This is a genomic window from Microbacterium sp. TWP3-1-2b2, assembly GCF_049896145.1.
GTDB lineage: Bacteria > Actinomycetota > Actinomycetes > Actinomycetales > Microbacteriaceae > Microbacterium.
The window spans coordinates 1,401,014-1,452,054 of record NZ_JAFCTS010000001.1; the positions used below are offsets into that span (position 1 = coordinate 1,401,014).

At 66.8% G+C, this 51,041-nt stretch carries 51 protein-coding genes, 2 pseudogenes and 1 riboswitch (1 of these 54 cut by a window edge); of the genes and pseudogenes, 24 read left to right on the plus strand and 29 right to left on the minus strand.

Features of this window, described 5'->3' with window-relative positions; all coding sequences use genetic code 11:
- Positions 1 to 918 carry the 3' portion of an aminopeptidase P family protein gene (locus ACP7AR_RS06960; RefSeq protein WP_426184092.1) on the plus strand. Its footprint begins 480 nt before the window's first position, so 918 of the gene's 1,398 nt are visible here — the last part of the coding sequence; the start codon falls outside the window, past its left edge; its stop codon occupies positions 916 to 918.
- Positions 918 to 1,529 (plus strand): YdcF family protein, encoded by a 612-nt coding sequence (locus ACP7AR_RS06965; RefSeq protein WP_426184094.1) that lies wholly within the window; start codon positions 918 to 920, stop codon positions 1,527 to 1,529. Before ACP7AR_RS06960 ends, ACP7AR_RS06965 begins: the two co-directional genes overlap by 1 nt.
- On the opposite strand, the gene ACP7AR_RS06970 is transcribed toward ACP7AR_RS06965, so the two are convergent.
- The 4 genes from ACP7AR_RS06970 to ACP7AR_RS06985 are packed head-to-tail and all read right to left on the minus strand — an operon-like array spanning position 1,523 to position 4,370.
- A complete protein-coding gene (locus ACP7AR_RS06970) occupies positions 1,523 to 2,188 on the minus strand; it encodes an SDR family oxidoreductase (protein ID WP_426184095.1) in 666 nt (221 codons plus the stop codon). The two genes, ACP7AR_RS06965 and ACP7AR_RS06970, sit on opposite strands and share 7 nt — an antisense overlap.
- Positions 2,189 to 2,207: 19 nt before the next feature.
- Positions 2,208 to 2,852, minus strand: coding sequence for an alpha/beta family hydrolase (locus ACP7AR_RS06975; RefSeq protein ID WP_426184097.1), 645 nt, complete (start codon positions 2,850 to 2,852; stop codon positions 2,208 to 2,210).
- Positions 2,849 to 3,556 (minus strand): DUF4870 domain-containing protein, encoded by a 708-nt coding sequence (locus ACP7AR_RS06980; RefSeq protein WP_426184099.1) that lies wholly within the window; start codon positions 3,554 to 3,556, stop codon positions 2,849 to 2,851. Before ACP7AR_RS06980 ends, ACP7AR_RS06975 begins: the two co-directional genes overlap by 4 nt.
- 37 nt (positions 3,557 to 3,593) lie before the next feature.
- Positions 3,594 to 4,370, minus strand: coding sequence for a general stress protein (locus ACP7AR_RS06985; RefSeq protein ID WP_426184101.1), 777 nt, complete (start codon positions 4,368 to 4,370; stop codon positions 3,594 to 3,596).
- A 67-nt stretch (positions 4,371 to 4,437) separates the two neighbouring features.
- On the opposite strand from ACP7AR_RS06985, the gene ACP7AR_RS06990 reads away from it, so the two are divergent.
- From ACP7AR_RS06990 to ACP7AR_RS07005, 4 genes are read left to right on the plus strand one after another with little or no spacing between them, the layout of a single operon-like run.
- Positions 4,438 to 5,700, plus strand: coding sequence for a magnesium transporter MgtE N-terminal domain-containing protein (locus ACP7AR_RS06990; RefSeq protein WP_426184103.1), 1,263 nt, complete (start codon positions 4,438 to 4,440; stop codon positions 5,698 to 5,700).
- Positions 5,700 to 6,260: a DUF1003 domain-containing protein gene (locus ACP7AR_RS06995; RefSeq protein WP_426184105.1), complete on the plus strand. Its 561-nt coding sequence runs from the start codon at positions 5,700 to 5,702 to the stop codon at positions 6,258 to 6,260. The genes ACP7AR_RS06990 and ACP7AR_RS06995 overlap by 1 nt, the downstream gene beginning before the upstream one ends.
- Positions 6,257 to 7,396 carry an Mrp/NBP35 family ATP-binding protein gene (locus ACP7AR_RS07000; protein ID WP_426184107.1) on the plus strand — a complete coding sequence of 380 codons (1,140 nt, stop codon included), beginning with the start codon at positions 6,257 to 6,259 and terminating at the stop codon, positions 7,394 to 7,396. The genes ACP7AR_RS06995 and ACP7AR_RS07000 overlap by 4 nt, the downstream gene beginning before the upstream one ends.
- A 31-nt stretch (positions 7,397 to 7,427) precedes the next feature.
- Positions 7,428 to 7,931 carry a YcxB family protein gene (locus ACP7AR_RS07005; RefSeq protein WP_426184109.1) on the plus strand — a complete coding sequence of 168 codons (504 nt, stop codon included), beginning with the start codon at positions 7,428 to 7,430 and terminating at the stop codon, positions 7,929 to 7,931.
- Between the two features lies 1 nt (position 7,932).
- Here the strand turns inward: ACP7AR_RS07005 and ACP7AR_RS07010 are convergent, their stop codons facing one another.
- Positions 7,933 to 8,349, minus strand: a complete 417-nt coding sequence (locus ACP7AR_RS07010) for a Sec-independent protein translocase TatB (RefSeq protein ID WP_426184111.1) — start codon at positions 8,347 to 8,349, stop codon at positions 7,933 to 7,935.
- A gap of 86 nt (positions 8,350 to 8,435) precedes the next feature.
- On the opposite strand from ACP7AR_RS07010, the gene ACP7AR_RS07015 reads away from it, so the two are divergent.
- Positions 8,436 to 9,071 (plus strand): O-methyltransferase, encoded by a 636-nt coding sequence (locus ACP7AR_RS07015; protein WP_426184113.1) that lies wholly within the window; start codon positions 8,436 to 8,438, stop codon positions 9,069 to 9,071.
- Positions 9,072 to 9,138: 67 nt separating this feature from the next.
- Here the strand turns inward: ACP7AR_RS07015 and ACP7AR_RS07020 are convergent, their stop codons facing one another.
- From ACP7AR_RS07020 to dapE, 3 genes are all read right to left on the minus strand, one after another.
- Positions 9,139 to 9,306 (minus strand): DUF3117 domain-containing protein, encoded by a 168-nt coding sequence (locus ACP7AR_RS07020; protein ID WP_084595462.1) that lies wholly within the window; start codon positions 9,304 to 9,306, stop codon positions 9,139 to 9,141.
- Positions 9,307 to 9,399: 93 nt separating this feature from the next.
- Entirely contained in the window at positions 9,400 to 10,617 is a 1,218-nt protein-coding gene (locus ACP7AR_RS07025) for a hypothetical protein (RefSeq protein ID WP_426184115.1), read from the minus strand.
- A complete protein-coding gene (gene dapE / locus ACP7AR_RS07030; protein WP_426187672.1) occupies positions 10,599 to 11,672 on the minus strand; it encodes a succinyl-diaminopimelate desuccinylase in 1,074 nt (357 codons plus the stop codon). The genes ACP7AR_RS07025 and dapE overlap by 19 nt, the downstream gene beginning before the upstream one ends.
- Before the next feature lie 58 nt (positions 11,673 to 11,730).
- On the opposite strand from dapE, the gene dapD reads away from it, so the two are divergent.
- Together dapD and ACP7AR_RS07040 are read left to right on the plus strand one after the other, a co-directional pair.
- Positions 11,731 to 12,684 carry a 2,3,4,5-tetrahydropyridine-2,6-dicarboxylate N-succinyltransferase gene (gene dapD / locus ACP7AR_RS07035; RefSeq protein WP_426184117.1) on the plus strand — a complete coding sequence of 318 codons (954 nt, stop codon included), beginning with the start codon at positions 11,731 to 11,733 and terminating at the stop codon, positions 12,682 to 12,684.
- 240 nt (positions 12,685 to 12,924) lie between these two features.
- The gene (locus ACP7AR_RS07040) at positions 12,925 to 14,358 is read left to right on the plus strand and encodes a DEAD/DEAH box helicase (protein ID WP_426184119.1); all 1,434 of its coding nucleotides are present in this window, start codon (positions 12,925 to 12,927) and stop codon (positions 14,356 to 14,358) included.
- Positions 14,359 to 14,442: 84 nt separating this feature from the next.
- On the opposite strand, the gene ACP7AR_RS07045 is transcribed toward ACP7AR_RS07040, so the two are convergent.
- From ACP7AR_RS07045 to ACP7AR_RS07070, 6 genes are all read right to left on the minus strand, one after another.
- Positions 14,443 to 15,738, minus strand: a complete 1,296-nt coding sequence (locus ACP7AR_RS07045; RefSeq protein WP_426184121.1) for a citrate synthase — start codon at positions 15,736 to 15,738, stop codon at positions 14,443 to 14,445.
- Between the two features lie 168 nt (positions 15,739 to 15,906).
- Positions 15,907 to 17,034 carry a succinyldiaminopimelate transaminase gene (dapC, locus tag ACP7AR_RS07050; RefSeq protein ID WP_426184123.1) on the minus strand — a complete coding sequence of 376 codons (1,128 nt, stop codon included), beginning with the start codon at positions 17,032 to 17,034 and terminating at the stop codon, positions 15,907 to 15,909.
- Positions 17,035 to 17,040: 6 nt separating this feature from the next.
- On the minus strand, positions 17,041 to 17,361 hold the full coding sequence (gene fdxA, locus ACP7AR_RS07055) for a ferredoxin (protein WP_188435959.1): 321 nt from the start codon (positions 17,359 to 17,361) through the stop codon (positions 17,041 to 17,043).
- A 9-nt stretch (positions 17,362 to 17,370) separates the two neighbouring features.
- Positions 17,371 to 17,754, minus strand: coding sequence for a histidinol dehydrogenase (locus ACP7AR_RS07060; RefSeq protein WP_426184125.1), 384 nt, complete (start codon positions 17,752 to 17,754; stop codon positions 17,371 to 17,373).
- Positions 17,755 to 17,795: 41 nt separating this feature from the next.
- Positions 17,796 to 18,110, minus strand: coding sequence for an AzlD domain-containing protein (locus ACP7AR_RS07065; protein WP_426184127.1), 315 nt, complete (start codon positions 18,108 to 18,110; stop codon positions 17,796 to 17,798).
- Positions 18,107 to 18,820, minus strand: coding sequence for an AzlC family ABC transporter permease (locus ACP7AR_RS07070; RefSeq protein WP_426184129.1), 714 nt, complete (start codon positions 18,818 to 18,820; stop codon positions 18,107 to 18,109). Before ACP7AR_RS07070 ends, ACP7AR_RS07065 begins: the two co-directional genes overlap by 4 nt.
- Before the next feature lie 96 nt (positions 18,821 to 18,916).
- On the opposite strand from ACP7AR_RS07070, the gene ACP7AR_RS07075 reads away from it, so the two are divergent.
- Positions 18,917 to 19,465 carry a helix-turn-helix domain-containing protein gene (locus tag ACP7AR_RS07075; RefSeq protein WP_426184131.1) on the plus strand — a complete coding sequence of 183 codons (549 nt, stop codon included), beginning with the start codon at positions 18,917 to 18,919 and terminating at the stop codon, positions 19,463 to 19,465.
- A gap of 4 nt (positions 19,466 to 19,469) precedes the next feature.
- On the opposite strand, the gene ACP7AR_RS07080 is transcribed toward ACP7AR_RS07075, so the two are convergent.
- From ACP7AR_RS07080 to typA, 3 genes are all read right to left on the minus strand, one after another.
- Positions 19,470 to 21,101, minus strand: a complete 1,632-nt coding sequence (locus ACP7AR_RS07080; RefSeq protein WP_426184133.1) for an MFS transporter — start codon at positions 21,099 to 21,101, stop codon at positions 19,470 to 19,472.
- On the minus strand, positions 21,098 to 22,117 hold the full coding sequence (glsA, locus tag ACP7AR_RS07085) for a glutaminase A (protein WP_426184135.1): 1,020 nt from the start codon (positions 22,115 to 22,117) through the stop codon (positions 21,098 to 21,100). The genes ACP7AR_RS07080 and glsA overlap by 4 nt, the downstream gene beginning before the upstream one ends.
- Before the next feature lie 156 nt (positions 22,118 to 22,273).
- Complete coding sequence (gene typA, locus ACP7AR_RS07090; RefSeq protein WP_426184137.1) at positions 22,274 to 24,187, minus strand: translational GTPase TypA; 1,914 nt, start codon at positions 24,185 to 24,187, stop codon at positions 22,274 to 22,276.
- Positions 24,188 to 24,298: 111 nt separating this feature from the next.
- Between typA and ACP7AR_RS07095 the strand changes: the two genes are divergently transcribed.
- Positions 24,299 to 25,102 carry a CPBP family intramembrane glutamic endopeptidase gene (locus tag ACP7AR_RS07095; protein ID WP_426184139.1) on the plus strand — a complete coding sequence of 268 codons (804 nt, stop codon included), beginning with the start codon at positions 24,299 to 24,301 and terminating at the stop codon, positions 25,100 to 25,102.
- A 13-nt stretch (positions 25,103 to 25,115) separates the two neighbouring features.
- Here ACP7AR_RS07095 and ACP7AR_RS07100 read toward each other — a convergent pair whose 3' ends face one another.
- From ACP7AR_RS07100 to ACP7AR_RS07145, 10 genes and pseudogenes are all read right to left on the minus strand, one after another.
- Entirely contained in the window at positions 25,116 to 25,418 is a 303-nt protein-coding gene (locus tag ACP7AR_RS07100) for a zf-TFIIB domain-containing protein (RefSeq protein ID WP_426184141.1), read from the minus strand.
- 68 nt (positions 25,419 to 25,486) lie between these two features.
- On the minus strand, positions 25,487 to 26,083 hold the full coding sequence (locus tag ACP7AR_RS07105; protein ID WP_426184143.1) for a PH domain-containing protein: 597 nt from the start codon (positions 26,081 to 26,083) through the stop codon (positions 25,487 to 25,489).
- A gap of 2 nt (positions 26,084 to 26,085) precedes the next feature.
- Positions 26,086 to 27,768 carry a dipeptide ABC transporter ATP-binding protein gene (locus ACP7AR_RS07110; RefSeq protein ID WP_426184145.1) on the minus strand — a complete coding sequence of 561 codons (1,683 nt, stop codon included), beginning with the start codon at positions 27,766 to 27,768 and terminating at the stop codon, positions 26,086 to 26,088.
- On the minus strand, positions 27,765 to 28,706 hold the full coding sequence (locus ACP7AR_RS07115; protein WP_426184147.1) for an ABC transporter permease: 942 nt from the start codon (positions 28,704 to 28,706) through the stop codon (positions 27,765 to 27,767). Before ACP7AR_RS07115 ends, ACP7AR_RS07110 begins: the two co-directional genes overlap by 4 nt.
- Positions 28,699 to 29,625: an ABC transporter permease gene (locus ACP7AR_RS07120; RefSeq protein ID WP_426184149.1), complete on the minus strand. Its 927-nt coding sequence runs from the start codon at positions 29,623 to 29,625 to the stop codon at positions 28,699 to 28,701. Before ACP7AR_RS07120 ends, ACP7AR_RS07115 begins: the two co-directional genes overlap by 8 nt.
- Positions 29,626 to 29,831: 206 nt before the next feature.
- Entirely contained in the window at positions 29,832 to 31,466 is a 1,635-nt protein-coding gene (locus tag ACP7AR_RS07125) for a peptide ABC transporter substrate-binding protein (protein WP_426184151.1), read from the minus strand.
- A 142-nt stretch (positions 31,467 to 31,608) separates the two neighbouring features.
- Positions 31,609 to 34,446 (minus strand): aminomethyl-transferring glycine dehydrogenase, encoded by a 2,838-nt coding sequence (gene gcvP, locus ACP7AR_RS07130; protein WP_426187674.1) that lies wholly within the window; start codon positions 34,444 to 34,446, stop codon positions 31,609 to 31,611.
- 61 nt (positions 34,447 to 34,507) lie between these two features.
- A complete protein-coding gene (gene gcvH / locus ACP7AR_RS07135; RefSeq protein WP_426184153.1) occupies positions 34,508 to 34,885 on the minus strand; it encodes a glycine cleavage system protein GcvH in 378 nt (125 codons plus the stop codon).
- Complete coding sequence (locus ACP7AR_RS07140) at positions 34,882 to 36,066, minus strand: glycine cleavage system aminomethyltransferase GcvT (protein ID WP_426184155.1); 1,185 nt, start codon at positions 36,064 to 36,066, stop codon at positions 34,882 to 34,884. Before ACP7AR_RS07140 ends, gcvH begins: the two co-directional genes overlap by 4 nt.
- A 153-nt stretch (positions 36,067 to 36,219) precedes the next feature.
- Positions 36,220 to 36,315, minus strand: a riboswitch (glycine riboswitch).
- A gap of 28 nt (positions 36,316 to 36,343) precedes the next feature.
- Positions 36,344 to 36,781: pseudogene (locus ACP7AR_RS07145) on the minus strand (ATP-binding cassette domain-containing protein); the annotation flags it as partial.
- Positions 36,782 to 36,819: 38 nt separating this feature from the next.
- Here ACP7AR_RS07145 and ACP7AR_RS07150 point away from each other — a divergent pair.
- The 9 genes and pseudogenes from ACP7AR_RS07150 to ACP7AR_RS07190 form a co-directional block, all read left to right on the plus strand.
- Positions 36,820 to 37,206 (plus strand): annotated as a pseudogene (locus ACP7AR_RS07150) (GMC family oxidoreductase N-terminal domain-containing protein); the annotation flags it as partial.
- A gap of 578 nt (positions 37,207 to 37,784) precedes the next feature.
- The gene (locus tag ACP7AR_RS07155) at positions 37,785 to 37,964 is read left to right on the plus strand and encodes a GMC oxidoreductase (RefSeq protein ID WP_426184157.1); all 180 of its coding nucleotides are present in this window, start codon (positions 37,785 to 37,787) and stop codon (positions 37,962 to 37,964) included.
- Between the two features lie 93 nt (positions 37,965 to 38,057).
- Positions 38,058 to 38,786 carry an NUDIX hydrolase gene (locus ACP7AR_RS07160; protein ID WP_426184159.1) on the plus strand — a complete coding sequence of 243 codons (729 nt, stop codon included), beginning with the start codon at positions 38,058 to 38,060 and terminating at the stop codon, positions 38,784 to 38,786.
- Positions 38,783 to 40,093, plus strand: a complete 1,311-nt coding sequence (gene nadA / locus ACP7AR_RS07165; protein WP_426184161.1) for a quinolinate synthase NadA — start codon at positions 38,783 to 38,785, stop codon at positions 40,091 to 40,093. The genes ACP7AR_RS07160 and nadA overlap by 4 nt, the downstream gene beginning before the upstream one ends.
- Positions 40,090 to 41,598: an L-aspartate oxidase gene (gene nadB, locus ACP7AR_RS07170; protein ID WP_426184163.1), complete on the plus strand. Its 1,509-nt coding sequence runs from the start codon at positions 40,090 to 40,092 to the stop codon at positions 41,596 to 41,598. Before nadA ends, nadB begins: the two co-directional genes overlap by 4 nt.
- On the plus strand, positions 41,598 to 42,449 hold the full coding sequence (gene nadC / locus ACP7AR_RS07175; RefSeq protein ID WP_426184165.1) for a carboxylating nicotinate-nucleotide diphosphorylase: 852 nt from the start codon (positions 41,598 to 41,600) through the stop codon (positions 42,447 to 42,449). Before nadB ends, nadC begins: the two co-directional genes overlap by 1 nt.
- A gap of 16 nt (positions 42,450 to 42,465) precedes the next feature.
- Entirely contained in the window at positions 42,466 to 43,605 is a 1,140-nt protein-coding gene (locus tag ACP7AR_RS07180) for a cysteine desulfurase family protein (protein ID WP_426184167.1), read from the plus strand.
- A gap of 38 nt (positions 43,606 to 43,643) precedes the next feature.
- Positions 43,644 to 44,594 carry a glycosyltransferase family 2 protein gene (locus ACP7AR_RS07185; RefSeq protein ID WP_426184168.1) on the plus strand — a complete coding sequence of 317 codons (951 nt, stop codon included), beginning with the start codon at positions 43,644 to 43,646 and terminating at the stop codon, positions 44,592 to 44,594.
- A gap of 37 nt (positions 44,595 to 44,631) precedes the next feature.
- Positions 44,632 to 45,405, plus strand: coding sequence for an SDR family NAD(P)-dependent oxidoreductase (locus tag ACP7AR_RS07190; protein ID WP_426184170.1), 774 nt, complete (start codon positions 44,632 to 44,634; stop codon positions 45,403 to 45,405).
- A gap of 12 nt (positions 45,406 to 45,417) precedes the next feature.
- Here ACP7AR_RS07190 and ACP7AR_RS07195 read toward each other — a convergent pair whose 3' ends face one another.
- Positions 45,418 to 47,466, minus strand: coding sequence for an ABC transporter ATP-binding protein (locus ACP7AR_RS07195; RefSeq protein WP_426187676.1), 2,049 nt, complete (start codon positions 47,464 to 47,466; stop codon positions 45,418 to 45,420).
- A gap of 219 nt (positions 47,467 to 47,685) precedes the next feature.
- Between ACP7AR_RS07195 and ACP7AR_RS07200 the strand changes: the two genes are divergently transcribed.
- Entirely contained in the window at positions 47,686 to 49,095 is a 1,410-nt protein-coding gene (locus ACP7AR_RS07200) for a DHA2 family efflux MFS transporter permease subunit (protein ID WP_426187678.1), read from the plus strand.
- A 16-nt stretch (positions 49,096 to 49,111) separates the two neighbouring features.
- On the opposite strand, the gene ACP7AR_RS07205 is transcribed toward ACP7AR_RS07200, so the two are convergent.
- A complete protein-coding gene (locus tag ACP7AR_RS07205) occupies positions 49,112 to 49,243 on the minus strand; it encodes a hypothetical protein (RefSeq protein WP_426184172.1) in 132 nt (43 codons plus the stop codon).
- 83 nt (positions 49,244 to 49,326) lie between these two features.
- On the opposite strand from ACP7AR_RS07205, the gene ACP7AR_RS07210 reads away from it, so the two are divergent.
- The 3 genes from ACP7AR_RS07210 to ACP7AR_RS07220 all read left to right on the plus strand — a co-directional run bounded on the left by ACP7AR_RS07210 (position 49,327) and on the right by ACP7AR_RS07220 (position 50,942).
- On the plus strand, positions 49,327 to 49,836 hold the full coding sequence (locus ACP7AR_RS07210; RefSeq protein WP_426184174.1) for a DUF6328 family protein: 510 nt from the start codon (positions 49,327 to 49,329) through the stop codon (positions 49,834 to 49,836).
- Between the two features lie 18 nt (positions 49,837 to 49,854).
- On the plus strand, positions 49,855 to 50,430 hold the full coding sequence (locus ACP7AR_RS07215) for a 1-acyl-sn-glycerol-3-phosphate acyltransferase (RefSeq protein WP_426184176.1): 576 nt from the start codon (positions 49,855 to 49,857) through the stop codon (positions 50,428 to 50,430).
- Positions 50,431 to 50,642: 212 nt separating this feature from the next.
- Entirely contained in the window at positions 50,643 to 50,942 is a 300-nt protein-coding gene (locus ACP7AR_RS07220) for a Fe-S cluster assembly protein HesB (RefSeq protein WP_426184178.1), read from the plus strand.
- Positions 50,943 to 51,041 lie beyond the last annotated feature (99 nt).

The window sequence follows — 51,041 nt, forward strand, 5'->3', positions numbered from 1 at the left end:
GACCATCTCGCCGCTTTCGAAGCAGGCGAAGACGACATCGCTCTGGGCGACGCCGACCTCGACCGCGTCGTCTCCGAGCTGCGTCTCGTGAAGGACGAGTACGAGATCGCCGAGATGCGCCTGGCGGTGGACATCACCGCCCGCGGGTTCGACGACATCATCCACGCACTGCCCGAGGCCGCGAAGCATGCTCGCGGCGAGCGGGTGGTCGAGGGCGTGTTCCATCGTCGCGCACGCGAGGACGGCAACGGGGAGGGATACGACACGATCTCGGCATCCGGACCGCACGCCTGCTACCTGCACTGGACACGCAACGACGGTGCCGTCGTCCCTGGTGACCTGATCCTCGTGGATGCCGGGGTCGAAGCCGACAGCCTCTACACCGCCGACATCACACGCACGCTGCCGGTGAACGGACGCTTCAGCGACGTGCAGCGGAAGGTCTACGAGACGGTGCTCGACGCTGCGGACGCGGCGTTCGCGGTGGCCCGTCCCGGCGTGAAGTTCCGCGAAGTGCACGAGGCCGCGATGAAGGTCATCGCGACGCGCGTCGCGGAATGGGGCGTTCTGCCGGTCAGCGCAGAGGAGGCGCTCGATGCGGATACCGGTGGCCAGCACCGTCGCTACATGGTGCACGGCACCTCGCATCATCTCGGGATCGATGTGCACGACTGTGCGCAGGCACGTCGCGAGATGTACTACGACGGTGTGCTCGAGGCGGGGATGGTCTTCACGATCGAACCCGGACTGTACTTCCAGATCGACGACCTCACTGTGCCGGAGGAACTGCGCGGCATCGGTGTGCGCATCGAGGACGACATCCTCCTGACCGAGGATGGTGCGGTGAACCTTTCGGCGGACATCCCGCGCACAGCGGATGATGTCGAGGCGTGGATCGCGCGGGTGCAGAAGGGCTGATGCCTCCCCGCTGGACGCTGTCTCGACTGCTCCGTGCGGGTGCCGCGGTGTACCTGGTGCTCGCGGTGTGGGCGGAAGTCGCGCACTGGCGATCGAGCTACAGGATGCTGGGTACGCAGACGGATGCGGGCGGAGCCGAGGCCGTCGTGGTGCTCGGCTTCCGCAACCGCGGCTCGAGGGCGAACATGATCAATCGCTACCGTGTGCGTGCCGGCATCCGGTCGTTGTCGCGAACCAGAGACAGCGTTCTCGTCCTGAGTGGCGGCTCGGTTGCGGGTGTTGAGCCGGAGGCTGCGCTGATGGAGACCTATGCTCGCGAGTCGCTGGGATTCCGTGGCCGCATCGTGCTGGAGCCAGACAGCCGCTCGACCTGGCAGAACATCGAGAACTCGCTTCCACTCATCGAGCACGCCGACAGGATCAAGATCATCTCCAACTCACCGCATGCGGAAGTGGCGCGCGAGTACCTGTGGATTCAGCGCCCTGATCTGGCGGAGCGGCTGGTCAGGGGCGACGAGCACCGGTTCGGCGAGATCGTGCCGGTCAAGATCGCCGCGACGCTGCGGGCTGTGCTGTACCGCTGGACATCACGGATCGCACAACCTCAGTAGCGCGCAGAGAACCCGCCGTCGGCGTGCAGAAGCTGGCCGGACACCCAACGACCCTCGTCCGAGAGCAGAAACGACACGACAGCCGCGATGTCGTGCGGGGTGCCGATGCGTCCGAGCGGATGTGCAGGTATCAGCTCAGCCTCGAACCCCTCCTCCATCCATCCGGTGTCGATCGGACCGGGATTCAGGACGTTCGCCGAGATTCCGAGCGGCCCGAGTTCGCGTGCCGCCGAGATCACGATGCGGTCCAGCGCCCCTTTCGACGCGCCATAGGGAAGGTTGCCCGTGGTGTGATCACTCGTGAGCGCGACCACCGCGCCGCCGCCGGCGGGAATCTGCCGCGCGAACGCCGCGATGAGCAGCAGGCTCGCACGCGCGTTCACCGCGACGTGAGCATCGAAGCTCTCGGCTGTCGTGTCCAGGATGCCGGAGTTCACATCGTGGGCATGGCTGAGCACGAGCGCGCTGATCGGGCCGCGATCGCGGGTGACATCGTCGATCAGTTGTTCCGGCCCTGCGTGGGTGGAGAGGTCGCACGGGAAGTCGGCGACGGAAAGATCGCTCGTCGCCACCTCCCACCCATCGGAGACCAGGCGCGGGATGATTCCTGAGGCGATGCTGTTGGCACGAGCGGCGCCGGTGACGAGCACAAGGGACATCACGCCATGCTACGAGACCTCAGACCGTGGCGAACTCCACGACCACCGGGGCCAGCGACGCGCCCACGACCTCGGGCGCGCGCTTGTTGCCCTTCACCTCGAACGAATGCCCGCCGCCGTCGATCCAATGCACACGAGCGTCGGCGCACGTGTCGACGACCTGCTCGAACTGCGACAGCGGCTGGATGAACGGATCGTTCGAACCCTCGATGAACAACTGAGGGACCGCGATCGACGGCAGGTGCTCACTGCGCGGCTTCTCGGGCCTTCCAGGCGGATGCAGCGGATATCCGAGGTAGATCAGCCCATCCACACTCATTCCCTCAGCGACCGCCATCGACGCCATCCGCCCGCCGTACGACTTGCCTGCTGCCCACACAGCGGTGCCGGGAACGAGCGAGCGCGCATGGGTCACCGCCGCCCGCCACGTCGCGATCGCATGCGCGGCAGGCCCCGGCATCCGCCTGCCCTGCTCTCGATAGGGGAAGTTGAAGCGCAACGTCGAGAAACCGGACGAATTCAACGCATCAGTGAACCCGGTCAGGAAGGGATGCTCCATCCCTGCACCTGCGCCATGTGCGACGACGACTGTTCCGCCCGCTGCTTCGACCCACTGCGCCGAGACGGTCGCGGTGCCGTTCGGCAGCTCGACGTCGAAGTTCACGACCGGATGTAAGGGATGGCGAACGGCACCCGCAGGACCTTGCCGCTGGACGCTTTCACCGTGCCGATGATGACCAGCACCACGTGAAGGATCGACACAGCGAAGTACAGCGTGATCGGGATGCCGAGCGGGAAGAACCCCGTCATGCCGTCGTTGCCGGCGAACGTGACGAGCACGATGATGTGGACGAGCAGCAGCGCGATCGACACCGTCAGATATGTCAGCGCCCAGTTCGCCGCCGAACGCGCGTTCTGCCGCGCGATCTCGCCCTTGCGAGAGACGGAGCCATAGACGGATGCCATCACCACTCCGGACACGATCCCGCTCAGGAACGGGATGCTGATGAAGATCAGGAAGCCGAGAGCCCACGAGAGCGTGCCCGTCGAGGGCTTGGGGGGCGGATAACCATAGGCCCCAGGAGCACCGTACTGCGGAGCACCGTGCTGGGGAGCGGCGGGCGGGCCGTACTGCGGGGCGACCGGATACGGCTGCGCCGGAGCGCCATGCGGAGGCTGTGCTGGAACACCTTGCGCTGGGGGCGCTGCGTACGCCGGCAGCGGCGGAACCGCGTAGGGCGGCTGGGCAGGAGCACCGTAGGGGGCGCCATACGGCGGCGGCACGGGCGCTCCGTATGCGGGCTGATCCGGCGTAGGCGCATCAGCCCGCTGCTGCGGATCGGTGTTCGGTGCGTCAGGTGTGCTCATGTCTGCTCCCTCCCTGCGGCCGATGCCGCGACGACGCTCAGGCCTTGTCGTCCCTGTTCTCGTCGGTCTCGCCGTCCGCGGGTTCCGTTTCTGCGTGCTCCGTCTGCGGTGCTTCCTGCACGGAGTCGGCTGGAGCCGAAGCATCCACCCGCTCGCCGTACCGCGGCGCGGAATCAGCTGACGATGACGCGACGGGCGAGGGGTCCGCCGGACGAGGAGGAATCACGTGCTCGCCGATGCGCTCGCCCTCTGACTCGTCGCCAGGCGCGGTCGCATCCGACCCCGGTGCGACGCGCTCACCGTACCTGGGTGGCTCATCGAGGTTCGTCGGAGGACGGACGACGGTCGTGCGCTGATCGCCGACGACTTCGCGCGCCTTCGCCAGTGATGCGGGCAGCACCGTCACTTCATAATGATCTGCCGCGAGCTGGGTGACGCTCGCGAAATCGCGGCGACGACGCACGATCGCGTAGGTGATGAGACTCATGATCATCCCGAGCGCTACACCGATGAACACGAAGCCGACGAAGAGCTGGATGGGCGCGTCGGGGTTGCCGATCACCAGGATCGCCGACAGCAGAAGCCCGATGAGCACGCCGTTCACTGCACCGGAGCGGGCGGCCGCGGCGTATCCGAGCCTGCCGGTGATCCGCTCGATCGTGCGCACGCCCTGCCCGACGATCGCGATGTCCCGTGCAGGAACCTCACCGGAGATCAGCTTCGACACCGTCTTCTGGGCGGCCTCGTAGTCGCGGACGGACGCGACGGGCTCCCCCACGGCTGTACCGGCGGCTGGACGGCTAAACATGCTCATCTGCCCATTGTTCCACGCGAGGCCCTCACAAGCCCGCGATCAGCGGGCCGGAGACTACTCTGGAAGCGTGAGCACTCAACGGGTTTTCGTCGCGCGCCTGGCCGGGTGCGCCGTCTTCGACCCCGTGGGCGACCGGCTCGGCAAGGTCCGAGATGTCGTCATCGTCTACCGAAGTACCGGCTCTCCTCGCGTGATCGGCCTCGTGGTCGAGATTCCGGGCCGGCGACACGTGTTCATGTCCATCGGAAGGGTCACGTCGATCCGCTCAGGGCAGGTTCTCACCACCGGTCTCATCAACGTGCGTCGCTTCCAACCGCGACCCGGCGAGGTGCGGGTGCTCGCCGAGCTTCTCGGTCGCCGCGTCGAGTTCACCGACGGCAGCGGCAAAGCGGTCATCGAAGATGTCGCCATCGAGCCGAACCGCTTGGGCGAATGGAGCGTCAGCCAGCTTTTCCTCCGCAAGCCGAAGACCAGCGCCTCGCCGTTCGCCAAGGGGCCGACGACGTTCGCGGCGTGGAACGAAGTCGCCGAGAAGCGCGCTCCTGGAGAGTCGCAATCCGCTGAGCAGCTCGTCGCGTCGTATTCGGAACTGCACGCCGCCGACCTGGCGACGACCCTGCTCGATCTGCCGCAGCAGCGCATGATCGAGGTCGCCGGCGAGCTCTCGGACGACCGTCTCGCCGATGCGCTCGAAGAGATGCCAGAGGACGAGCAGGTGCACATCCTCGATGGTCTCGGTGACGAGCGCGCCGCCGACATCCTCGATCAGATGGAGCCGGACGACGCCGCCGACCTCCTTGCGCAGCTCCCGAAGACGCGCCTTGAGCAGCTGCTCGGACTCATGGAGCCGGAAGAAGCCGAAGACGTACGCACGCTGCTGCGTTATGGCCCCGACACCGCCGGCGGTCTGATGACGACCGAGCCCATCATCCTGTCAGCGGACGCGACGGTTGCCGAGGCACTCGCCCTGATCCGCCGACATGAGCTGCACCCGGCGCTGGCCGCGGCGGTGTTCGTCACCCTCCCGCCGTTCGAGACTCCGACCGGTCGGCTGCTGGGGGTCGTGCACTTCCAGCGGATGCTGCGCTACCCGCCGCACGAGCGTCTCGGTGCGATCGTCGATGAGACGATGGAGCCGATCTCGGTGACGGCGTCCGCCATCGACACGGCCCGCCTGCTGGCCAGTTACGACCTCGTATCGCTGCCCGTCGTGGACGCCGCGAGTCGCCTCGTCGGGGTGGTGAGCATCGATGACGTGCTCGACTACCTGCTGCCCGACGACTGGCGTACCCAGGATGCCGATGCCGTACCTGAGGGAGGTGCGCGATGATGGCAAAGGCCGACCGATCCGCGCTCGATGCCCCGCTCGGACGTGGATCGACGCGACAGCGCCCCACGTCTCGCGATCGATTCGGTCGGTTCACCGAGTGGGTCGCCCGGGCGATGGGAACCCCCGCGTTCCTGCTGATGCTCACGCTGTTCTGCGTCGCCTGGATCCTCTGGAACACGCTGGCCCCCGACCACCTGAGATTCGATGCGGCCGCGCTCGGATTCACTGCCCTCACGCTCATGCTCTCGTTGCAGGCGTCGTATGCCGCGCCCCTGATCCTGCTCGCGCAGAACCGACAGGACGACCGTGACAGGGTTCAGATCGAGCAGGACCGTCAGCGCGCCGAGCGCAACCTCGCCGACACGGAGTACCTCGCCCGCGAGATCGTCGCGCTGCGCATGGCCCTGGAAGAGCGCAACGCGCAGGCCGTGACGCGCGACGTGCTGCGGCAGGAGCTCAAGTCGATGCTGGCCGATCTCGACGAAGAGCGCCACGACGACGAGACCCGAGATGGCGGGAACGGCGCTGACGCGACCGGGCCGTCCAGGCCGCGGACATGACCCTCGAAGACCGTGTGCGTCAGGCCGTCGGCGCCGTATCGGATCCTGAACTGCGCCGCCCGATCGGCGACCTCGACATGTTGCGCGAGATCACCGTCGTCGGCGAGCACGCGAACGTCGGCATCGCACTGACGATCGTCGGATGCCCGGCCTCAGACCGCATAGAGAGCGACGTGCGGCGCGCCGCGGCATCCGTCGCCGGCATCTCAGAGGTGACCGTCGATCTCGGAGTGATGACGCCGACCGAGCGCAAGGCGCTCACGGAGAAGCTGCGTGACGGCCGCCCGGCGCGGCAGATGCCGTTCGGCCCGGAGTCGCTGACCCGCGTCATCCTCGTCTCCAGCGGCAAGGGCGGCGTCGGCAAATCGACCGTCACCGCGAATCTCGCGGTCGCGATGGCAGAACAGGGCCTCGCTGTCGGTCTGGTCGACGCCGACGTTCACGGGTTCTCGATCCCTGGGCTGCTCGGCATCCCGGCAGGAACCCAGCCGACCCGCATCGATGATCTGATGCTGCCACCGGTCGCGCACGGCGTGAAGACGATATCGATAGGTATGTTCCTACGAGACGGAGAGGCTGTCGTGGCCTGGCGGGGGCCGATGCTGCATCGCACCGTGCAGCAATTCCTCACCGACGTGTTCTTCGGCGATCTCGACGTGCTGCTCATCGACATGCCGCCGGGGACGGGCGACATCGCGATCTCGATCGGCCAGATCCTCCCCCACGCAGAAGTCCTCGTCGTCACGACACCGCAGGCAGCGGCCTCCGACGTCGCGATCCGCAGCGGTCTCGTCGCGAGGCAGACCGGTCAGCGCGTGATCGGCGTGATCGAGAACATGGCCGCTTTCACCCTTCCCGACGGCACTGTCGTCGACCTGTTCGGATCGGGTGGAGGCGCGGAGGTCGCGGCCGCTCTCTCGCAGGCCTCAGCTGGGGCAGAGGCGGGTGTCGATGTGCCTCTGCTCGCCTCGATTCCGCTCAGTCCTGCGCTGCGCACAGGTGGCGACAGCGGCTTGCCCGTCGTTCTCGGCGAGCCGGAGGATGCCGCAGCGCGGGCCATCCGAGCGCTGGCCGACGCACTCGCCCATCAGGGCCGCGGACTCGCGGGCAGGTCGCTGCCCATGTCGCTCCCGTGAAGAGACGTCGCTGTCGTGAAAGACTCGTGAGGTGACCAGCGACTCCGCTCCCCGCTCGATGCTCGTCGACCCGGAGCTCCTCCGTGGCATGACCGGCGACGCGACGATCTACTCGTTGACCCGCCCACTCGCGCTCGTCGCGTACACGGCGCTGCTCGCCGCGTTCGTGCTCAACGCGATCGTGCTCTCGATCGTCAGCGGAGTGGACGAAGAGCAGGCGACGACGCTGACCTGGACGCTCGTGGCGATCGCGGCGTTCGCCGTCGCGTCGATCGTGTTCACGCGTGCCCAGGTGCGGCGGGCCATCACGACGGCGATGCCGTCCGGTTCCTCGGTGGGCGTGAGCCTCGGTGACGAGACGATCAAGCTGTTCGCGAAGAACGGCGTCTCCGATATGGCCTACTCCACGTTCCGTGCCGTCCGTGTCGGGCGCCATGCGGCGATCCTGCAGCTTCGCGGCGCATCGATCGTCACGGCTGTCCCGCGCGCGCTGCTGAGCGATGCGGACATCGCCCTGCTCAAGCAGAAGATCTGAGTCAGGTCGCTTCGAGGTCGAACGGCGGCGGCGTGGTGCTCGTGAACTCCGGGCGCACCAGCGGCGAGCGTGGTGGGTCCAGTACGGGGGCCGCTGCGCTGGGGGCCGCGGCCGCAGTGCCGCCCGTCGCGGCGGCAGAAGCGGTCGTGCTCGCCGTCGGCGCATCGTCCATCAGAGCGTCGCGGATGATCCTGCGGGGGTCGTACTGACGCGGATCGAGCTTGCGCCAGTCGACGTCGTCGATCTCGGGGCCGATCTCATCGCGCATTCTGCTCTTGGTGTCGCGCAGGTACTCGCCCGCCTTACGGACGAACCCCGCGAACGTCTCGGCGGCCTTCGGCAGGCGCTCAGGACCGATGATGACCGCTGCGATCACACCGATGAGCAGCAGCTTCTCGAAGGTGAGCCCGAAATCCATGTACACAGGCTACCCGCCGCGCCTGCCTCGGTCTGACACGGCATGCGAATACTCTGAGGGAAGCAGCAATCCATGGGAGCAAGGTCATGAGCGAGAACGACGCGAACGCACGCTACATCCGCGAGGCCATCATCGAGCCCGCGCCCATCGCGCGCGCACGAACCCACGCGATCGAGCTGGGCGCGGCGCCGGTCAGTCCAGCCGTCGGCGCGCAGCTGGCCGTGCTCGCTGCAGCGTCCAACGCCCGTTCCATCGTCGAGATCGGCACCGGCGCAGGCGTTTCCGGACTCTGGCTGCTGCGCGGTGCCCCGCAGGCCGTGCTCACCTCGATCGACAACGAGCCGGAGCACCTCGCCGCTGCACGCCGCAGCTTCAACGAGGCCAAGATCGCGCCCACCAAGGCACGGTTCATCACCGGTCGCGCGGCCGATGTCCTGCCGCGGATGAACGAGGCCTCATACGACATCGTCCTGGTCGATGCCGATGCGGAGAACGTCATCGAGTACGTCGAACACGGACTGCGGCTCGCCCGCACCGGCGGTATCGTGCTCGTGCCGCGGGTGCTGGCCGGTGGCAAGGCCGCCGACCCCGTACAGCGTGACGCGGTCACCAGTGCCTACCGATCCCTCGTGCAGGAGACTCAGGAGTCGCCCGCTGTACTCGCGGCGATCTCCACGGCCGGCGAAGGGCTGCTGCAGCTCGTCAGCATCCATAGGGACTGACGACCTGACACATGACGAAGGGGCGGCGGATCGATGATCCGCCGCCCCTTCGAAGTGAAAACGTAAGTCAGCTCACAACGCCGGCCAGCACGTCGTGAAGCTCCTTCGCTTCGGCATCGTTCACGGAGACGACCAGACGGCCGCCACCTTCGAGGGGAACGCGCACGATGATGAGTCGTCCCTCCTTCACGGCCTCCATGGGTCCGTCTCCGGTCCTCGGCTTCATCGCTGCCATCGTGGCTCCTTTTCCCTCGGTGGTATGCATCAAGTTTATCGGTATGCTTCCGCCTCGGTGCGCACCGCGGAAGAATACGTCATGAACGCCAGGTCACGGCACCTGCCAGTACGTGTTCCCGAGCGCGTACATGTGATAGATCCACGCCCACTGACCGAGAAGGCAGCACGTCAGCACACCGATGCGGTAGAGCCTCGACCTCGGCACAGCGACGGCACCCCACAGCGGAGTGAGAGGCATCAGCAGCCGGAACGTGCTCGACTGGGGGAAGAAGACCGCGAGCAGATAGAGCAGGTAGCTCGCACTCCACAGTCGGATGTCGACTCCCACCTTGCGCACCTGGGGCGCGAGCAGCAGTGCGGCGGTGCCTCCGCTCACGAGCAGAAGAAGTGCGACCAACCCCCACCATCCCGGCATCCCCCACTGGGCGAACCAGAACTGCGCGGCCTGCCACCAGCCGTCGAACGGTATGAACCCTCCGCCGTCGATCCCCCAGTTGCGACGCCAGCTGAGCTCGGTCGCGAGGTACGCGCCGGGGTCCCCCGTCGCTATGCCTGCGATCGCCTGCCACGCGAAACCGGTCACGGTCGCCAGTGCGCCGAGAGCGATGATGTGGGCGACCTCACGTGCGGGCAGCGGATCGGTACGTCGCCGCACCCATCTGAAGATGCCGTAGAGCCCGAGATACAGCGCGAAGGCGAGAACGCCCGGCCGGGTGAACGCCATGAGTGCGATGACGGGATAGAGCCAGACAAAACGGCGTCGTGCGACGAGGTCGAGGGCGATCATCAGCAGCAGCACGAAGAGCACCTCGGCGTAGCCGACCTGGAACAGCGCCGCCAGCGGCCCCCACGCGAAGAACGTCACCGCCCACAGCGCTGCCGAGTTTCCGATGCGCACATGCAGCAGCTTGTAGAGCATCGTGCACGCGAAGAAACCGGCGACGAGAGAGATCAGCAACGCGCCAGCCCCCCATGACCCGAACGGAATGCCGATCACCTGCGCCGCGTATGCGTAGATCGGCATGAACGCCCAGGCATTCTCGGCGACCTGACCGGATTCCGTCAGCGGGAGCACCGAGGGGTACCCTTCCCACGCGACCAGCCAGTACCACTGCGCGTCCCAGCCGAGAATGAAGCTGCCGACAGTGGCGTCAGCGCCGAAGCGCGAGCCTGCGCCGGAGAGTTCTGCCGCCAGAGCCAGGAACCCGGTGGTGACGAGTCGGCCGAGGACGTAGATCACCGCGATCCGCGCGACGATCGGGATTCGCGCCCACCGTCGCGCGGCGATGATCAGGGCGCGGTGAGCCACGCCCGCAGCCCGTGCTCCACCGCGTCGATCTGCGCGAGCGGCACCCGCTCCTCGTCGTGGTGGGCGAGGTGGGGATCGCCAGGTCCGTAGTTGACGGCGGGGATGCCGAGAGCTGAGAACCGCGCGACGTCAGTCCAGCCGTACTTCGGGCGAGGTTCAGCGCCGATTGCGGCGACGAACTGCTGCGCGATCGGCGCATCAAGACCGGGCCTCGCGCCGTCTGCAGCATCGGTGATCTCCACCTCGAAGCCCTCGAGCACCCCGCGCACGTGCGCCTCCGCATCCGCCGAGGTCTTGTTCGGCGCGAACCGGTAGTTGATCTCCACCTCGCAGAGGTCGGGGATCACATTGCCCGCGACGCCGCCGGCGATGCGAACGGCACTGAGGCTCTCACGATAGGCGAGGCCTTCCACGGCGACCTCCTTGGCGCGATACTCGGAGAGTCGAGAGAGGATGGGGGCGACGCGGTGGATCGCGTTCTCTCCGATCCACGCTCGCGCGCTGTGTGCGCGGACGCCACGAGTCCTCACGATCGCGCGGAGGGTGCCGTTGCACCCGCCCTCGACCTGGCCGTTGGACGGTTCACCGAGGATCGCGAAATCGGCTGTGAAGAGATCGGGACGATCGGCGGCGAGCAGGTTCAGCCCGTTGAGGGACGCCGCGACCTCCTCGTTGTCGTACCACATCCAGGTGATGTCGACCACGGGAGCGGTGAGCTCCGCGGCGAGCTTGAGCTGGACGGCGACGCCGCCCTTCATGTCCACAGTGCCCCGGCCCCAGAGGTGTCGCTCGCCGTCGATGTCGACGTCGCGCGTCGGCAGGTTGTCGTTGATCGGCACTGTGTCGATGTGCCCTGCGATCACGACACGCTGACTGCGTCCGAGGTTCGTGCGGGCGACGATCGTGTTGCCGTGCCTGATCACCTCGAGGTGTTCGAGAGGTGCGATGGATGCTTCGATCACATCGGCGAGAGTCACCTCGTCGCCGGACACGCTCGGGATGTCGCAGATTGCACGGGTGAGATCTACGGAGGACGCGGTCAGATCGAGCAGCATGTCCTCCAGCGTAGTCTTCGCGCCGATCTGCTTTCGGAAGTTCGGTAGCGTTGATGCCATGAGCAACGAGCGCACGGTATGGGGTGTCGGCCTGTCCACGATCGCGGGAGACGGCACGGTTCTGGATGCCTGGTTCCCCGAGGTCTCCACCGGTGAGATCGATGCCGCGGAGGCCGCAGCCGCCGCCGCGACCTGGGGAGCGCTGGCCGACGCCGATGACAGGCGGAACGTGCGCATCGAACTCGTCCAGCTGCAGATCGATCTGGATGCTGCTCCGACCTCCACTGCGGATGCGTACCTCCGCCTCCACGCTCTGTCGCACCTCGTCGTGCGCCCGAACGACCTGAACCTGGACGGCATCTTCGCGCATCTGCCGAACGTCGCATGGACCACCGCAGGACCGATGCTCCCTGCCGATGCGGCGCGGCTGCGTCCGCTGCTGCAGCGCCACAGCATCCAGGTGCAGGGCCTGGACAAGTTCCCGCGCCTGACCGACTACGTCCAGCCGGCAGGAGTCCGGATCGCTGATGCGTCCCGCGTGCGCCTCGGAGCACACCTCTCCCCCGGAACCACCGTGATGCACGAGGGCTTCGTGAACTTCAACGCCGGCACTCTGGGCGCATCCATGGTGGAAGGGCGCATCTCCCAGGGCGTCGTGGTCGGCGAGGGCAGCGACATCGGCGGCGGCGCATCGATCATGGGCACACTCTCGGGAGGCGGCACCGTGCGCGTCTCGATCGGCGAACGCACCCTTCTCGGCGCGAACGCGGGCCTCGGCATCGCCCTCGGCGACGACTGCATCCTCGAAGCCGGCGTCTATCTGACGGCCGGATCCAAGGTGGTCCTGGTCGATGGGCCGAACACGGCCGACGGCGGCAAGCGGATAGTGAAGGCGTCTGAGCTCTCCGGCAAGGACGGGCTGCTGTTCTGGCGCAACTCGGTCACCGGCGCCATCGAGGCGAAGCAGCGCGCCGGAGTGGGCGTGACCCTGAATGAGGCACTGCACGCCTGATCCGACGCGCCCGACGTGGGTGCGTTCAGCTTGAGACATGCAACCCCTGGTAGGGTTGAACAGTTGTCCAGATCGATTTGAGACAACTGCGTCGTCGTCACGGGGTCTACCCAGACCGTAGCGAGCTCAACAGCTCCTCCACCAGTTGGCGTTTCGAACGGCGAACCTCTGCGCACTTCCTGTGCGCGGTCGCCCACCACACGAATCAAGCGCGCTGACGCGCGCTCACGGAGTACTTCTATGCCTACCTTCCTTGAACTCGGCGTGCCCGCGCCCCTCGCATCGGTCCTTGCTGCCGAAGGCAAGACCGAGGCGTTCGCGATTCAGCGCGACACGCTCCCCGACTCGCTCGCCGGACGCGACCTCCTCGGTCGCGGCCGCACCGGCAGCGGCAAGACCATCGCTTTCGCCATCCCGCTCGTCGCACGTCTGACGGACTCTGGTCGCAAGAGCCGTCCTGGCCACCCCCGCGGCCTCATCCTTGCCCCGACCCGCGAACTCGCGACTCAGATCGCTGCAGTCGTCGCACCGCTCGCCGCGTCCGTCGGCCTGCGCGTCACCACCGTGTTTGGCGGCGTGAGCCAGCGCCCGCAGGAACAGGCGCTGCGCAGCGGCGTCGACATCGTCGTCGCGTGCCCCGGGCGCCTCGAAGACCTCATGAAGCAGAAGGTCGTCAACCTGGACTCCGTCGAGGTCGCCGTGCTCGATGAGGCCGACCACATGGCCGACCTCGGCTTCCTGCCCGGTGTCACCCGCATCCTCACCGCGACGCCTGCCGGCGGCCAGCGGCTTCTATTCAGCGCGACACTCGACCGCGGCATCGATTCGCTCGCCCGCCGCTTCCTGTTGAACCCGATCAGCCACGAGGTCGATGAGGCCAGCGTGCCCGTCGGCGAGATGACCCACCGCGTGCTGGTCACGACCTCCACCGAGCACAAGACCGGCCTCGTCCGCGATCTCGCGTCCGGTACCGGCCGTCGCATCCTCTTCACCCGCACCAAGCACCAGGCGAAGAAGCTCGCGAAGCAGCTCACCGCAGCCGGCATCCCGGCTGTCGATCTGCACGGAAACCTGTCGCAGAACGCTCGTGAGCGCAACCTCAGCGCGTTCTCGGCCGACCCGGCAGACGGTGGCGTGCGCGTGCTCGTCGCCACTGACGTCGCCGCCCGCGGTGTGCACGTTGACAACGTCGACCTTGTCGTCCACGTCGACCCGCCCATGGAGCACAAGGCGTACCTGCACCGCTCCGGTCGCACCGCACGCGCCGGCGCCGCAGGCACCGTCGTCACCGTCGTGCTGCCCGAACAGCGTCGCGACGTGAAGGACCTTCTGCGCAAGGCGCAGATCAACGCAGCACTCGAAGACGTCAATGCGGGCATCGTGACCGAACTGGTCGGAGAGCGCGCGGCGCATGTGCGTCCTGCTCCCCCGCAGCCGGTGCAGCAGCAGTCGAAGAAGCCCCGCCAGGCGCAGCCGAGCGGCGGCCCCGCCTCCGGTTCACCGGCGCGTCGTCGTCGTCGCCCGCAGGGCCAGGGCGGCCAGGGACAGTCCGCAGCTCAGGGTCAGCGCGCCGATGCACAGCAGGGTCAGCGCTCCCGTGGACTGCAGGTCGGCCAGCGCGTCGACACGCGCGGTTCGCGCCGCGCCCAGGGCGGCGGGTTCCAGGGCCGCTGAGTCCGGCCGCACACCTGCCGCACCGCATACGCAGAAGGCCCCGAACTCCTCCGCAGAGGATTCGGGGCCTTTCTCGCATCCGGCTCAGCGAGTCGGGAACTGACGCTCCGGGGACCCGGTGTACAACTGCTGCGGGCGGCCGATCTTGGTCTGCGTGTCGAGGTTCAGTTCGCGCCACTGGGCGAGCCAGCCCGGCAGGCGGCCGATCGCGAACAGCACCGTGAACATCCGCGTCGGGAAGCCCATGGCCTTGTAGATCACGCCGGTGTAGAAGTCGACGTTCGGGTACAGGCGCCGCTCCTTGAAGTAGTCGTCCGCGAGGGCGAGCTCTTCCAGCTCTTTGGCGACATCGAGCAGCGGGTCGGTGACGCCGAGCTCACGGAGTACCTCGTCGGCAGCCTCTTTGACGAGCTTGGCTCGCGGATCGTAGTTCTTGTAGACCCGGTGCCCGAAGCCCATGAGCTTCACGCCGTCTTCTTTGTTCTTCACGCTCTCCACGAACCGGGAGACGCTCTGACCCGAATCACGGATCTGACCGAGCATCGTGAGAACAGCCTCGTTCGCACCGCCGTGCAGCGGGCCGGAGAGCGCCTGGATGCCGGCGGAGATCGACGCGAACTGGTTCGCCCCGGTCGAGCCGACCAGGCGGACAGTCGAGGTGGACGCGTTCTGCTCGTGGTCCTCGTGCAGGATCAGCAGCAGCTCAAGAGCCTTGGACATCACCGGATTGATCTCGTAGGGCTCGGAGTTCACGCCGAAGTTCAGCTTGAGGAAGTTGTCGACGAAGCTGAGCGAGTTGTCCGGGTAGAGGAAGGCCTGCCCGACACTCTTCTTGTGCGCGTAGGCCGCAATCACGGGAAGCTTGGCGAGCATGCGCACCATGTTCAGCTCGACGTGCTCGGGGTTGTTCGGGTCGGTCTGGCCTTCGTAGTACGTCGAGAGGGCGGCGACAGCCGACGAGAGCACTGACATCGGGTGCGCCGTGTGCGGCAGCGCCGAGAAGAAGTGCTTCAGATCCTCGTGCAGGAGTGTGTGACGACGAATGCGATCGTCGAAGTTCGCCAGCTCATCAGCCGTCGGAAGCTCACCGTAGATGAGCAGCCAGGCGACCTCGAGGTAGCTGCAGTTCTTCGCGATCTGCTCGATCGGGTATCCGCGGTACCGCAGGATGCCCTGGTCGCCGTCGATGAACGTGATCTCCGACTTGGTGGATGCCGTGTTCACGAAGCCGTAATCGAGGCCGGTGTATCCGGTCTGCTTGGTCAGCGTCGAGAAGTCGATGCTGTCGTTGCCCGCCGTGCCACGAAGTACTGGGAATTCCGCTGTGGTTCCACCGATCGTGAGAGTCGCCTTCGCCTGCTGATCTCCCGCTGCACTCACGCGGTCCTCCTTGTACGTCTTTGCTCGACCTGTCGGTCTGATTCGTCGAGGGCGATGCATGGCGCTGAGCGCCTGGTCGGATCTCGACCGAATCGCCTTTACAGCCTAGTCGCCGGATCGGCCTACTGTGACATCCGCCAAGAGATGGCCGCCCGTCACCGTGGGAACCTACAGAGAAGCTCCACGCGCAGCGATACCGTGCAACCGCTCGGCCGCCGCTTCGACCCGCTCGAGCGGCGCCGTCAGTGAAAGTCGCACGTACTGCTCGGAGTCGGCGCCGTAGAAGGGCCCGGGTCCCGCCAGTATCCCGAGATCCGCGAGGCGCCCCATCGACTCCCACGCATCCTTGCCCTCGGTCGACCACAGATACAGGCCCGCTTGCGAGCCGTCGATCCGGAACCCTGCCGCCTCCAGCGCCGGTCGGAGCAGGTTGCGCCGCGCGCGGTAGAGCTCCTTCTGAGCCGCGACGTGCGCATCATCTCCGAGCGCCACCGTCATGGCCTGCTGCACGGGCGCCGGCGGCATGAGACCGAGGTGCTTCCGAGCCGTGAGCAGGTCGGCGACGATGCGCGCGCAACCAGCCACGAACGCCGCGCGATAACCGGCGAGGTTCGACTGCTTGCTGAGCGAGTACACGCTGAGCAGCCCCTTGCGCGAGCCCTGCGTCACGCGCGGATCGAGCACCGACGGCACTGGTTCTTCGGCCCACTGGCCGTCCCAGCCGAGCTCGGCGTAGCACTCGTCGCTCGCAAGCACTGCGCCCAGCTCTCTGGCACGACGCACCGCGGCCGAGAGCTCTTCGACGGTCCACGTACGGCCGTCCGGGTTGCCGGGGGTGTTGATCCAGATGAGACGCGCGCCCTCAGGCCACCGTGCGGGATCGTCCTCCGCGACGGGGGTCGCGCCCGCGACACGAGCGCCTACCTCATAGGTCGGGTACGCCACTCGCGGAAACACGACGATGTCCCCATCGCCGAGCCCGAGCAGCGTCGGCAGCAGCGCCACCAGTTCCTTCGAACCGATCGTGGGCAGCACGTTGTCGACCGTCAGGTCGGCCACTCCGCGGCGCCGCGCATACCAGTCGACGATCGCTTCGCGCAGCGCGGGGGTGCCGACGGTCTGCGGGTACGCATGCGCATCCGTCGCTTCGGCGAGCGCTTGACGGATGATCTCCGGCGTCGGATCGACAGGAGACCCGATGGAGAGGTCGACAAGACCCTCCGGATGCTCCGCCGCACGCTCGCGGTACGGGACCACAGCATCCCAGGGGTAGTCGGCGAGATCGTGGACGCCCACAGCCGCTTACTCTCCCTGCGGGGGCAGGGCGGCGATGATCGGGTGGTCGTACTTGATGACGCCGACCTTGGCCGCGCCTCCGGGTGAGCCCACCTCGTCGAAGAACTCGACGTTCGCCTTGTAGTAGTCCGCCCATTCCTCGGGAAGGTCGTCCTCGTAATAGATCGCCTCGACAGGGCAGACCGGCTCGCATGCACCGCAGTCCACGCATTCGTCGGGGTGGATGTACAGCGATCGCTCGCCCTCGTAGATGCAGTCAACGGGGCACTCGTCGATGCAGGCACGATCCTTGACATCGACGCACGGGAGGGCGATCACATACGTCACCCCTCCAGTCTACGGCCCGTCGGCTGTGGTCTGCCTCGGCGGGCGCTTGAGGTTCGGCCATGCGATCACCAGCAGCGCGATACCGGCGACCAGGAAGATCCAGATCTGACCGATCGGCGTGTTCGGCACGATGACGGAGCCGCCGGGACCGGGGCCCGAGATGATCATCACCATCCCCAGCATCCCGAGTGCGGTGGCGACCGTCGCGCCGCGATCATGCGTCAGCGCGCGTACCGCGATGAGCAGCGCGGCGCAGGCGATGCCGCTCACGATCATTCCGACCGGCAGCACACCCCACATGAGACTGTGCGCGATGGTGCCGGCCGTCCCGTACACGACGCCAACGAGCGCGGCTGCAAGCCAGGACAGTCCTCGGGAGATCCAGTTCGGCACTCCCCCACTTTACGCGCCTGCGCCGTGGATGCCCGTGCGGGTCAGACGGCCCAGCCGAACAGACGCAGGAGCGCTGCCGTAGCTGCCGCGGCCACCACGACCACCAGGAACGACTGCCTCAGGTACAGCAGGCCGCCGGCGACGAGCACCGCGGGGATCCGTGCGTCGACGACGACCGCCTGACCGCTGCCGAGCGTCTGTACCGCCACGAGTGCGGCGAGCAGCGCCACCGTCAGCAGATCGGATATCCGTGCGGGTCGCGGCGCTTCGAGGAAGTGCGCGGGGATGAGATAGCCGAACGCCTTCACAGCCACGCAGATGCAGGCTGCCAGAAGTACCGCGCTCCAGACGCTCATGTGCTCGACTCCTTCGCCGCTCCGGTCGATGTGGTGTCGTCACGTCCCAGCCAGTTGAACCAGCCGACGACGATCGCGACCACTGCCGCCACCAGCACCGGCAGCCCGGGCATCAGGACCGGAGTGAGGGACGCGGCGATCACTGCGGCCGCGACGCCGACGGCAATAGCCTGCCGCTGCTTCAGACGCGGCCAGAGCAGCGCGAGGAAGGCCGCAGCGGCCGCGGCATCCATTCCCCATGACTTGGGGTCGCCCAGCACATCGCCGAGCAGCGCTCCCACCAGCGTCGTGATGTTCCAGCCGATGAAGACGCCGAGCCCTGTGACCCAGAATCCCAGCCGACTCAACGCGGGGGTGGGCTGTGAGATCGCGACCGCAGTGGACTCGTCGATGGTGATCTGCGCTGCGGCGGCGCGTCGCCAGAACCCGGTGCCGATGGTGGGCGACATGCGCATGCCGTACGCGAGGTTGCGCACCCCGAGCAGAGCGGCTGAGGCGATCGCCGAAGGCAGGGCTGCCATCCCGCCCGCCCCGAACACGCCGATGAACGCGAACTGCGATCCGCCGGTGAACATCAGCAGGCTCAGCACGCAGGTCTGCCAGATGTCGAGGCCGGATGCCACCGCGAGCGCGCCGAACGAGATACCGTACGCGCTGGTGGCGACAGCGACGCCGAGCCCCTCGCGCCAGACCTCCCGCCGCTGTGACATGAATGCATCCCGTTCGCTTCAGTGAACACCTGACGACCATTGTGAACGCTTGCGGTCTCCTAGTCAAAGCGAACGATCGTTTGACATACTGAACGCATGGAAGATCTCGGATTGCGCATAGGCCGGGCGCTGCGTCGCGAGCGCGAGTCCGCGGGCATCAGCATCTCCGAACTCGCACGTCGTGCCGGTGTCTCCAAGGCGACGGTCTCTCAATTGGAGACCGGCACAGGCAACCCCAGCGTCGAGACACTGTGGGCCCTCGGCGACGCGCTCAGCATCCCGTTCGCAGTGCTCGTCGATCAACCAACGAACGTGCCGACGTTGATCCGCGCCCATGAACTCGCCGGCGTCCCTTCTGCGGCCGCGCCGTACAGCGCGACATTGCTCTCAGCGAGCCCGCCCGGTGCCCGCCGCGACCTTTACGTGATCCGCGCCGAACCGGGAGAGCCCCGTCGCTCGATGCCGCACCACAACGGAACCACTGAGCACGTCATCGTGATGACCGGCTCAGCGCTGATCGGTCCAGCGGGGACTCCAGTGCAGCTCTCCCCCGGTGACTACCTGTCGTACGCGGGCGATGCTCCGCACGTGTTCGAGGCTCTCGAGCCCGGCACGAGCGCAGTGCTCATCTCGGAACTGCGCTGAGCCACTACTCGCCAGCGGACGCGGGAGCCGGATCCGGGATCTCGTCGGGCTTGTAACGCGGCAGGCGAGACGCCGGCAGGATCGCCAGCGCGCTGACCCCTGCGAGGATGAGCAGCCCCAGCCTCAGGGTTCCCAGGCGCGCATCCGCGTTGAGCGTCACGGCCGCCTCGACCTGCTCCGGCGTGGCATCCGTCTGCTCGAGTACTGCGCGCAGGTCGTCGTTGCTGACGAAGTTGACGTTGTCCATGTTCACCTGCTCGACCAGCGCCGGCGGGATCTCCGGATGCTCGATCACCGCGCGACCGACGCTCAGTCCGAGCAGCGACACCAGCAGCGCGCCGGCCACCGCGGTTCCCACCGCGCCGGCCAGGTTCTGCGTCGTTCCTCTGAGGGAGCCCACGTCGCCGGCGAGTTCGGACGGCGCAGAGGTCACGAGCACGTTGAAGACCAATGTCACCAGTGCACCCTGACCGACGCCGAAGACGAAGAGACCGAGAATCGTCGGGAACGTCTCCCAGTTGTTGTTCACGACGATGGAGAGCCAGATCAGGGCGGCCGTGGTCAGGATGAAGCCGAACACGCCGATCGTCCGGGGCGGGTAGCGCTTGTAGAAGCGCACCACCAACGTCGCGGTGACGAAGACGGTGAGGTTGAAGGGCATCATCGCCAACGACGTGTCGAACGGCGTGCGTCCCTGCACGATCTGGATGTAAAGCGGAATCGAGAAGTTCACACAGGCTTCCAGGGCGACCACGATGAACATGGCGTAGACCGCTGCCCGCTCGCGTGGCGAGTCGACGACGCTCAAGTCGATCAGCGGCACCTTGCCGTCGGCCATCCGCCGCCTGGTCCACATGAAGAAGAACTGTCCGCACACGATTCCGAGCACGATCAGCACCGGCGCCGGAGACAATCCGAAGACGCTGAAGGGCGCGGCCTCCGTAGCGGCCACAGCACCCCAGCCGTTGAGATTGTTGAAGCCGAGCGTCAGCATCACGATCCCGGCGCCGATCAGCAGCGCCGCGACCAGGTCGATCTTGATCGACGCGTTGCCGCGATCGGAGCGCAACGTGAAACTCAGTGCGAACACAGCGATCGCGAACGCGAGCACCACGTAGAAGATCGGCCGCCAGCCGACGAGCGTTCCGAGTGTGCCGCCGATCAGGAACGCGCTGACGCCGGAGATGGCGCGGGCAGAACCCAGCGCCCCGATCGCCGTGGCCTGCTGCGCGCCACGGTAGTTCTCGGCGATGAGCGCGACGAGTGACGGCACGATGATCGCTGCCGCTGCGCCAGCCGTCGCCTGGCCGGCGATCGCCCACCCCACTGTCGGAGCGAAGATCATCATCAGTGCCGAGCCGGCGAACAGCACCACGACCACCCGGAAGATGACCACCCAGCCGATCCGTTGTCCGAGCTTCGCACCGGTCATCACCAGAGCTGCGACCGAGAGGCCGTACACGACGATCGTGGAGCTTGCGACTGTCGGCGGAACGCCGAAGTCCTCCACCATCCCACCGAGCGAGATCGGCAGCGCGGCGACGTTGAACGACATCAGCACTTGGGCGAGGAACAGGCAGATCATCGGCAGCCACGAGGTCTTCTGCCCTGTGCTCGGCGATTCGACGTCGGTCATGATCGTCCTTCCGTTACAGCTCCAGCGGGCGGCGCCGATGCGAACATGTTCAGTCCGAGTGACCGTGAGAGATAGCCGATCGCCAGCTGCGAGCGGATGGAGTTGCCGGCGCTGTCGAGCAGCGGGGAGAAGGCGCCTGCTGCACCCTTTCCTGGCGAGACCGCGACGATACCGCCCGAGACACCCGACTTCGCCGGGATGCCGATCTCGAAGAGCCATTCCCCGGAGCGCTCGTACAGTCCGGACGCCGCGACGACCGCGAGCGTGTCTCGGCACACTTCCGCAGACACCACGCGCTCCCCCGTGACGGGATTGACGCCACCGTCCGCGAGCGTCGCCCCCATCACCGCCAGATCGTGCGCAGAGACGTTCAGAGCGCATTGACGCGTGTAGATGTCGACGATCGCATCGGAATCGCCTTCCAGCCGCCCGTAGCTGCTGAGCAGGCTCCCGAGACCCTCATTGCGTTGATTCGTCTCGGATTCGGAGCGGTAGACCTCTTCGTCGAGTGCGAGATCTCGCCCCGCGAAAGCCGAGAGCCCGGCGACGATCCGTTCCCATTTGGCAGCGGGCGTGGCGCCAGGCATCAGCGCCGTGGTGGCGATGGCCCCGGCATTGACCATCGGATTCATCGGATGCCCGTCGTTGAGCTCCAGTGCCATCACCGAGTTGAAGGGCAGACCGGTGTTGTTCACGCCGACGATGTCGCGCACGCGTTCGTGGCCGTGCTCCTGGATGGCCAGTGCGTATACGAACATCTTCGAGATCGATTGGATCGAGAATGAATGCAGCGCGTCACCGGCCTCATGAACACCACCGGTGACGTCGACCACGGCCACGGCGAACAGCGCAGGATCGGCTGCACCGAGGATCGGGATGTAATCGGCGACCGTCCCGGACTGATCGCCGATGTACCGACGATGTGCCTCGGAGACGAGCTCGCCGATCCGGTCCCGCTCGGGGAGCGCGCCGGTGGAGACCTCCTGCTCGACCCCTACGAGATCGGTGGGAATCACATGGGCTCCTCGCGCCGTGGACTTACCCGTCACACGCTAGACCTCACCGACGTTCGCTGTACAGATGCCTGCGCGATGACGTCACACGATGACATGCGAAAGAGGGCCCCGCCATTCCGGTTCTCCGGTGGCGGGGCCCTCTTCGATGACAGACTGCTACGCGTTGGCGTCCTGACGCTTCAGACGCGAGGTCTCGCGGCCTCGGACGTTCGCATCCAGGTTGACCTTACGGATGCGCACGACCTCTGGGGTGACCTCGACGCACTCGTCGTCACGCGCGAACTCGAGGCTCTCCTCGAGCGTCAGCTGACGCGGAGGGGTCATCGACTCGAACGTGTCGGAGCTCGCCGCACGCATGTTCGTGAGCTTCTTCTCCTTGGTGATGTTCACGTCCATGTCATCGGCGCGCGAGTTCTCACCGATGACCATGCCCTCGTAGACCTCCTGCGTGGGCTGCACGAAGAACGACATCCGCTCCTGAAGCGCGATCATGGCGAACGGGGTGACGACACCCTGACGGTCGGCGACGATCGAACCGTTCTGGCGCGTGGAGATGTGGCCGGCCCAGGCGTCGTAGCCGTGCGAGATCGCGTTGGCGATGCCGGTGCCGCGGGTCGTGGTGAGGAACTCGGTGCGGAATCCGATCAGGCCGCGTGAGGGAACGATGAACTCCATACGCACCCAGCCGGTGCCGTGGTTGATCATGTTGTCCATGCGGCCCTTGCGGGCTGCCAGCAGCTGAGTGATCGCGCCGAGGTACTCCTCCGGAGCATCGATCGTGAGGTGCTCGAACGGCTCGTGCGTCTTGCCGTCCACCTTCTTCGTGACCACCTGCGGCTTGCCGACGGTGAGCTCGAAGCCCTCGCGGCGCATGTTCTCGACCAGGATGGCGAGGGCGAGCTCGCCACGGCCCTGAACTTCCCAGGCATCCGGACGTCCGATGTCGACGACCTTGAGCGAGACGTTACCGATCAGCTCGCGGTCGAGGCGGTCCTTCACCATGCGGGCGGTGAGCTTGTGCCCCTTGACCTTGCCCATCAACGGCGACGTGTTCGTGCCGATGGTCATCGAGATCGCTGGATCGTCGACGTGGATCTGCGGCAGCGGACGGACATCATCGGGGTCGGCGATGGTCTCACCGATCGTGATGTCCTCGAAGCCGGCGATCGCGACGATGTCGCCGGGGGCTGCGCTCTCGGCCGGGTAGCGCTCGAGCGCGCGCGTCTTCAGCAGCTCGGTGATGCGCGCGTTGCTGGTCGTGCCGTCCGCACGGACCCAGGCTACGGTCTGGCCCTTCTTCAGGGTGCCGTTGAAGACGCGCAGCAGCGCGAGGCGACCGAGGAACGGGCTGGAGTCGAGGTTCGTGACCCAGGCCTGCAGCGGGGCCTCGTCATCGTACGACGGTGCGGGGATGTGCTCGAGGATCGCCTCGAACAGCGGCTCGAGATCGGCGTTGTCCGGAAGGGAGCCGTTCTCGGGGCGGTTGCGCGATGCAGCACCCGCGCGACCGGAGGCGTAGACGACCGGCACGTCGAGCAGCGCGTCGACGTCGAGGTCCGGCACGTCGTCGACCAGGTCAGAGGCCAGACCCAGGAGCAGATCGTGCGCCTCCTCTTCGACCTCGGGGATGCGCGCGTCCGGACGGTCGGTCTTGTTGACGAGCAGGATGACGGGCAGCTTCGCCTCAAGCGCCTTGCGCAGCACGAAGCGCGTCTGCGGCAGCGGGCCCTCTGATGCGTCGACGAGAAGCACCACGCCGTCGACCATCGACAGACCGCGCTCGACCTCGCCACCGAAGTCAGCGTGGCCGGGCGTGTCGATCACGTTGATCGTGATGTCCTGCCCGTTCGCGTGCGCACCCTTGTAGGTGATCGCCGTGTTCTTCGCGAGGATCGTGATGCCCTTTTCGCGCTCGAGGTCATTCGAGTCCATGGCGCGTTCATCCACGTGCGCGTGCTCGCCGAACGAGCCCGTCTGGCGAAGCATCGCGTCCACGAGCGTGGTCTTGCCGTGGTCGACGTGCGCGACGATAGCGACATTGCGGAGGTCAGAGCGAAGGGCGTGCGCCATGCAAGTTTCCTAAAAGGGAGGGGAAATGCCGGGATGCCGACGGTCCAGGATATCGCACGATGGCTGATCGCTCTCTGAGCGCGCTGAACTGCGCTCCCGTAGCATCAGGCTGTGACCCTTCGACGAGCTCAGGGACCGACGCTGTCCCTCACCTCTGACGTCTCGCGCGCGCGGATCTTGTGGGAGATCGCCATCGTGCTGGCGCTCGGTCTCGGCGAATCCGCCGTGTACGCGATCGTGCAGTTCGCCTACCGCGTGACCGATCCCACGCCGCTCGCAGAACAGACGGCGACCCTGAACCCGTCACGCAGCGACCGCGAGGCTTTCGACCTCATCTACCAGGTGCTCGGCATCGCCTTCTCGATCATCCCGGTGCTGCTGGTGTGCTTCCTCCTGTGGCAGGCTTCTCGTCCGCACCTGGGCAGGCTCGGGCTCGACGGCACCCGTGTGGGCCGTGATGCCGGACGCGGCATCCTGCTGGTTCTGGCCATCGGCATCCCTGGGCTCGCGCTCTATCTCGGCGGACGGATGCTGGGACTGTTCGTCACGGTGATTCCCGGTGGCCTCGAGGATCACTGGTGGACCGTGCCCGTGCTGCTGCTGTCCGCCGCTCGCGCGTCGATCATGGAAGAGTTCGTGGTGCTCGGCTACCTGTTCTTCCGGCTGAAACAGCTCGGGTGGGACATCTGGCCGATCATCATCGCGACCTCGGTGCTGCGGGCGAGCTATCACCTCTATCAGGGGCCGGGTGCCTTCGTCGGCAATCTCGCGATGGGTCTGCTGTTCGGCTGGATGTTCGCCCGCACCGGTCGGCTGCTGCCGTTCCTGGTGGCGCACTTCCTGATCGATGCCACCGCGTTCGTCGGTTACCCGTGGGCAGCGGCGACGTTCCCTGCGCTGTTCGGGCTGCCGTAGAAGCTCGCCTGGGTCAGTCGAAGAGGTCGCTCAACCAGCTCTCACGCTTGCGCCGGTGCGGACGCTGACCGCCGTCGTCGTAACGCGGCGCGTCGTAACGGGGCTCGTCGTACCGAGGCTGCTCGAAGCCTGCAGGCGCGTAGCGCGAGGGATCAGGTGCGTTCCGCGGTGGCTGAGGCGCGGTCACCGAACGATCGATGATCTTGTCCAGCTCACCGCGATCGAGCCACACTCCCCGGCACTGCGGGCAGTAGTCGATCTCGATGCCGCTTCGATCGGTCATCACAAGGGTCGTGCCATCCGTAGGACATTGCATCGTCCGAGCCAAGCAGGTGCGCCTATGAGTGCGCTAAGCGCGCGGCGTCTGTCCCCTGAGCCGTGCGGTCAGCGTTGCACGACGAGCACGGCGACGACCGCCCACGCGGCGATCACGGCCAGCGCGAGCAGGGCCGGAGCATCCCAGGATCGACGAATCGGCGCAGCCGCCGCATCACCGGCGGATTCCCATCGATCGCGGATCTCCGTCAACTCGCGGTAGCCGGCCGGAACGCGTGCGCTCGCGGCCGATCGCTCGGCATCGCCGACGACGGATGCCGTCACTCTGCGAGATCGTGCTCGGGCCGGCCCGCCGAATGAGGTGACTTCGGTGCCGTCGTCGAGAGCGAACACCACCTGCCATCTCAGATCGACGTCTCGTAAGCGCTTCCATCCGAAGTCCGTGCGGCGCAGCATGTTCTGCACGCGCACCCCGGCGTCGTCCATGCGGATGATCGAGGCCGGCCCGATCGCGTAGAGCCCCCACAGAACGAGCAGCACCCAGGGAGCGAGGAGCACCGTCGACTGCCACCCCGCTCGCACGGCCGCATCGCCCAGGACGTATGCTGCGGCGATGACCGCCACGACGAACGTGACCGTTCCGGTGGACGCCCGATACGTTCGCACGTTCCGCCTGCCCCTCGACGTGTCCTGGGCGTCAGCCATGCTCAGACCCCGCCGCCGAGTGCGATCTCCGCTCCCGGGATCGCCCGCAGCAGTTTGTCGGTGTACTCCTGCTGCGGATTCGCGAAGATCTCATCGACAGTGCCCTGCTCCACGACGCGCCCCTGCTCCATGACGCAGACGAGGTCGCTGGAGACCCGGACCACAGCCAGGTCGTGAGTGATGAAGAGGTACGTCAGATCGAGCTCGGACTGCAGTTCGGCGAGAAGCTTGAGGATCTGATCCTGAACCAGCACGTCGAGCGCCGAGACTGCTTCATCCAGCACGACGATGTCGGGCTTGAGCGCGAGAGCCCTCGCGATGGCGACCCTCTGACGCTGTCCGCCGGAGAGCTCGTTCGGGTAGCGACTGGCGAGCACTCGCGGCAGTGCGACCTGATCGAGAAGCTCCTCCACACGCTCTCGCTGCGACGCGCGGTCTCCGACGCCGTGGATCAGCAGCGGCTCGGCGATCGTGTTTCCGATGTTGCGCAGCGGATCCAATGATCCGTACGGATCCTGGAAGACGGGCTGCATCCGTCGGCGGAGCCCGAATGCCTGCGCGTTCGAAAGTCGCGAGACATCGATCCCATCGATCTCGATCGTGCCTGACGTCGGCTCCTCCAGCTTGAGGAGCATCTTCGCCACCGTGGATTTGCCCGAGCCGGATTCACCCACGAGAGCGAGCGTCTTGCCGCGGGGTATCGCGAAGGACACCTCGTTGACCGCACGGAACGCGACGCTCTTGAACGACCCCTGCCGGATCTTGTAGTCCTTCGTGAGGCTTTCCACACGCACCGTCGGTGGGATCGCGGCGAGATCGTCAAGGGTCTCGATACCGCGATCCTCGACCACCGCCTGAATCCGCTGCGAAGCGATGCTGGGCGCCGCGGCGACCAGACGCCGCGTGTACGGATGCTGGGGATCCTCGAGGATCTGGCGGCTCGGCCCGGCCTCGACGATGACCCCCTGATTCATCACGATGATCTTCTCGGCACGCTCGGCAGCGAGGCCGAGGTCGTGCGTGATCAGGAGCACGGATGTGCCCTTGTCCCTGGTCAGCGTCGCCATGTGATCGAGGATCACCCGCTGAACGGTGACGTCGAGCGCGGACGTCGGCTCATCGGCGATGAGCAGCGACGGGTCGGCGGCCAGCCCGATGCCGATCAGAGCACGCTGTCGCATTCCCCCTGAGAACTGGTGGGGGAACTGGTGCAGGCGGCTCTCGGCATCTGCCAGTCCCGCCTGCTGCAGCACCTCGACGGCGCGATCGTTCACCGCAGCACGCCCCTGGGCGATGCTGTTCGCGCGGATCGCCTCCTTCACCTGGAAGCCGACGCTCCACACCGGGTTGAGATTGGACATCGGATCCTGCGGCACGAAGCCGATCTCACGACCGCGTACGCTCTCCATCGCGTTGGCGCCCAGTGTGGTGAGCTCTCGCCCGTCCAGGGTGATCGAACCACCGGTCACGGTTCCGGTGCCGGGCAGGAGGTCGACGATCGCGCTGGCGGTCGTCGACTTTCCCGACCCCGACTCTCCGACGATCGCGACGGTCTCGCCGGGGAAGAGGTCGAAGCTGATCCCGTGCAGCACTTCCCGCATTCCCTCATGGGTACGAAATGCCACGGTCAAGTCGCGCACGCTGAGCAACGGCGTACGGATTTCTTCGCGTTCGAAACCGGTCATCGGCGGGCCCTCGCCCTCGGGTCGATGGCGTCTCTGATGAGTTCTCCCAGTGTCACGAAAGCGAGCACGGCCAGCGTGAGCGCGATCGACGGATAGATGAGTGCCATCGGGGCGACGCGCAGAGCATCCTGCGCCTGACTGATGTCATTGCCCCACGACATGATGTTGCCACCGAGTCCGACACCGAGGAAGGACAGCGTCGCCTCCGCGACGATCGCGGCAGCGAGTCCCAACGTCGACACCACCAGAAGCGGTGCGATGGCATTGGGGACCACGTGACGGATGAGCGTGCCGAACTTCGACTGACCGAGCGAACGGGACGCGGTCACGAAGTCGGCCTGGCGCACGCGCAGTACCTCGGCGCGTACGACGCGGGCGGTCGCCGCCCATGAGAAACCGCCGATGGCCAAGGCAAGTGTCCAGACCGTACGTGAGTCGGAGAAGACCGTCATGACGACGACAGCGGCGAGGATGTACGGGATGGCGAAGAAGATGTCGCCGACGCGGGACAGCACCGCGTCCAGCCATCCGCCGTAGAACCCTGCCAGCGCCCCCATGACGAGCCCGAGCACGGCTCCGAGCACGGTGGCGATCAGACCGACGGCGAGCGAGGTCTGCGCTCCCCAGATCGTCCGCGAGTAGATGTCGCACCCCTGGAACGTGAACCCGAGAGGGTGCCCCGGTGCCGGACCCTCGTTGCTGAACGCCAGCTCGCACGAGCGAGGGTCGACGTTCGTGAACAGGCCGGGCCAGGCCGCCATCAGGATGAAGAGCGTCGCGAGTGCGACCGAGAACCAGAACAACGGCCTGCGCCGCAGATCTCTCCAGGCGTCTCGCCACAGGTTGCTGGGCTTGTCCGCGATGCGCACGGCGTCGACCGAGATCGACTCCGTCTCCACCGGTGCGACGTAGTGCCTCTGGTTGGTGGGATCAGGCATATCGAATCCTCGGGTCGAGCAGACCGTACAGCAGGTCGATGACGAGGTTCACCAGCACATAGAGGATGACGAACACGGTGACGAAGGAGACGACCGTCGGGCCTTCTCCGAGCAGAGCTGCCTGGTAGAGCGTGTTGCCGACGCCAGGCACGTTGAAGATTCCTTCGGTGACGGTCGCACCCACCAGCAGAACGCCGAAATTGGTCGCGGAGTTGGTGATGACCGGGATGAGCGAGTTGCGCAGCACATGCACCGGGATCACCCGGCCTCGGGAGAGTCCCTTGCTGTAGGCCGTGCGCACCCAATCCTGGTTGAGCGTGTCGATCACCGAACTGCGCATGAGCCTCATGCTGACCGCGAAGAGGCTGAAGCCGAGCACGAGCGCGGGCAGCCACAGGCCGCCCCAGTCGTTGTCGGCGCCCACGGTCGGCTTGAACCAGCCCCATTGGATCGCGAGGAAGTACTGCGCGAGGAAGCACAGCACGAAGATCGGGATCGCCAGAGCGACCAGAGCGACCAGGAGTGCGACGTTGTCGAAGACCTTGCCCTTGCGCAGGGCGGAGATCGTGCCGATGAGGATGGCGAGCACGAACTCGATGCCGATCGCCATGATGGCGAGGCGTCCGGTCACCGGCAGCGTCTCCGCCAGAACGACCGAGACGGGCCGTCCGGAGAACGTGTTGCCCAGGTCGCCCTGGAACACACCGGTGATGTAGTACCAGTACTGCACCAGGAACGGGTCGTCCAGGTGGTACTGCGCGCGGAGGGTGTCCACGAGCGCCGGGTTGGGAGTCCGATCCCCGAACAGCGCGAGGATCGGGTCGCCTGGCATTGCGAACACCAGGAAGTAGATGAGCAGAGTGGCACCGAAGAAGACCGGTATCACCTGCAGAATGCGTCTGAGAATGTAGCCGAGCATTCCCTGTCCCTTCGTCGGGAGGCGGGCAGGAGGTACGGCGGCAGCAGGTGAGGTGGGGGGGGGGGGGGGGGCCCCCCCCCCCCGGCGCGGGGGGGGGGGGTGGGCTGCCGGCCTGGGGGGGGGGGGTGGGGGGCTGTGGGTCGGGGGGCCGCTGGGGTGGTGGTGCCGGGGGCGCGCCCCCACCTCACCGTCGCCGTTCGTCGGTGTTACTCTCCCGACTTCGTGATCTCGTAGTACAGCGGAACGGAGTTCCAGCCGAACGTCACGTCCTGCACGTTCTCGCTGTAGCCGCCGACCACGTTCTCATACCAGAGCGGGATGGCGGGCAGATCGTTGAGCAGGATCGACTGCGCCTCGGTGAAGGTGGCGTTCTGAGCATCCGGATCCGGGTTGCTGATGCCCTCCTTGAGCATCGCGTCGAACTCGGGGTTCGAGTAGTCACCGTCGTTCGAGCCGGCGTTGGTCGCGTAGAGCGGGCCCAGGAAGTTGTACAGACCCGGGTAGTCGGCCTGCCAACCGGAGCGTGCGGCCGTCTCGATCGTGCGGGCGTTGATCTGCTCACGGATGACCGAGAGAGTCGGGTACGCGACGCCGGAAGCGTCGATGCCGAGGTTGTTCTTGATGCTGTTGGTCGCAGCATCAACCCATGCCTGGTGTCCACCGTCGGAGTTGTACGCGATCTGGAACTCGCCCTCCCACGGGGAGATGGCGTCGGCCTCAGCCCACAGCTCCTTGGCCTTCTCGGGGTTGTACTCGAGGTTCTCGACGCCGGGAACAGCATCCGACCAGCCGGCGATGACCGGTGAGGTGAAGTCCGAGGCGGGCGTGCGGGTGCCGGAGAAGATCTTGTCCGTGATCTCCTCGCGGTTGATCGACATCGACAGCGCCTGGCGGCGCAGGACGCCTTCCTCGCCTTCGAAGTGCGGGAGGAACTGACCGATCGTGAACGACTGGAACAGCGCGGACGGCTGGTTCACCGCGCGGTCGCCGAGCTCGTCCTGGAATGTCGCGAGCGAGTTCGTGGGGATCGTGTCGATCACGTCGACCTGGTTGCCCTGAAGGTCAGCGTATGCCGCCTCTTCGGTGGCGTAGAAGTTGATCGTCAGACCACCGTTCTTCGCCTGGCGACCGCCCTGGTACTCGTCGTTGCGCACGAGGTCGATCTTGACGTCGTGCTGCCACGCGCCGTCCTCGGCCAGCATGTACGGACCGTTGCCGATCGGGTTCTCGCCGAAGGCCTCGATGTCCTCGAAAGCGGCGTCGGGAAGCGGGTAGAACGCGGAGTAACCCAGGCGCAGTGCGAAGTCGGATGCGGGCTTGTTGAGCGCGATCGTGAACGTGTAGTCGTCCACCTGCTCGAGACCGGTGAGGTCCTGATCCGCGTCGTAGCTGAAGCCCTCGATGTCCTCGAAGAAGTAGCTGGAGACGTGGGCGTTGGAGGCCTTCGCACCCTCGTTCCACGCCTTGATGAAGTTGTCTGCGGTGACCTCTTCACCGTCGGTGAAGGTCTGGCCTTCCTTGAGCTTCACTGTGAGGTGCTGAGGGTCATCAGTGGTGATCTCCTCGGCCATGTCGTTGACCGGCTTGCCCTCGGCGTCGTAGTACACGAGACCGGCGAAGATCTCGTCGAGAATCTTTCCGCCGCCGACCTCGTTGGTGTTGGTCGGGATCAGCGGCTTCTCGGGCTCGCTGCCGTTCGTGGTGATGATCGCGTCCGGGTCGGCCTCGCCACCCGCGCCGCCGCCGTCGCCGGAATTGTTACCGCCGGCGCAGCCGGCCAGCGCCATCGTGGCGGCAGCAAGCAGTCCCACGCCCGCGAGGGCGATCCTGTTTCGCTTCACGTTGTCCTCCTGTGGACATGTAGAAGTGCGCACCCGTGTTCGGGTCGCAGATGTGTTGAGAATAACCCGGGCACACTCCGGTTGAGGCGGTGTGTTAATCAACCGTTACTGAGTGGTGACCTTCATGAAACATCGATATCTGCTAAGCGAACGCTTCCACGGGCGGGCAGGCGCACACCAGGTTGCGGTCGCCGTACGCCTGGTCGATCCGTCGCACCGGCGGCCAGTACTTCCCCGCGACGAGACCAGGCACCGGGTACGCCGCGTCCTCGCGCGAGTACGCGTGGTCCCACTCGCCCGCGATCAGCGAGACGGCGGTGTGCGGCGCATGCACGAGCGGGTTGTCCACCGCAGGCCAGCGACCGGACGCGACGGCATCCGCCTCGCCCTTGATCATGATCATCGCCTCGATGAACCGATCGATCTCGCCGAGATCCTCCGACTCGGTCGGCTCGACCATGAGCGTTCCCGGCACAGGGAACGACATGGTGGGGGCGTGGAATCCGTAGTCGATGAGACGCTTGGCGACGTCGTCGACGGTGATGCCGGTGGCTTCCTTGAGCGGCCGCAGATCAAGGATGCATTCGTGCGCAACCCTGTCGTTCTCTCCCGTGTACAGCACCGGGTAGTGCTCGCCGAGGCGCGCGGCGATGTAGTTCGCCGACAGCACGGCGGCCGCAGTCGCATCCCGCAGCCCGGAGGCTCCCATCATGCGCACATACGACCAGGAGATCGGCAGAATGCCGGCCGATCCGTACGGTGCTGCGGAGACGGCTCCCCCGGCGAACTCGTATCCGCCGGCGTGCGCGGCGCGCTGCGCGAGCGGGTGGGATGGCAGATGCGGAGCGAGGTGCGCCTTGGCTGCCACAGGCCCGATGCCCGGACCGCCGCCGCCGTGCGGGATCGCGAACGTCTTGTGCAGGTTCAGGTGCGAGACGTCGCCGCCGAGGTCGCCGAAGCGCGCATAGCCGAGCAGCGCATTGAGGTTCGCACCGTCGACGTACACCTGACCGCCCGCGTCGTGCACAGCAGCCGTGATCTCCACGACGTCCTGTTCGTACACGCCGTGCGTGGACGGATACGTGATCATGAGAGCGGCGATCTCGTCGGCGTGCGATGCGATCTTCGCGCGCAGGTCGTCGAGATCGACGTTGCCGAGCTCATCGCAGGCGACCACGACGACCTTCATGCCGGCGAGCACGGCTGATGCCGCGTTCGTGCCGTGCGCTGACGACGGGATCAGGCATACCGTGCGGTGATCGTCGCCGTTCGCGAGGTGGTAGCCGCGGATCGCGAGGAGTCCCGCGAGCTCGCCCTGCGAGCCGGCGTTCGGCTGCAGCGAGACCGCGTCGTAGCCGGTGACCTCGGCGAGCCAGGCTTCCAGCTGGTCGATCATCTCGAGGTATCCCTCGACGTCTGATGCCGGGGCGAACGGGTGGATCCCCGCGAACTCGGGCCATGTGATCGAGGCCATCTCGGTCGCGGCGTTGAGCTTCATCGTGCAGGAGCCGAGCGGGATCATGCCCCGATCCAGCGCGTAGTCGCGGTCGGCGAGGCTCTTGAGATACCGCATCATCGCCGTCTCGCTGTGGTGCACGTGGAAGACGGGGTGTGTGAGGTACTCGTCGATGCGGTGGAGACCGTTCGGTATGCGAGCACGTGTGCCGTCGCCGCGTGGGTCGATCACGCGCGCCGAAGCGCCGAACAGAGTGCTGACCGCAGACAGCTCCGCGAACGTCGTCGTCTCGTCGACTGCGATGCTCAATGTGGCGTCATCCACGAGATGCAGGAGGATGCCGTGCTCATCATGCGCGCGCGACACGATCTCGGCAGCATCCGCGACGCGCACGGTCAGCGTGTCGAAGAACGTCTCGTGCACGATGTCGACATCGCGTTCGGCCAGCCAGTCACCCAGCACCGCCGCCTTGGATGCGACGTCTCCGGCGATCTGGCGCAGACCGTCGGGTCCGTGATAGACCGCGTACATCGCAGCCATGACCGCGAGCAGCACCTGCGCTGTGCAGATGTTGCTCGTCGCCTTCTCGCGGCGGATGTGCTGCTCGCGCGTCTGCAGCGAGAGTCGGTACGCCGGCTTGCCGTCGGCATCCACAGACACTCCGACCAGGCGGCCGGGGAGCTGACGCTCCAACCCCTGACGAACGGCCATGTAACCGGCGTGCGGACCGCCGAACCCCATCGGCACCCCGAACCGCTGCGTGGTGCCGACCGCGACGTCGGCCCCGAGCGAGCCGGGCGACGAGATCAACGTCAAGGCGAGCAGATCGGCTGCGACGACGGCGAGACCGCCGGCGAGGTGCGCTGCGTCGATCACGGCACTCGGATCCCACACGAGACCGGATGCCGCGGGGTACTGCACGAACACGCCGAACAGCTCGTCCGGGAGAGCCTCGCCTCCGGCGAGATCGCGTTCGACCAGCTCGATGCCGAGCGCTGCGGCGCGTGTGGAGAGCAGCGCCTTGGTCTGCGGGAACGCGCCGGCATCGACGACGAAGACCTGCGACTTCGCCTTGGAGGCGCGCCTGGCCAGCAGCATCCCCTCGGCGACCGCCGTGGACTCGTCGAGCATCGAGGCGTTCGCCGTCGACAGCCCGGTGAGGTCGGCGACCATCGTCTGGAAGTTGATCAGGGCTTCGAGCCGCCCCTGCGAGATCTCCGGCTGGTACGGCGTATACGCCGTGTACCACGACGGGTTCTCCAACACATTGCGCTGGATCACGCTGGGCGTGAGCGTGCCGTAGTACCCGAGGCCGATCATCGATCGGTTGACACGATTGCGGGAGGCGAACGCGCGCAGCTCGGCGAGGGCCTCGGCCTCTGTCGCTGCCGGCGGGATGACCCCATCCCCGGTCGCTGCGTCTGTCGAAGCGTCGGTGAAGATCGACGCCGGCACTGCGCCTCGCATCAACGTCTCGAGCGACTGGGAAGGATCGGACGTGTCGATGCCGAGAGCATCCAGCATGACGCGCTGGGTCTCTGCTGTCGTCCCGATATGACGATCGGAGAAGGAAGTCACCGCGGAATCAACCCTCCGTGAGCGCGACATACGCGGCACGGTCGAGCAGCGCGTCGGAAGCGCCGTCTGCGATCGACACCTTGAGGAGCCAACCGCCATCGAACGGCGCGGCATTGACGAGCGACGGGTCATCGACTGCTGCATCATTGATCTCGACCACGGTTCCGGCGACGGGAGCGTAGAGCTCGCCCACCGATTTGGTCGATTCGATCTCGCCGACCACCGTGCCTGCGGCGATCTCGGTGCCGACCGCAGGGAGTTCGACGAACACGACGTCACCGAGCTTCTCGGCGGCGAAGTCAGTGATGCCGATGGTGGCGACACCGTCGACGACGTCGAGCCACTCGTGCTCTTCGGTGTATGCGAGTGCGTTCAGATCAGTCATTTCTTCCTCCGGTAGAAAGGCAGTGCGGTCACGGTCGCGGGGATCTTGGTTCCCCGCACATCCAGGAATACGGCTGTTCCCTCTTCCGCGGAAGCAGGATCGATGTAGGCCATCGCGATCGGATGGCCGAGCGTCGGGCTGAGGGCGCCGCTGGTGATCTCGCCGAGCACTGTGCCGTCTTCGGCGACCACGGAGTAGCCTGCGCGTCCGGCACGCTTTCCCTCGGCAGTGAGTCCGACGAGCACACGCGAGTCCTGCGCGGGTGCGACGGCATCCTTGCCGATGAAGTCGGCCTTGTCGGATGCGACGACGCGACCGAGACCCGCCTGCGCGGGCTTGATCTCCCTTGACAGCTCGTGGCCGTACAGCGGCATCCCCGCTTCGAGACGCAGCGTGTCACGAGCCGCGAGACCGGCGGGGACGATGCCGTGCGTCTCGCCTGCCGCGAGAACCGCGTCCCAGAGCGCCGCGGCGTCCTCACTGCGGACGAGCAGCTCGAAGCCGTCCTCCCCGGTGTACCCGGTGCGCGCGATGAGCAGCGGTTCGCCGTTGAAGTGCGCGGATGCCCACGCGTAGTACTTCTGATCCGCCCAGGGGATGCTGACGTCGCTGATGCCGGCGGTCGCCGCCGCGATCGCTTCGGATGCCGGGCCCTGAACGGCCAGGAGCGCATAAGTGTCCGAGACGTCATCGACATCGACGCCTCGGTCGCCGAGGAAGCCGGCGAAGCTGCGATCCTCACCGTCGGCGCGCGGAGGAAGCTCCCGCTCGAGCCGCGAGGGGAAGGATCTCACTCGGGAGGCGAAGGCCGCGTCGACGAAGCCCCGATTGCCGGCGTTCGCGATCACCAGGAACCGGTCCTCTGCGAGTCGGTACACGATGACGTCATCGATGATGCCGCCGTCTTCGGCGAGCACGAGCGAGTACTTCGCCTTGCCGATCGCCATCGTGGAAAGTCGCCCCGCGAGGGAGTAGTCCAGGAAATCGGCGGCGAAGTCTCCCGTGACGAGGAACTCGGCCATGTGCGAGATGTCGAACAGCCCTGCGGCCCGGCGCACGGCGTGATGCTCGGCGAGATCGGATGTGTAGCGCACGGGCATCTGCCAGCCGCCGAAGTCGGTGAAGGACGCGCCGAGCGACTCATGTCGCTCACGCAGCGGGGTGAAGCGGGCCTCGGTCATGGAGTTCTCCCGGATGGATCGGAAGGATGCCGTACGGAATGCACGGTATCCGAGAACTCCCCCTCTGTCATGGGCCTGAGAGTTTCACCCCTCGTGCGCGGCACAGGAGCTTTCACCGTCGGCGGATGCGTGAGCATCGCTTTTCAGAGTGGCCTGACCTGTGCGGTACGCGGTACCTGAGAGATTGGCGGGGAGGCTTGCTCCTTCGGTGCCCGGCTGTATTCACCGGGGCTCTCCCGCACTGGTCGTGGGGCCTGTCTTCAGTTATCCAGACAGCTTAGCGCGCAAGCTCGGCCCGCACCTCGTCCCGCAACCGGCCGAGGTTCTCCGGTTCCGGCGCAGCCGCGAGCAGTGTCTTCGTGTACTCGTGCTGCGGGTTGAGGATGACGTCATCCGCCGGCCCCCGCTCGACGATGTCGCCGCGATACATCACGAGGATCTCGTCGCTGAAGTGCCGGGCCGTTGCGAGATCGTGCGTGATGTAGAGCACACCCAGCTGCTCCTCGCGCTGCAGATCGGCGAGAAGGTTCAGCACGCCGAGGCGGATGGACACGTCCAGCATCGACACCGGTTCATCCGCCACGATGAATCGCGCCCCCGGGGCGAGGGCCCGAGCGATCGCGACGCGCTGGCGCTGGCCGCCAGACAGTTCGTGCGGGCGTCGGTCGGCGAAACTCTCTGCAGGCGACAGGCGTACACGTTCCAGCAGTTCGAGTGCTCTTTCCCGCACCTGAGCAGCCGACAGACCGGGCGATGGATGCCGTCTGGAGTCGCCTCGGCGTCAACGACGAGTACAGCACGCCGTCGGCCCGCGACCGGATCATGGAGCGCGGTCTCACATCCCTCGGCTGGCATGTCGGCTCGCTGGAGCGCAACGTCATCGGATGCGACCCCGAGAACGAGTGCGGCCGGTGCGGCTATGGCTGCCGCATCGGCGCGAAGCAGTCCGTCACCAAGACCTGGCTGGCTGATGCCGAGGCCTCCGGCGCACGGATCTTCACCGGTGTCGACGTTCGCGCGGTGGACATCGCCGGCGACCGGGCCACCGGAGTCACAGGTTGCACGGCTGACGGCAAGACCGTCGCAGTACGCGCTCGCGCCGTCGTCGTTACAGGCGGCAGCGTGCAAACGCCCGCGATCCTGCGGCGTTCAGGCCTGAAGAACCCGAACATCGGCAAGCACCTGCGCCTGCATCCGGCCACCGCAGTGTGGGCGGAGTTCGACGAGGAGGTGCGTCCCTGGGAAGGCGCGATGCAGACCCGCTACTCGGCCGAGCCCTCCGACCTCGACGGATCCGGGTACGGAGTCGTCTACGAGACCGCGGCGGCGAACCCTGGCCTGTCCGTCACTTTCCAATCCTGGCGCGGCGCGCAGCGCCACCTCGATGTGATGCGCAGCCTCGCGCACTACTCCAGCGTCGGAGTCATCACCCGCGACCAGGATTCGGGTGAGGTGAAGGTCGACAAGGACGGCGAGCCGACGCTGCACTACACGCTGTCGGAGCGCGATGCCGCACGCATGCATCAGGGCATCGTCGGCGCCGCGCGCATCCTCGAGGCGGCGGGTGCCGTTCGCCTGTTCTCCGGCCATCAAGCCGGTATCGAGTGGACACGGGCGAGCGGCGAGAGCATCGACTCCTTCGCGGAGCGCTGCGCTCAGAAGGGCTACGCCCCCGGCACTGCTCCTTGGCGGCACTTCACATCATGGGATCGGCGCGCATGGGCGGCTCTCCCGAGACGCGCGCCGTCGACCCCGACGGAGCGACCTGGGAGGTACCGAACCTCTTCGTCGCGGACGCGTCGACCTTCCCGACCAGCTCGGGGGTGAATCCGATGGTCTCGATCGAGGCGATCGCTTACATGACCGCGACGCGTCTGGCACGGCGGCTGAACGGCTGAGCCAGCCGGATTCGGCAGGGATGACGGAGACGTCGTCACACTTTTGCCCTTCGGGTCGCCATGACACTAAGATGTTTCTCGGAGGTTAAAGTCATGGTGACCAGAACCCGGGAACCCGATATCCGCGTGGCGGTGTCGACGGTGATCCTGACGCTCCGCCGTGCGCCAGGAGACGGCATGCCGTCGCTCGCTCTGCCACTGGTGCTGCGAACTCGCGACCCGCATCAGGGGGATTGGGCGCTACCAGGCGGCTGGCTCGAACCCGACGAGAGTCTCGAAGACGCCGCGGCGCGAACCCTGCACGAGACCACCGGCCTCTCCCCCAGCTATCTCGAGCAGCTCTATGCGTTCGGCGCCGTCGACCGTTCGCCGAGTCGCGTCGTCTCGATCGTCTACTGGGCGCTCCTGCGCTCCGACGAGGTCGACGCGCAGAGCGCAGCCCACGTGGCATCCGGTCTGGCGCCGGAGAACGTGCAGTGGTTCGACGCCGCCGGGCTGCCATCGTTGGCGTTCGATCACACGCAGATCATCGACTACGCGCTCTGGCGCCTTCGCAACAAGGTCGGCTACAGCCGAGTCGCACATGGCTTCCTGCCCCCGACCTTCACGCTCGCCGATCTGCGAGAGGCGTACGAGGCGATTCTCGGCAAGCGCCTCGACCCGGCGAACTTCCGCCGCCAGGTCGAGACCTCGGACACACTGCTGCCGACCGACCAGTTCCGCACGGGAAATCACCGCCCGGCCCGCCTGTACCGATACAACGACGCCGTCGAGCTGGCCGATCGTGGCCCCCTCGCCGTCGAGGAGAAGAGGACCCGATGACCCTCCTGCCGTTCCCCCAGCTCACGGACCCCTCTGTGGATCATGCGATCCAGGCGATCGTCGTCGGCGCCTCCACTGACACGACGTGCAGCACCGACCTCGCCGAGGGTCCGTGGACGTTCGACAGCCGCCAGGGCTACGGTCCCGGGTCCTCGATGGGAGACGTCATCCCCACCGGTGCTCCTCGTCAGGGTGAGCTGCCCGTCGAGTATCGCGAGGCCGATGAGAACGAGTTGGACGCTCGCATCCGCGCGGCGAAAGCGACGCTCGGCGACCGGGTCGTCGTGCTCGGGCATTTCTATCAGCGCGAGGAGGTCGTGCAGCACGCCGACTACGTGGGCGACTCGTTCCAATTGGCGAACGCCGCCCTCGAGCGTCCGGAGGCAGAGGCGATCGTCTTCTGCGGCGTGCACTTCATGGCTGAGACCGCTGACCTGCTCTCCCGCCCGGAACAGTCGGTGATCCTGCCCAATCTCGCCGCCGGGTGCTCGATGGCCGACATGGCCGACATCGATCAGGTCGAGGACTGCTGGGAGCAGCTCGCCGACGTGCTCGGCCCGCTCGACGCAGCGGATGAGGCGGGCCGTGTCCCGGTGATCCCGGTGACGTACATGAACTCGTCCGCCGCGATCAAGGGCTTCGTCGGCCGCCACGGCGGCATCGTGTGCACGTCGTCGAACGCCGAGACCGTTCTGGAATGGGCGTTCGAACGCGGGCGTCGTGTGCTGTTCTTCCCGGACCAGCACCTCGGACGCAACACGGCCAAGGCGATGGGCGTGCCCCTGGAGCAGATGCCGATGTGGAACCCGCGACGCCCGCTCGGCGGGTCTTCCTCGCAGCAGCTCGTCGACTCGCGCGTCATCCTCTGGCACGGCTTCTGCTCCGTGCACCGCCGATTCACGGTCGCGCAGATCGACCAGGCCCGCGCAGAGCACCCCGGTGTGCGGGTGATCGTGCACCCCGAGTGCCCGATGGAGGTCGTCGACGCCGCGGATGAGGCCGGGTCCACCGACTACATCCGCCGCGCGATCGACGGCGCCACCGAGCCGACGACGTTCGCGATAGGCACTGAGATCAACCTGGTCAGGCGGCTCGCCGCCCAGTACCCGCAGCACGAGATCTTCTGCCTGGATCCCGTCGTCTGCCCCTGCTCGACCATGTACCGCATCCACCCCGGCTACCTCGCGTGGGTGCTCGAGGAACTCGTCGCCGGGCGCACTCCGAACCGCATCAAGGTCGCAGGCGACGTGGCGGCTCCCGCACGCGTCGCGCTGGAGCGGATGCTGGCAGCGAAGCCCCGCGTATGAGCACTGCCCCGCGCATGAACATCGTCGTCGTCGGCTCCGGGATCGCCGGCCTCACCGCCGCTCTGCACGCGTCCGAGGCCGGGCACTCAGTGACGCTCGTGACGAAGAGCAGGCTCGGTGACGGTTGCACACCGCTCGCGCAGGGCGGCGTCGCAGGTGCATACGGACCCGGCGATTCTGCGGCTCGGCACGCCGCCGACACTCTCAGCGCCGGCGCCGGCCTCTCCGACACCGAGGCAGTCGACGTGCTGGTGCGGGATGGTGCGGCCCGCATCGCCGAGCTGATCGCGCGCGGGGTCGCCTTCGACCGTGCAGCCGACGGCTCGCTCCTCCTCGGCCGCGAGGCGGCCCACAGCCACGCCCGTATCGTGCACGCCGGCGGCGACGCCACCGGCGCCGAGATCTCCCGCGCCCTGGTCGCCCAAGTGCGACAAGCTCCGATCGAGGTCATCGAGAACGCCTTTCTGATCGACCTCGTCGTCGACGGCGGATCTGCTCGCGGTATCCGGATGCTGCGCGACGGCGCGCTCATCGACCTCGAATCGGATGCCGTGATCCTCGCAACCGGGGGCGCAGGGCAGCTGTACGCCCACACCACGAACCCGATCGGCGCGACCGGTGACGGCATCGCTGCGGCGCTGCGTGCGGGAGCCGCCGTGGCCGACCTGGAGTTCATGCAGTTCCATCCGACGGTCCTGGCTGCGGGACCGGCATTCCTCATCTCCGAGGCAGTACGTGGTGAAGGCGCGACGCTGATCGACGACGAGGGGCGACGGTTCGTGTTCGACTCCCACCCCGACGGTGAGCTCGCTCCTCGCGACGTCGTGTCACGCGCGATCGCGAGGCAGGCCGAGTCGCACAAGGGTCCGGTGCTGCTCGACGCGACGATGCTCGGTGCTGAACGCCTGGCGGCGCGCTTCCCCACGATCGACCGGGTCACGCGCGAGCGCGGGTTCGACTGGGCACGCGAGCCCATTCCCGTCACGCCCGCCGCGCACTACCTGATGGGCGGTGTCGTCACAGATCTCGACGGACGCTCGTCGCTGCCCGGTCTCTTCGCGGTCGGCGAGGTCGCGCGCACCGGCGTGCACGGAGCGAACCGTCTTGCATCGAACTCACTGCTGGAGGGCGCGGTGTTCGGCGCTCGCGCCGCCGCAGCGCTGGAGCGGCTTCGACTCGCTCCGCTCACTCAACCCCTTTCGTCGCCGGCGACTACCCTGCCTCCACTCGACGACCGAGCCGCAGACGAGACGAGCCGCCGCACGCAGCTGCAGCAGCTCATGTGGGACCGCGTGGGCCTCCTGCGCACCGAACACGGGCTCAGCGAGGCGCTCGACACGATCCGCTCGTTGCGCGCCGCGGCACTTTCGCCTGCCACGCTCGCTGCGCACGAAGAAGCCAACCTCCTGCTGCTCGCCGAGGTCACGGCATCCGCTGCCCTCGCCCGCACCACATCGGTCGGAGCGCACCACATGACGCCAGCCCCTGCCCTGATCGGAGCCTGATGCTCACCGCAGCCACCCTCACCCGCATCGTCGGAGCCGCTCTCGAAGAAGACGCTCCGTGGGGCGATCTCACCAGCGCGACTCTGCTGCCGGCCGACGCCACCGCGACCGCAGATCTCACGGCGCGAGAGCACGGTGTGTTCAGCGGCGGCGACGTCTTCGCCGCCGCGTTCACCTTGACCGATCCGACGCTGTCGATCGACGTGCATGTCGGCGAAGGAGACGAGTTCGGCCCCGGTGATGTACTCGCGTCCGTGACCGGGTCGGCTCGAAGCATCCTCACCGCAGAACGGGTGGCGCTCAACTTCACCCAGCGGATGAGCGGCATCGCCACCCTGACTGCGCAGTACGTGAAGGCGGTCGACGGCACTGGCGCGCGCATCGCCGACACCCGTAAGACGACGCCTGGGCTTCGCGCATTCGAACGTCACGCCGTCGTGTCCGGCGGTGGCAGCAACCACCGGTATTCGCTGTCGGATGCCGTGATGGCGAAGGACAACCATCTGGCCGTGCTGCAGCGCTCAGGTGCTGATCTGTCGACGGCCCTGCGTGACGCGCTGTCGCACCTGCCTCACACCGCTCATGTCGTCATCGAAGTCGACCGTCTCGATCAGATCGAAGCCGTGCTCGCCGGTGGTGCGCACACGGTGCTGCTCGACAACTTCTCGATCGAAGACCTGCATACCGGCGTCGCTCTGATCGGCGATCGGGCAACGGTCGAGGCATCCGGGGGCGTGAATCTCGACACCGTGCGGGCCATCGCCCAGACCGGCGTCGACGTCATCTCGGTCGGTGCGCTCACCCACTCCGCGCGTGCACTGGATCTCGGACTCGACGTGCGCATCGCCTGATGAAGGACATCGCCTGATGCTCTATCTCGACCACGCCGCCACATCTCCGGTACGTCCGGAGGTGCTGGACGCGATGCGCCCCTACCTGACAGGGGTGTTCGGCAATCCATCGAGTCACCACACCGCCGGCGAAGCCGCGGCGAGCGCGTTGGACGATGCCAGGGCACGGGTCGCCCGCGTGTTGGGAATGCGCGCGGGCGACGTGATCTTCACCGCGGGAGGCACCGAGGCCAACAACCTCGCGGTCAAGGGCATCGTGCTCGCGGCCCTCGCACGTGGCCGCCGTCACCTCGTGACGACGGCCATCGAGCACGAGTCGATCCTCGAGTCCGCGGACTTCCTGCGGCGCTTCCACGACATCGAGGTGACGTACGCGCCTGTCACCGAAGCGGGCCGGGTCAGCGCGGATGCCGTGGCCGAGGCCGTCCGCGACGACACTGCACTGATCTCGCTCGGCCACGCGAACAACGAGATCGGCACGGTGCAGGATGTCGCGGCACTCACCGCCAGCTCCCGTGACACCGGCGTGCCCCTGCATCTCGACGCCGTGCAGTCCGCCGGATGGCTGCCGCTCGCCGGGCTCGGCGTCGATGCGGTCTCGATCGCCGGGCATAAGCTCGGCGCCCCGAAGGGTATCGGTGCGCTGGCCGTGCGCGGTCGGGTTCCCCTCGAGCCGCTGCTGCACGGCGGCGGGCAGGAGCGCGGTCGCCGCTCGGGGACAGAGAATGTCGCAGGCGCGGTGGGATTGGCAGTCGCGTTGGAACTGGCCGAGGCAGACCGCGAGGAGACGTCCGCACGCGTCGGCGCGGCGACGTCGCGGTTCATCGCCGGTGTTCTGTCCGCCGCACCCGACTCACGCGTGACCGGAGATCCAGTGGAGCGCCTCCCCGGCACCGCGAGCTTCACGTTCGCGGGAACGAGTGGCGAGGCGGTGCTGCTGGAACTGGAGCGGCGAGGCGTCATCTCCTCCAGCGGCTCAGCGTGTGCGGCGGGAAGCGACGAGCCCTCGCATGTCCTGCTCGCGTGCGGGGTGGCGCCCGAGGTGGCGCAGACGTCGGTGCGCTTCACATTCGGACGAGATGTTCTGCCGGAGGCGGCGCCCGAGCATCTCGCAGCCCTCGTCGCTGCCGCGGTGCAGGCGGTCTCCGGCTCCTGACGACTCCTCACCCTCTGCGCCGACAATAGACTCGAAGGGTGCTGAGCGCCTCCGACCCGATCGTGACGTTGGTCGTCCCAGGACGAGACATCGAAACATTCGCCCCCGCCGCTGTCGCGTCATTGCTGGTGCAGACCGAGTCTCGGTGGCGGGCCGTCCTCATCGATGACGGATCCGCTGATGCCACCGGCGACATCTTCGCGGCCGCCGCGGCCTCCGACCCTCGATTCACCTTCGTGCGACACGAAGCGTCCCGTGGCCTCGGAGCCGCCCGCAACTTCGGGCTGAGTCTCGTCGACACCGAATACCTCGGCTTCCTCGACGGCGACGACGAGCTCACCCCCACGGCTCTCGCCCGGCTCACCGGCACGCTCGCGGAGACCGGCAGCGATTTCGTCGCAGGCGCGTACGTCCGCTCCCGACTGCGCGGCGACCTCTACGTACCGGGCCGCGTGCAACCGTGGACTGCCGCCGCAACCGACCCCCAGCGACTGGGCACGACGATCATCGAGCATCCTCGGGCATCGGCGAACATCGTCGCCTGGTCGAAGATCAGCCGCACGACCTTCTGGAGCGATCTGCTCTTCCCAGAGGGCGTCGCGTACGAGGATCAGATCGTCGCGCAGCAGATGTACACGCGTGCATCCGCGTTCGACGTGATCCCCGACACCGTCGTGCATTGGCGACTGCGCGCCGATGGCACATCGCTCTCGCAGGGCAAGTCGCAGCTGCCTGTGCTGCGGGACTATCTCGCCGCTCTCCGCGGCGGCATCCGCGTACTGCACGAGGCGGGAGCGACGCACGCGGTCACAGCCAGACTCGATCTCATCCTCGCCATGGATCTGCCCCCGCTTCACGAGATCGCCAGCAGCCACCCGGACCCCGCATACGCCACTGAGGTGACCGCGTTCCTGAACGAGTTGCGCGCACTTCCGGAATTCTCCGGAGTGCACCCTGATCCCCAGCTCGCCGCAGCCCTCGCATGGTGAGCGTGCACCGACCGATACCCGCCGGAGGACTGGACCCGTGAACGACTACATCGCCGACCTGTTCTCCCTCGAAGGCCGCACCGCGGTGGTGACCGGGGGCAGCTCCGGAATCGGTCGCGGCATCGCGTCTGCGCTCGCTCGATCCGGAGCATCCGTGGTCATCGTGGCCCGCGGCAGCGAGCGGGTTCACGAGACGGTGGGCGAGTTGGAGGATGCCGGATGCCGCGCCGCCGGCGTCATCGGCGACCTCGGCACTCGCGACGGCATCCGCGCGGTAGCTGAAGCCGCCGCAGCGCCGTTCGGCGAACCGGACATCCTCGTGAACTCGGCGGGCATCAACATCCGTCCGCCGTTCGCAGAGATCACCGAGGCGGATTGGGATGCCACGATGACCGTGAACGCGCTGGCGCCGTTCCTGCTCGGACAGCGCTACGCACCGGGGATGGCCTCCCGCGGATACGGACGCCTGATCCACATCAGCTCGCAGCAGGCGCACCGCGCGTTCGTCGGCAGCGGCATCTACGGAGCATCGAAGGGTGCCGTCGAGTCGCTCATGCGGTCGGAGGCCGAGGCCTGGGGTCCGCACGGCGTCACGAGCAACACGCTCGTTCCCGGGTTCGTGCTCACGCCGCTGAACGCCCGCCTCCAGGAGCAACCGGAGCAGATCGCCGCCCTTGCCGCCCGAACGATGATCGGACGCAACGGACTGCCCGGCGACTTCGCCGGTGCCGCGGTCTTTCTCGCGGGCGCCGGTTCCGCATATGTGACCGGCCACTCGCTCTTCGTCGACGGGGGCATGGCCGCTCACTGAACGGCGACCCGCTCACCCTTCCGCCGGGTACACCCGCTGGTCCGTGCCTGCGCCGTCGAGCAGCGGCACCGGCGAAGTGAGAGCGGCGACGGCATCAGCTCCGGCCGAGTCGTCCGGTGCACGATCGGCGCGCCGATTGGCGAAAGCCGCCGCGACCCCGCCGCTGATCGTGCTCTCGACGATGTTCTCCGTCTCGAGCACGCGGGATGCCGCAACCTGCTGCGCAGCGAGTTCTGCGTACAGTCCGCCCTGAGCGAGCAGTTCCCCATGCGTGCCCGACTCGACGATCTGCCCCGCTTCGATCACGTGGATCACGTCGGCGCCCATCACCGTCGACAGCCGGTGCGCGATGGAGATGGTCGTCCTGCCACGTGCCGCCTCGTCGAGCGCCTCCTGCACGACCCGCTCCGACACTGTGTCGAGCGCCGACGTCGCCTCATCGAGCAGGAGTACCGGCGGGTCCTTCAGCAGCACTCTGGCGATCGCGATGCGCTGCTTCTCGCCCCCAGAGAGCCGGTAGCCGCGCTCTCCGACGATCGTGTCGTAACCGTGCTCGAATCCGGCGATGATGTGGTGGATGTTCGCGGCCGTGCAGGCTGCGATCACCTCGTCCTCTGACGCATCCGGCCGGGCGTACATGAGGTTCTCACGGATCGTCGCGTGGAAGAGATACGTCTCCTGCGACACGATGCCGACGTTGTCGATGATCGACTCCTGGGTCAGCGTGCGCACATCGGCACCGGCGAACAGCACCGTGCCGCCGTTCGCCTCGTACAGCCTCGGTGCGAGGTACAGGATCGTCGTCTTCCCAGCGCCGGATGGCCCGACGAACGCGACGTGCTGTCCGGGCTCGGCGACGAACGACACGCCCTGCAGGGTCGGGCGTGCGTCCGGTGCGGCATCCGGGTATCGGAAGACGACCTCATCGAACTCGACCCGTCCGAGCGGCCCCGGTGCCTCGTCGACCGACGTCGCGCCAGCAGAATCCTCGATCTCCGGAACCAGATCGAGGTACTCGAAGATGCGCGCGAACAGCGCCTGCGAGGTCTGCAGGTCGAGAGAGACACGCATCAAACCCATCAGCGGCTGCAGCAGTCGGGCCTGCACTGTCGTGAACGCGACGACCGTGCCCGCCGTGATGGCACCTTCGCCTCCGGCGATGAGGTACCCCGAGACGAGGTAGATGACTGCGGGCACCGAAGCCATCAGCACCTGCACGACGGCGAAGAATCCCTGCCCGCTCATCGCGCGTCGCACCTGCAGCTTCACCTGGTTGCGGTTCTCGTGCTGATACCGCTGCGACTCGGCGCGCTGACGATTGAACGACTTCGACAGCAGCATGCCCGAGACGCTCAGCGTCTCCTGCGTGATCGAGGTCAGCTCGCTCAGCGACTCCTGCGTCTCCCCCGCGATGCGTGCGCGCACCTGGCCCACCTTGCGCTGCACGACGATCAGGAACGGCATCAGCACGACAGCGATGAGTGTGAGGCGCCAGTCGATGAGGATCATCGCGACGAGGGACGCGATCACCGTGACGACGTTGCCGAGGATGCTCGTGACGGTGTTCGTGAGCACTCCGGAGACGCCCCCGACATCGTTCTGCAGGCGCGACTGGATGACGCCGGTCTTGGTGCGGGTGAAGAAGCCGAGTTCCATCGCCTGCAGGTGTTCGAACAATCGCACGCGCAGATCGCCGGTGACGCTGTTGCCCACCGTCGAGGTGAGCCACGTCTGACCGACGCCGAGCACAGCGGAGAGGAGGAACAGGGCGACCATGATCAGGACGAGTCTGATGAGCAGGCCGATCTCCGGGCTGCCGCCGTCCACAGGGAAGAGCGCATCATCGAAGATGCGCTGCACGATCAGCGGTGGGATGACTGCGATGCCCGCTCCGACGACGACGAGGATGCCGGTGAAGACGATGCGCCAGAGGTAAGGCCGGAACAATCCGACGACCCGCTGGCCCAGCCCGGCGATCCTCGGGGCCTCGGCGTTCAGGCGTTTCTGCGCCGCCTCATCGACGCCGCGGAAGCCGCCTCCGCCTCCACGTCCGCCGCCCATACTCATGCGGTCAGCCTATCCCCGAGAAAATCTCCCAGACCGGGAATGCCCGCACGCAAGACTGCGTTACCATGATTCGTTGTCCACGAGTGGGTGCCGCATCTTCGGCTCCGTCGTAGGCCTTCCGCCACCCCCATCCACTGAGGAGACGCTTTGGCCACCATATCCACCGGTTCGGTTCCCACCGTGAAGCCGGAACCGTTCATCGCGCGCTCTGACATGCGCGTCATCTGGCTGCTGCTCGTCGCCGCTTTCGTCGCGATCTTGAACGAGACCACGATGGGCATCGCGATTCCGCACCTGAACACCGATCTCGGCATTCCGCCCGAGCTCGGCCAGTGGCTCACAAGCGCGTTCATGCTCACGATGGCGATCGTGATCCCGACGACCGGCTTCCTGCTGCAGCGCTTCACCACTCGGCAGGTCTTCATCGCCGCCATGACGGCGTTCTCCCTCGGCACACTGGTGTGCCTCGTCGCACCAGGGTTCGCAGTGCTGCTGGTGGGCCGTGTCATCCAGGCCGGTGGAACGGGCATCATGATGCCGCTGCTCATGACGACCATGATGAATGTCGTGCCGCCGCAGTCGCGCGGCCGGATGATGGGCCGCGTCGGCCTCGTCATCTCGCTTGCTCCCGCAATCGGCCCGACCCTCGCAGGAGCAGTGCTCGAGACGCTGAGCTGGCGCTGGCTGTTCGCGATCATCCTGCCGATCGCGCTCGTCGCGCTCGCCATGGGTGCCAAGTGGATGACGAACCTCGGCGAGACGAAGGATGCCCCGGTCGATGTCGTGTCGATCGTGCTCTCCGCCTTCGGCTTCGGCGGCGTCGTGTACGGCCTCAGCCAGTTCGGCGGAGAAGGCGAGTCGAACGGCGCGATGATCGGTGTGATCTCGCTCGTCGGCGGCGGCATTGCCCTCGCCCTGTTCGTGTGGCGTCAGCTCAAGCTGCAGCGCATCGACGACGCACTGCTCGATCTGCGCGTGTTCCGCTCGGGCAACTACACGATCGCCGTCATCGTCATGGGCATCCTCGCCCTGTCGATGTTCGGAACGCTCACGCTGCTGCCCCAGTACCTGCAGAATGTCGCGGGGCTCGATGCACTCCAGGCCGGCCTCATCCTGCTGCCGGGGTCGATTCTGATGGGACTGCTCGGTCCGATCATGGGTCGCATCTATGACGCTCGCGGCACCCGCACGCTGCTGATTCCCGGCACGATCCTGGTGTCGGCCGCGCTGTTCTTCTATGCGACCGTCGGCGAGCACACTCCGTGGTGGCTGCTCGTGATCTCCCAGACGTTCATGTCCGTCGGACTTGCGATGTCGTTCACCCCGCTGTTCTCCGCGTCGCTCGGGTCGCTGCAGCGTCACCTGTACTCGCACGGTTCCGCGGTTCTGAACACGATCCAGCAGGTTGCCGGTGCTGCGGGCGTCGCCCTGCTGACGGTGACCTACTCGTCGATCCTGCACGCGGGCGAGAGCGAAGGGCTCTCGACCGCCGCCGCCGGTGCTCCTGGAGCACGCATGGCGTTCCTGATCGCGGCGGTCATCTCGCTGGGATCCGTCGCATTGAGCTCGTTCATCCGCAAGCCGGCGGATGATGTGGGAGACGGATTCCACGGCGGTCACTGACCACCGGCCGGGAGGACTACCCGGGGATGGAGCAGGAGTCGCCGGCGCAGCAGGCGCCGGCGCTCACGTCACCCAGCAGGTTCAACCCCGTGGGTGCGGCAAGCGTGTCGTCGGCCGGAACCGATTCCGAGATCTCGCGGGTACTCATGCCTCCATGCTACGCCGGAACACGCCTGATGGCGTCGCGCGCGCCTCTGGACAGTTCGGGCACGCGTGGCCAACACTCGGACTATGAAAGATTCTCCTGACGTGAGCACCGGCACGAATGCGAAAGCCGACGCGAAACGTGACGGTCGTGATGAGACACGCGACGAGCGCGCAGATCGTAACTGGGATGAGCTCATGCAGGAACTGCGCGTCATGCAGACGGGCACGCAGGTGCTCTCGGGCTTCCTGCTCGCGGTGGCCTTCCAGCCGCGATTCACCGAGCTCGACGACCTGCAGCGCACCGTCTACATCGTGCTCGTCGGTCTGGCCGCCCTCGCGACTGTGCTCGCACTGGCACCGGTGGGGATGCATCGGTCGCTCTTCGGGCAGCACCGCAAGCCAGAACTCGTCCGCTTCACCTCGCGCATGGTGCAGGCCGATCTCGTCGTGATCGGCCTATTGAGCGTCGGTGTCACGACACTCATCGTGGACTTCGTCGTCGATCGGACGACCGCGATCGTCGTACTGATCGTCGCCGCCGTGATCGTGCTGGGACTGTGGGTGCTCATGCCACGACTGATCGGCAGAAGATGAATGCTCTACGGTTGTGAGGTGAAACGATTCCTCGCCCGAGTCTTCTGGAAGCTCAGCCGGTGGACCCTCGACGGTGACGAGGTGCCGACGCGTCCGACCATCCTCATCGGAGCGCCGCACACATCGAACTGGGACTTCGTCCTCATGCTCGCGATCGCCTGGCGACTCGGCATCGACGCGCACTGGTTGGGCAAGAAGAGCCTGTTCTCCGGGTGGCGCGGCCCGATCATGCGAAGGATCGGCGGTGTGCCCGTCGATCGAGAGGACCCCGGTCGCGTCGTCGCGGATGTGATCGCACAGGTTCATTCCGGTGAGGTGTTCGCGCTCGTCGTGACACCGGACGGCACACGCGGTGACAACAGATATTGGAAGTCCGGCTTCTACAGAATCGCCAGGGAGACCGGGATGCCGGTCACTCTGGGCTACGTCGATCGCACGACCATGACGACGGGCCTCGGTCCGACGTTCGAGCTGACCGGCGATATCGCGGCGGATATGGATCGGATCCGGGCGTTCTACGCAGACAAGGCGGGGGTCCGACCGGACAGACGCACCGAACCGCGGCTGAGGGAAGAAGGCGGCGCGCAGTCGTAGGGGCGGATCCGTATGGTGATCGGCGAAGTGCACCCCGCGGTGTGGTGGTGCCTGGAACGCACTCGGGATGGCGCAGGGTAGCGGCGTCCGGATCTGAAAGTGTGAGGAACCTCCGAATACCCAGGCTCAGGTTGAACCGCTCCCCCGATGTGCGGAATCGTGGCCCGGACATGTTCTGACCGGAGCATGTCCGCAACCGGAAGGAGAGCGCTGTGCTCACCCTGACCGAAAATGCAGATGCCGTCGTCACCACGATCGTCGGCCGCGAGGATGCCAGCGCAGACGCGGGGCTTCGCATCCAGACCGCGGAGGGACAGGGCCCGAACGGCGAATCACGTTTCGCTGTTCACGTCGTTCCTTCTCCGGAACCCGCCGACGTCGTGATCGACGGTGTCGGCAGCCGCGTCTTCCTCGAGGAGAATGCCGCCGAGGCGCTCGCCGACAAGGTGCTCGATGCCGGTGTCGATGACGAAGGCGCCGTGAGCTTCACGATTCTCCCGCAACCCGCCTGACGGGCGCCGAGAATCACAGGGGTGGGGGGGCGCGGGCACCCCCCCCCCCGGCGGCCCCCCGGGCGGCTCCCCCGCGAAACCCCCCGAGGCGGGGGGAGC

What these genes read in the sequence shown, in the direction of transcription:
- ACP7AR_RS07100 (WP_426184141.1), bottom strand. Translation starts at nt 25,418, where the DNA reads ATGCAATGTCCTACGGATGGCACGACCCTTGTGATGACCGATCGAAGC.
- ACP7AR_RS07120 (WP_426184149.1), bottom strand. Translation starts at nt 29,625, where the DNA reads ATGCTCGGCTACATTCTCAGACGCATTCTGCAGGTGATACCGGTCTTC.
- ACP7AR_RS06980 (WP_426184099.1), bottom strand. Translation starts at nt 3,556, where the DNA reads ATGAGCACACCTGACGCACCGAACACCGATCCGCAGCAGCGGGCTGAT.
- nadA (WP_426184161.1), top strand. Translation starts at nt 38,783, where the DNA reads ATGACCCTCCTGCCGTTCCCCCAGCTCACGGACCCCTCTGTGGATCAT.
- dapD (WP_426184117.1), top strand. Translation starts at nt 11,731, where the DNA reads ATGAGCAACGAGCGCACGGTATGGGGTGTCGGCCTGTCCACGATCGCG.
- ACP7AR_RS07180 (WP_426184167.1), top strand. Translation starts at nt 42,466, where the DNA reads ATGCTCTATCTCGACCACGCCGCCACATCTCCGGTACGTCCGGAGGTG.
- nadB (WP_426184163.1), top strand. Translation starts at nt 40,090, where the DNA reads ATGAGCACTGCCCCGCGCATGAACATCGTCGTCGTCGGCTCCGGGATC.
- ACP7AR_RS07210 (WP_426184174.1), top strand. Translation starts at nt 49,327, where the DNA reads ATGAAAGATTCTCCTGACGTGAGCACCGGCACGAATGCGAAAGCCGAC.
- ACP7AR_RS07195 (WP_426187676.1), bottom strand. Translation starts at nt 47,466, where the DNA reads ATGGGCGGCGGACGTGGAGGCGGAGGCGGCTTCCGCGGCGTCGATGAG.
- dapE (WP_426187672.1), bottom strand. Translation starts at nt 11,672, where the DNA reads ATGCTGCTCGATCTGACCGCGTCCTCCGTAGATCTCACCCGTGCAATC.
- ACP7AR_RS07160 (WP_426184159.1), top strand. Translation starts at nt 38,058, where the DNA reads ATGGTGACCAGAACCCGGGAACCCGATATCCGCGTGGCGGTGTCGACG.
- gcvP (WP_426187674.1), bottom strand. Translation starts at nt 34,446, where the DNA reads ATGCTGGATGCTCTCGGCATCGACACGTCCGATCCTTCCCAGTCGCTC.
- typA (WP_426184137.1), bottom strand. Translation starts at nt 24,187, where the DNA reads ATGGCGCACGCCCTTCGCTCTGACCTCCGCAATGTCGCTATCGTCGCG.
- ACP7AR_RS07110 (WP_426184145.1), bottom strand. Translation starts at nt 27,768, where the DNA reads ATGACCGGTTTCGAACGCGAAGAAATCCGTACGCCGTTGCTCAGCGTG.
- ACP7AR_RS07015 (WP_426184113.1), top strand. Translation starts at nt 8,436, where the DNA reads ATGAGCGAGAACGACGCGAACGCACGCTACATCCGCGAGGCCATCATC.
- ACP7AR_RS07070 (WP_426184129.1), bottom strand. Translation starts at nt 18,820, where the DNA reads ATGTCACAGCGGCGGGAGGTCTGGCGCGAGGGGCTCGGCGTCGCTGTC.
- ACP7AR_RS07080 (WP_426184133.1), bottom strand. Translation starts at nt 21,101, where the DNA reads ATGACCGACGTCGAATCGCCGAGCACAGGGCAGAAGACCTCGTGGCTG.
- ACP7AR_RS07010 (WP_426184111.1), bottom strand. Translation starts at nt 8,349, where the DNA reads ATGGATTTCGGGCTCACCTTCGAGAAGCTGCTGCTCATCGGTGTGATC.
- ACP7AR_RS07140 (WP_426184155.1), bottom strand. Translation starts at nt 36,066, where the DNA reads ATGACCGAGGCCCGCTTCACCCCGCTGCGTGAGCGACATGAGTCGCTC.
- ACP7AR_RS07105 (WP_426184143.1), bottom strand. Translation starts at nt 26,083, where the DNA reads ATGGCTGACGCCCAGGACACGTCGAGGGGCAGGCGGAACGTGCGAACG.
- nadC (WP_426184165.1), top strand. Translation starts at nt 41,598, where the DNA reads ATGCTCACCGCAGCCACCCTCACCCGCATCGTCGGAGCCGCTCTCGAA.
- ACP7AR_RS07065 (WP_426184127.1), bottom strand. Translation starts at nt 18,110, where the DNA reads ATGAGCGTCTGGAGCGCGGTACTTCTGGCAGCCTGCATCTGCGTGGCT.
- ACP7AR_RS07000 (WP_426184107.1), top strand. Translation starts at nt 6,257, where the DNA reads ATGACCCTCGAAGACCGTGTGCGTCAGGCCGTCGGCGCCGTATCGGAT.
- ACP7AR_RS07155 (WP_426184157.1), top strand. Translation starts at nt 37,785, where the DNA reads ATGGGCGGCTCTCCCGAGACGCGCGCCGTCGACCCCGACGGAGCGACC.
- ACP7AR_RS07205 (WP_426184172.1), bottom strand. Translation starts at nt 49,243, where the DNA reads ATGAGTACCCGCGAGATCTCGGAATCGGTTCCGGCCGACGACACGCTT.
- ACP7AR_RS06970 (WP_426184095.1), bottom strand. Translation starts at nt 2,188, where the DNA reads ATGTCCCTTGTGCTCGTCACCGGCGCCGCTCGTGCCAACAGCATCGCC.
- ACP7AR_RS06965 (WP_426184094.1), top strand. Translation starts at nt 918, where the DNA reads ATGCCTCCCCGCTGGACGCTGTCTCGACTGCTCCGTGCGGGTGCCGCG.
- gcvH (WP_426184153.1), bottom strand. Translation starts at nt 34,885, where the DNA reads ATGACTGATCTGAACGCACTCGCATACACCGAAGAGCACGAGTGGCTC.
- ACP7AR_RS07040 (WP_426184119.1), top strand. Translation starts at nt 12,925, where the DNA reads ATGCCTACCTTCCTTGAACTCGGCGTGCCCGCGCCCCTCGCATCGGTC.
- ACP7AR_RS07020 (WP_084595462.1), bottom strand. Translation starts at nt 9,306, where the DNA reads ATGGCAGCGATGAAGCCGAGGACCGGAGACGGACCCATGGAGGCCGTG.
- ACP7AR_RS07075 (WP_426184131.1), top strand. Translation starts at nt 18,917, where the DNA reads ATGGAAGATCTCGGATTGCGCATAGGCCGGGCGCTGCGTCGCGAGCGC.
- ACP7AR_RS06985 (WP_426184101.1), bottom strand. Translation starts at nt 4,370, where the DNA reads ATGAGCATGTTTAGCCGTCCAGCCGCCGGTACAGCCGTGGGGGAGCCC.
- ACP7AR_RS07200 (WP_426187678.1), top strand. Translation starts at nt 47,686, where the DNA reads ATGCGCGTCATCTGGCTGCTGCTCGTCGCCGCTTTCGTCGCGATCTTG.
- ACP7AR_RS06995 (WP_426184105.1), top strand. Translation starts at nt 5,700, where the DNA reads ATGGCAAAGGCCGACCGATCCGCGCTCGATGCCCCGCTCGGACGTGGA.
- ACP7AR_RS07115 (WP_426184147.1), bottom strand. Translation starts at nt 28,706, where the DNA reads ATGCCTGATCCCACCAACCAGAGGCACTACGTCGCACCGGTGGAGACG.